The organism is Holdemania sp. Marseille-P2844, assembly GCF_900120005.1.
GTDB lineage: Bacteria > Bacillota_I > Bacilli_A > Erysipelotrichales > Erysipelotrichaceae > Holdemania.
The window spans coordinates 229854-287524 of record NZ_LT635451.1 but is presented as its reverse complement, the minus strand read 5'-3'; the positions used below and the strand labels follow the sequence as shown (position 1 = coordinate 287524).

Annotated in this window: 59 protein-coding genes and 2 other annotated features (2 of these 61 cut by a window edge); of the genes, 10 read left to right on the top strand and 49 right to left on the bottom strand. The window is 51.6% G+C overall.

What is annotated here, in order from left to right; translation table 11 throughout:
- On the bottom strand, positions 1-1579 hold the 5' portion of the coding sequence (gene polA, locus BQ7364_RS08005; protein ID WP_072684241.1) for a DNA polymerase I. It extends 1034 nt beyond the left edge of the window; the window shows 1579 of its 2613 coding nt (coding positions 1-1579); the start codon lies at positions 1577-1579; its stop codon lies beyond the left edge, outside the window.
- Positions 1580-1929: 350 nt separating this feature from the next.
- On the opposite strand from polA, the gene BQ7364_RS18140 reads away from it, so the two are divergent.
- A complete protein-coding gene (locus BQ7364_RS18140) occupies positions 1930-2079 on the top strand; it encodes a hypothetical protein (RefSeq protein WP_195396376.1) in 150 nt (49 codons plus the stop codon).
- 216 nt (positions 2080-2295) lie between these two features.
- On the opposite strand, the gene BQ7364_RS08000 is transcribed toward BQ7364_RS18140, so the two are convergent.
- The gene (locus tag BQ7364_RS08000) at positions 2296-3498 is read right to left on the bottom strand and encodes an IS110 family RNA-guided transposase (RefSeq protein ID WP_072684240.1); all 1203 of its coding nucleotides are present in this window, start codon (positions 3496-3498) and stop codon (positions 2296-2298) included.
- Between the two features lie 523 nt (positions 3499-4021).
- On the opposite strand from BQ7364_RS08000, the gene BQ7364_RS07995 reads away from it, so the two are divergent.
- Entirely contained in the window at positions 4022-5389 is a 1368-nt protein-coding gene (locus tag BQ7364_RS07995; RefSeq protein ID WP_200798792.1) for an ISL3 family transposase, read from the top strand.
- Positions 5390-5913: 524 nt separating this feature from the next.
- Here BQ7364_RS07995 and BQ7364_RS07990 read toward each other — a convergent pair.
- The 18 genes from BQ7364_RS07990 to BQ7364_RS07905 form a co-directional block, all read right to left on the bottom strand.
- Positions 5914-6945, bottom strand: coding sequence for a metal ABC transporter solute-binding protein, Zn/Mn family (locus BQ7364_RS07990; protein ID WP_072684238.1), 1032 nt, complete (start codon positions 6943-6945; stop codon positions 5914-5916).
- 92 nt (positions 6946-7037) lie between these two features.
- Positions 7038-7823 (bottom strand): site-2 protease family protein, encoded by a 786-nt coding sequence (locus tag BQ7364_RS07985; RefSeq protein ID WP_072684237.1) that lies wholly within the window; start codon positions 7821-7823, stop codon positions 7038-7040.
- Complete coding sequence (locus tag BQ7364_RS07980; RefSeq protein WP_072684236.1) at positions 7813-8412, bottom strand: peptidoglycan DD-metalloendopeptidase family protein; 600 nt, start codon at positions 8410-8412, stop codon at positions 7813-7815. The genes BQ7364_RS07985 and BQ7364_RS07980 overlap by 11 nt, the downstream gene beginning before the upstream one ends.
- Before the next feature lie 67 nt (positions 8413-8479).
- Positions 8480-9589 carry an AI-2E family transporter gene (locus tag BQ7364_RS07975; protein WP_083538492.1) on the bottom strand — a complete coding sequence of 370 codons (1110 nt, stop codon included), beginning with the start codon at positions 9587-9589 and terminating at the stop codon, positions 8480-8482.
- A gap of 164 nt (positions 9590-9753) precedes the next feature.
- Complete coding sequence (locus BQ7364_RS07970; protein WP_072684235.1) at positions 9754-10521, bottom strand: SDR family NAD(P)-dependent oxidoreductase; 768 nt, start codon at positions 10519-10521, stop codon at positions 9754-9756.
- 165 nt (positions 10522-10686) lie between these two features.
- Positions 10687-13431 carry a heavy metal translocating P-type ATPase gene (locus BQ7364_RS07965; protein ID WP_072684234.1) on the bottom strand — a complete coding sequence of 915 codons (2745 nt, stop codon included), beginning with the start codon at positions 13429-13431 and terminating at the stop codon, positions 10687-10689.
- Positions 13432-13666: 235 nt separating this feature from the next.
- On the bottom strand, positions 13667-14443 hold the full coding sequence (gene minD / locus BQ7364_RS07960; protein ID WP_072684233.1) for a septum site-determining protein MinD: 777 nt from the start codon (positions 14441-14443) through the stop codon (positions 13667-13669).
- Positions 14431-15009 carry a hypothetical protein gene (locus tag BQ7364_RS07955; protein ID WP_072684232.1) on the bottom strand — a complete coding sequence of 193 codons (579 nt, stop codon included), beginning with the start codon at positions 15007-15009 and terminating at the stop codon, positions 14431-14433. The genes minD and BQ7364_RS07955 overlap by 13 nt, the downstream gene beginning before the upstream one ends.
- On the bottom strand, positions 14991-15539 hold the full coding sequence (locus tag BQ7364_RS07950; RefSeq protein ID WP_072684231.1) for a hypothetical protein: 549 nt from the start codon (positions 15537-15539) through the stop codon (positions 14991-14993). The genes BQ7364_RS07955 and BQ7364_RS07950 overlap by 19 nt, the downstream gene beginning before the upstream one ends.
- Positions 15536-16384, bottom strand: coding sequence for a rod shape-determining protein MreC (gene mreC / locus BQ7364_RS07945; protein ID WP_072684230.1), 849 nt, complete (start codon positions 16382-16384; stop codon positions 15536-15538). Before mreC ends, BQ7364_RS07950 begins: the two co-directional genes overlap by 4 nt.
- A 41-nt stretch (positions 16385-16425) precedes the next feature.
- Complete coding sequence (gene radC / locus BQ7364_RS07940) at positions 16426-17112, bottom strand: RadC family protein (RefSeq protein ID WP_072684229.1); 687 nt, start codon at positions 17110-17112, stop codon at positions 16426-16428.
- Positions 17094-17579 carry a hypothetical protein gene (locus BQ7364_RS07935; RefSeq protein ID WP_072684228.1) on the bottom strand — a complete coding sequence of 162 codons (486 nt, stop codon included), beginning with the start codon at positions 17577-17579 and terminating at the stop codon, positions 17094-17096. Before BQ7364_RS07935 ends, radC begins: the two co-directional genes overlap by 19 nt.
- Positions 17580-17702: 123 nt before the next feature.
- A complete protein-coding gene (locus BQ7364_RS07930) occupies positions 17703-17912 on the bottom strand; it encodes a hypothetical protein (protein WP_072684227.1) in 210 nt (69 codons plus the stop codon).
- Positions 17899-18738, bottom strand: a complete 840-nt coding sequence (locus BQ7364_RS07925) for an HAD family hydrolase (RefSeq protein ID WP_072684226.1) — start codon at positions 18736-18738, stop codon at positions 17899-17901. Before BQ7364_RS07925 ends, BQ7364_RS07930 begins: the two co-directional genes overlap by 14 nt.
- A 177-nt stretch (positions 18739-18915) precedes the next feature.
- The gene (locus BQ7364_RS07920) at positions 18916-20061 is read right to left on the bottom strand and encodes an amidohydrolase (RefSeq protein WP_072684225.1); all 1146 of its coding nucleotides are present in this window, start codon (positions 20059-20061) and stop codon (positions 18916-18918) included.
- 3 nt (positions 20062-20064) lie between these two features.
- A complete protein-coding gene (locus tag BQ7364_RS07915; RefSeq protein WP_072684224.1) occupies positions 20065-21210 on the bottom strand; it encodes an amidohydrolase in 1146 nt (381 codons plus the stop codon).
- 160 nt (positions 21211-21370) lie between these two features.
- Positions 21371-22324 (bottom strand): nucleoside hydrolase, encoded by a 954-nt coding sequence (locus tag BQ7364_RS07910; protein WP_159432776.1) that lies wholly within the window; start codon positions 22322-22324, stop codon positions 21371-21373.
- A 181-nt stretch (positions 22325-22505) separates the two neighbouring features.
- Positions 22506-23819, bottom strand: a complete 1314-nt coding sequence (locus BQ7364_RS07905; protein ID WP_072684222.1) for an HlyC/CorC family transporter — start codon at positions 23817-23819, stop codon at positions 22506-22508.
- A 611-nt stretch (positions 23820-24430) separates the two neighbouring features.
- Here BQ7364_RS07905 and BQ7364_RS18525 point away from each other — a divergent pair.
- The gene (locus BQ7364_RS18525) at positions 24431-24562 is read left to right on the top strand and encodes a hypothetical protein (RefSeq protein ID WP_255370395.1); all 132 of its coding nucleotides are present in this window, start codon (positions 24431-24433) and stop codon (positions 24560-24562) included.
- An 85-nt stretch (positions 24563-24647) separates the two neighbouring features.
- Here BQ7364_RS18525 and BQ7364_RS07900 read toward each other — a convergent pair whose 3' ends face one another.
- Positions 24648-25886, bottom strand: coding sequence for an MFS transporter (locus tag BQ7364_RS07900; protein WP_072684557.1), 1239 nt, complete (start codon positions 25884-25886; stop codon positions 24648-24650).
- A gap of 22 nt (positions 25887-25908) precedes the next feature.
- A complete protein-coding gene (locus tag BQ7364_RS07895; RefSeq protein ID WP_072684221.1) occupies positions 25909-26697 on the bottom strand; it encodes a zinc dependent phospholipase C family protein in 789 nt (262 codons plus the stop codon).
- Positions 26698-26937: 240 nt separating this feature from the next.
- Between BQ7364_RS07895 and BQ7364_RS07890 the strand changes: the two genes are divergently transcribed.
- From BQ7364_RS07890 to BQ7364_RS07885, 3 genes are read left to right on the top strand one after another with little or no spacing between them, the layout of a single operon-like run.
- A complete protein-coding gene (locus tag BQ7364_RS07890) occupies positions 26938-27636 on the top strand; it encodes an inorganic phosphate transporter (RefSeq protein ID WP_200798779.1) in 699 nt (232 codons plus the stop codon).
- 14 nt (positions 27637-27650) lie between these two features.
- A complete protein-coding gene (locus BQ7364_RS18135; protein ID WP_200798778.1) occupies positions 27651-27989 on the top strand; it encodes an inorganic phosphate transporter in 339 nt (112 codons plus the stop codon).
- 15 nt (positions 27990-28004) lie between these two features.
- Positions 28005-28622, top strand: a complete 618-nt coding sequence (locus tag BQ7364_RS07885) for a DUF47 domain-containing protein (protein ID WP_072684220.1) — start codon at positions 28005-28007, stop codon at positions 28620-28622.
- A gap of 145 nt (positions 28623-28767) precedes the next feature.
- Here the strand turns inward: BQ7364_RS07885 and BQ7364_RS07880 are convergent, their stop codons facing one another.
- The 11 genes from BQ7364_RS07880 to BQ7364_RS07830 all read right to left on the bottom strand — a co-directional run bounded on the left by BQ7364_RS07880 (position 28768) and on the right by BQ7364_RS07830 (position 41791).
- Positions 28768-30369: an amidohydrolase gene (locus BQ7364_RS07880; protein WP_072684219.1), complete on the bottom strand. Its 1602-nt coding sequence runs from the start codon at positions 30367-30369 to the stop codon at positions 28768-28770.
- Positions 30370-30649: 280 nt separating this feature from the next.
- Positions 30650-31159: an NUDIX hydrolase gene (locus BQ7364_RS07875; protein ID WP_072684218.1), complete on the bottom strand. Its 510-nt coding sequence runs from the start codon at positions 31157-31159 to the stop codon at positions 30650-30652.
- A 41-nt stretch (positions 31160-31200) separates the two neighbouring features.
- Positions 31201-32277, bottom strand: a complete 1077-nt coding sequence (locus BQ7364_RS07870; protein WP_072684217.1) for a GGDEF domain-containing protein — start codon at positions 32275-32277, stop codon at positions 31201-31203.
- Between the two features lie 362 nt (positions 32278-32639).
- Entirely contained in the window at positions 32640-33488 is an 849-nt protein-coding gene (locus tag BQ7364_RS07865; RefSeq protein WP_229100732.1) for a MetQ/NlpA family ABC transporter substrate-binding protein, read from the bottom strand.
- 45 nt (positions 33489-33533) lie between these two features.
- Positions 33534-33792 (bottom strand) — a binding site (T-box leader).
- A 44-nt stretch (positions 33793-33836) separates the two neighbouring features.
- Positions 33837-34664 (bottom strand): MetQ/NlpA family ABC transporter substrate-binding protein, encoded by an 828-nt coding sequence (locus BQ7364_RS07860; protein WP_006058988.1) that lies wholly within the window; start codon positions 34662-34664, stop codon positions 33837-33839.
- A 13-nt stretch (positions 34665-34677) separates the two neighbouring features.
- Positions 34678-35349, bottom strand: coding sequence for a methionine ABC transporter permease (locus tag BQ7364_RS07855; protein ID WP_072684215.1), 672 nt, complete (start codon positions 35347-35349; stop codon positions 34678-34680).
- Positions 35334-36374, bottom strand: a complete 1041-nt coding sequence (locus BQ7364_RS07850) for a methionine ABC transporter ATP-binding protein (RefSeq protein ID WP_039864305.1) — start codon at positions 36372-36374, stop codon at positions 35334-35336. The genes BQ7364_RS07855 and BQ7364_RS07850 overlap by 16 nt, the downstream gene beginning before the upstream one ends.
- Positions 36375-36412: 38 nt before the next feature.
- Positions 36413-36661 (bottom strand) — a binding site (T-box leader).
- A 76-nt stretch (positions 36662-36737) separates the two neighbouring features.
- The gene (locus BQ7364_RS07845) at positions 36738-37544 is read right to left on the bottom strand and encodes an IS1096 element passenger TnpR family protein (RefSeq protein WP_072684214.1); all 807 of its coding nucleotides are present in this window, start codon (positions 37542-37544) and stop codon (positions 36738-36740) included.
- 126 nt (positions 37545-37670) lie between these two features.
- On the bottom strand, positions 37671-38795 hold the full coding sequence (locus tag BQ7364_RS07840) for an Rpn family recombination-promoting nuclease/putative transposase (RefSeq protein ID WP_139248597.1): 1125 nt from the start codon (positions 38793-38795) through the stop codon (positions 37671-37673).
- Between the two features lie 363 nt (positions 38796-39158).
- Positions 39159-39878 carry a phosphatase gene (locus BQ7364_RS07835; protein WP_072684212.1) on the bottom strand — a complete coding sequence of 240 codons (720 nt, stop codon included), beginning with the start codon at positions 39876-39878 and terminating at the stop codon, positions 39159-39161.
- Positions 39875-41791, bottom strand: coding sequence for a serine hydrolase domain-containing protein (locus BQ7364_RS07830; protein WP_072684211.1), 1917 nt, complete (start codon positions 41789-41791; stop codon positions 39875-39877). The genes BQ7364_RS07835 and BQ7364_RS07830 overlap by 4 nt, the downstream gene beginning before the upstream one ends.
- A gap of 188 nt (positions 41792-41979) precedes the next feature.
- Between BQ7364_RS07830 and BQ7364_RS07825 the strand changes: the two genes are divergently transcribed.
- The 4 genes from BQ7364_RS07825 to bilS all read left to right on the top strand — a co-directional run bounded on the left by BQ7364_RS07825 (position 41980) and on the right by bilS (position 44885).
- The gene (locus BQ7364_RS07825) at positions 41980-42768 is read left to right on the top strand and encodes an HAD family hydrolase (protein ID WP_072684210.1); all 789 of its coding nucleotides are present in this window, start codon (positions 41980-41982) and stop codon (positions 42766-42768) included.
- Positions 42769-42850: 82 nt separating this feature from the next.
- Complete coding sequence (gene bilQ, locus BQ7364_RS07820) at positions 42851-43273, top strand: bilirubin utilization transcriptional regulator BilQ (protein ID WP_072684209.1); 423 nt, start codon at positions 42851-42853, stop codon at positions 43271-43273.
- Entirely contained in the window at positions 43270-44376 is a 1107-nt protein-coding gene (gene bilR, locus BQ7364_RS07815) for a bilirubin reductase (RefSeq protein WP_072684208.1), read from the top strand. The genes bilQ and bilR overlap by 4 nt, the downstream gene beginning before the upstream one ends.
- Positions 44373-44885, top strand: coding sequence for a flavodoxin family protein BilS (gene bilS / locus BQ7364_RS07810; RefSeq protein ID WP_072684207.1), 513 nt, complete (start codon positions 44373-44375; stop codon positions 44883-44885). Before bilR ends, bilS begins: the two co-directional genes overlap by 4 nt.
- Before the next feature lie 169 nt (positions 44886-45054).
- Here the strand turns inward: bilS and BQ7364_RS18350 are convergent, their stop codons facing one another.
- The 16 genes from BQ7364_RS18350 to ftsZ form a co-directional block, all read right to left on the bottom strand.
- On the bottom strand, positions 45055-45195 hold the full coding sequence (locus BQ7364_RS18350; RefSeq protein WP_229100731.1) for a hypothetical protein: 141 nt from the start codon (positions 45193-45195) through the stop codon (positions 45055-45057).
- Between the two features lie 59 nt (positions 45196-45254).
- Entirely contained in the window at positions 45255-46094 is an 840-nt protein-coding gene (locus BQ7364_RS07800; RefSeq protein WP_200798777.1) for a Fic family protein, read from the bottom strand.
- Between the two features lie 226 nt (positions 46095-46320).
- On the bottom strand, positions 46321-46686 hold the full coding sequence (locus tag BQ7364_RS07795; RefSeq protein WP_072684206.1) for a DUF6176 family protein: 366 nt from the start codon (positions 46684-46686) through the stop codon (positions 46321-46323).
- Positions 46683-47105: an NUDIX domain-containing protein gene (locus BQ7364_RS07790; protein ID WP_159432775.1), complete on the bottom strand. Its 423-nt coding sequence runs from the start codon at positions 47103-47105 to the stop codon at positions 46683-46685. The genes BQ7364_RS07795 and BQ7364_RS07790 overlap by 4 nt, the downstream gene beginning before the upstream one ends.
- A 140-nt stretch (positions 47106-47245) precedes the next feature.
- A complete protein-coding gene (locus tag BQ7364_RS07785) occupies positions 47246-48874 on the bottom strand; it encodes an LCP family glycopolymer transferase (RefSeq protein WP_072684204.1) in 1629 nt (542 codons plus the stop codon).
- 143 nt (positions 48875-49017) lie between these two features.
- On the bottom strand, positions 49018-51639 hold the full coding sequence (locus tag BQ7364_RS07780; protein WP_072684203.1) for a cation-translocating P-type ATPase: 2622 nt from the start codon (positions 51637-51639) through the stop codon (positions 49018-49020).
- Between the two features lie 468 nt (positions 51640-52107).
- Entirely contained in the window at positions 52108-52299 is a 192-nt protein-coding gene (locus BQ7364_RS07775) for a hypothetical protein (RefSeq protein ID WP_072684202.1), read from the bottom strand.
- A 62-nt stretch (positions 52300-52361) separates the two neighbouring features.
- Positions 52362-53375, bottom strand: a complete 1014-nt coding sequence (locus tag BQ7364_RS07770) for a hypothetical protein (protein WP_072684201.1) — start codon at positions 53373-53375, stop codon at positions 52362-52364.
- A 45-nt stretch (positions 53376-53420) separates the two neighbouring features.
- Positions 53421-53795: a tetratricopeptide repeat protein gene (locus BQ7364_RS07765; protein ID WP_072684200.1), complete on the bottom strand. Its 375-nt coding sequence runs from the start codon at positions 53793-53795 to the stop codon at positions 53421-53423.
- Positions 53792-53965: a hypothetical protein gene (locus BQ7364_RS17965; protein ID WP_159432774.1), complete on the bottom strand. Its 174-nt coding sequence runs from the start codon at positions 53963-53965 to the stop codon at positions 53792-53794. Before BQ7364_RS17965 ends, BQ7364_RS07765 begins: the two co-directional genes overlap by 4 nt.
- A gap of 187 nt (positions 53966-54152) precedes the next feature.
- On the bottom strand, positions 54153-55298 hold the full coding sequence (locus BQ7364_RS07760) for an SIS domain-containing protein (RefSeq protein WP_072684199.1): 1146 nt from the start codon (positions 55296-55298) through the stop codon (positions 54153-54155).
- Positions 55299-55371: 73 nt separating this feature from the next.
- Positions 55372-55782: an SHOCT-like domain-containing protein gene (locus tag BQ7364_RS07755; protein ID WP_072684198.1), complete on the bottom strand. Its 411-nt coding sequence runs from the start codon at positions 55780-55782 to the stop codon at positions 55372-55374.
- Positions 55783-55792: 10 nt separating this feature from the next.
- Entirely contained in the window at positions 55793-56161 is a 369-nt protein-coding gene (locus BQ7364_RS07750; protein ID WP_006058960.1) for a DUF2089 domain-containing protein, read from the bottom strand.
- A gap of 12 nt (positions 56162-56173) precedes the next feature.
- Complete coding sequence (locus BQ7364_RS07745) at positions 56174-56458, bottom strand: hypothetical protein (RefSeq protein ID WP_072684197.1); 285 nt, start codon at positions 56456-56458, stop codon at positions 56174-56176.
- 94 nt (positions 56459-56552) lie between these two features.
- Positions 56553-57011 (bottom strand): hypothetical protein, encoded by a 459-nt coding sequence (locus BQ7364_RS07740; protein WP_072684196.1) that lies wholly within the window; start codon positions 57009-57011, stop codon positions 56553-56555.
- Positions 57012-57122: 111 nt separating this feature from the next.
- A protein-coding gene (ftsZ, locus tag BQ7364_RS07735; RefSeq protein ID WP_083538534.1) for a cell division protein FtsZ crosses the window boundary here: on the bottom strand, positions 57123-57671 show its 3' portion. The gene runs 528 nt beyond the window's last position; the window shows 549 of its 1077 coding nt (coding positions 529-1077); the start codon falls outside the window, past its right edge; it ends in the stop codon at positions 57123-57125.

Sequence of the window (57671 nt, the reverse complement as noted above, 5' to 3'; positions counted from 1 at the left end):
TGTTGAAAGTCTCTCCGGCGGCGGCGTAAATCGCATCGGTCAGCGCGTCCAGGCGGGCCTGGGTCTGCCGGGCAATATCGTCGAGTGTCTGGGAATCAATCCGGATGCCTTCCTTTTCCATCTTATACAGCACGACGGCTAAAGGCATTTCCACATCGTAAAACAGCGAAACGATTTCCATCTCCTTCAGCTTCGGCTCGCTGTTCTTCCACAGCGCGTCGATCAGCTGAATTTTCTGGGCACACAGCTGACGCTGAAGCTGCGGCTCCGGCAGCTTCATCTTGCCCGGCTTGCCATATACCTCATCCATCGTCACCGTTTCCGTCAGGCCGAATTTCTCACGGATCTTCTGATCACTGGTCAGCGTCGAATCGCACAGGAACGCGGCGATCATCGCGTCGATTTTCATTCCGTTGATCGTCAGTCCCGCGCCGTCGGCTAAATGCAGACAAGCCTTGACGTCGTAGACGATCTTGGTCTTCTCCCCGGCCAGATACGCTAACAGCGCTTCATCCTGCCGGACATCTTCAATCGGGATGTAGACATCCTGGTCCTGATACGCCAGCGCCAGACCGTGAACGTCAGCGAAATAGACCGACGGCTGATCCTGGTCGAGCACCAGGATCGCGTTGTCCTGCAGAAGTGCTTCCGGACAGCGGCGGACTTCCGCCACCGTCAGTGTCGGCTGCGAGGCCGGGGCCTCGGCTTCCGCCTGCTCGCTGATCTGGGTAGAAAGCTTGCTTGCCAGCGAGTTCATCTCATAGCGCACATAAAACTGACGCAGCGGCTCCGGCGTGATGTGAAATGTGAATTCTTCCGTTTCAAACGGAATCTCTACGTCGGTTTTGATCGTCGCCAGACGTTTGGATAACAGCGCCTGATCCTTGAAGGCTTCGACATTTTCTTTCAGCTTGCCCTTGAGCTGGTCGGTGTTGGCGATCAGATTTTCCACCGTACCGAACTGTTCCAGCAGCTTCAGCGCTGTCTTTTCACCGACCTTCGGAATTCCCGGGATGTTATCGGATGCGTCGCCCATCAACCCCTTGAGGTCGCGGATCTGATCCGGCGTGATCCCCATCTTTTCCTTCAGGCTTTCCACGGTCATCTCCTCGATATCGCTGATGCCTTTTTTCATCAGCCAGACCGAGGTCGTCTCGTCGATCAGCTGCAGCATATCGCGATCGGAGCTGAGCACGTTGATATCCCAGTCCGGATATTTCTTAATCATTGAACCGATGATGTCGTCGGCTTCGATATCCGTCATTTCAAACTGCTTAATCCCCGCCGCTTCCAGATATTCGCGCACGATCGGAAACTGTTCCACTAACGCGTCCGGCGTTTCCTTGCGGCCGCCCTTGTACTCGGCGAACAGCTCGTGGCGGAAGGTATGCTTGCCCTTGTCGAAAGCGACGAGCATCGCGTCCGGCTGGATGATCTGAACGGCTTTGTTGATCATCATCGCAAAACCGTAAATCGCGTTGGTCGGAATACCGGTCGACGTCGACATCGGCCGCATAAAGGTTGCGTAAAATGCCCGGAAGAGCATGGAATTTCCATCGACTAACAACATTTTTTTCATGGTTGGATCTCCTTTTGTTTTTAAACTGGATTCAGTTCTTATTTTACCATAAGCCCTGATGAATATCAAAAGAAGCGCAAGCTGGCGCATAAACCGCAGTCCTGTCCGTTTAAATCTTAATTGATGTTTCCTGTGAATAAAATTCTGATTCTTTCAAGTTTTACTAAAACAGAAAAAATTTTAACATTTTCATTTTTCTCAGGAGGATTATTTATTTTTTCCGCAATATTAATAATGTAGGGTTTTGTTGAACCGCGGATGCCCGTCCGGACAGAGTCGATTTTTGGTCTTATCAAAATGGATTCAAACTGACAGATTTTTGTCGTCTGTCATCAAAGGAGGGCAATTCTATGGAACATTTCCTGGAACTTTTTGTCACTGTGGTTTTAAAAGTTGGTTTGCCCTTGATCGAATGTTCGATCAAGGTGATTGAATGCCGCTTAAAAATTATAGAGACCAAAAAGAAATTAGATAATAAAAAACAAGAGTTTTTTGCGTGAATTTGAAAAATCTCAAAATCTCAAAAAACATCAATACAAAAAGATTGAATCTCTTCAACTTTTTGTAATTTGAGATATAATATAGGAAAAGAAATTAGATAATAAAAAACAAGAGTTTTTTGCGTGAATTTGAAAAATCTCAAAATCTCAAAAAACATCAATACAAAAAGATTGAATCTCTTCAACTTTTTGTAATTTGAGATATAATATAGGTGGTTAGCTGGTGAACACAGTACCCGTCTTGCACATCCCATGGATTGTGCGAATTAGCTTGGTGATACAAGCTACCTTGGCAGCTTTCGACTTTAGTGGGGTTGATTGTTGCCTTTTCTTTTGATAGAAAGCGTTAATGGGATTCTCTTTCCTTGATCGTATACTACAGGTTACCGCTAAATATAAAATACATCTTAATCGTTTATTCCCTTTTTTGGAAATCGATAAATGATAGCCTTCTATGTCCCCTGATTCTGCTCTGTTGGGATCATTCCCCACATAGGCTACCATAGCGCCTCTGGTTTTGAATTTGCTTATATCGCCAAACTCTGCGATGATTCTTGATGCCAGATTGGGACCGATACCATCAATACTTAAAATAATAGAGTAATAGGGCGTTGCTTTCGCAAGCTCTATAATTTTATCGAGCTTCGCCTCTGCCTCTTCCATCGTATCCTGGAGATGATGAATGTCATCGACCAACACCGCAACCCAAGCATCTTCTTTATCACAGTCCGGATACGTTTTGTTCGCAAACTCAATCGCCTTCTCTGCAGTTTTCAAACAAACTTCAAAACTATGATCGGTTTGCTTATTCAGTTTTTTTGCCACTTTCTCTGGCTGCTTGTTCTTCAACCTATCGGGATGGGGATACATTTCCAGTAACTGCAGCGAGATTTGACTGTATCCGTCTTGAAAGAGCTTCATATAGCCTGGAAACACGATACTCAGGTGACTTTGAAAGGTGACTTTATACTTTCTTAAATGGACAAGACAGTCTTCATATACACGATTGGCAGTACGCAATTCATGATAGAGATCCGCTTCTTTTTCATCCTCTCGGAGCTCTTTAATATAATAGACTTCCGCTATGGATTCGGGATCTTTTTTATCTGTTTTCTTATTATGTATTTCTGTTTTCCTTTGTTTCGCTGACTGTAACGGCGAGATGGAGTATTGTTTGATTTCGTTCTTTTCTAAAAATCTTTCTAATGGCTTCGTATACACGCCGGTTGCTTCATAGACCGCTACCACTTCTTCGTTTGTTTTCTTCTCCAGTTCTTCTATTTTTGATTTTAAGCAGTTAAAGCCTTCTACGGTGTGAGAAATCCGATGCACCTTTCCCATTTTAGTGCCTCTTTGTGTAAAACATTGGAAGTGACTGTTTCCGTTGGATACATCAATACTAACGATAGGCCCTTTCATGGACAAAACCTCCTTTCACAAATAAGAGAGAGAATACTTCCATATTCAATTCAACTTTGTTTCGTAAGAAATCCAGACGATTCCACTCTTGTGGCGGATGCCTTTTTAGATTTAAACAAGCTTATGAATTTGAATAGGAAGAATGGCATTTTCTTTTACGAACTAGATTGTTCCAAAAAGTGCCAAGCCATTTCTTCTCTATGAGCTTCTCAACTTAGGTTGGCCCACAAAAGAAAAGAAGCTAAGAATATTATATCCTAACTTCTGATACCCTTGATGAGATACTAAGATTAACTGAACATCACCTGTATGATTTCTTCTCAATTTCAATATTTTATACTCATCTAATTCTATTTCGAGTAGGATACTTTATTCCTACTTTTATAATACGAAAAAGTGCCGCAATCAGTCGCAAAGATCATCGGCACTTATCTGTCCACCACTTCTCAAATAAGAGATAGTGTCTGACGGGTATCGCTTTCTCAAGCGTCCCTACGCTTATAGTATATTCCATTCCTGAGTTATTTCAAGAACTTTTTATTTATTTTCTCTGAGTTGTCGCTCGCAAAACAAAAGAGGTGAAAATCTGTTTCCCCTTATTATCCAAAAAAACAAGTCCTCATCTGTNTCTGTTCTCAATTTAAAAGACCCTCATCTTCATTTCTCTGAGGATTGTGTCTCTTCTCAGTCGATTCGTGGTGTTGACTCCCTTGTCTTTTCCGGCTCGCTTTCTTATGACCCTCCCTCTTCCTGTCCTCTCTGCGGGTCCTCCAACCCCGGCTCGGCTATCATCAAACATGGTACGAAATCCTCCCTCATCACCCTGCCTTCCGTTTCCCGCCGCCCCGCTTATCTCCGCCTCAAAAAACAACGCTTCCTTTGTAAACATTGCGGCCATACTTTTACGGCTTCGACTTCCATCGTTCTCCCTCATTGTTTCATTTCCAATAACACTCGTCTCTCCATTGCCCTCGACGCCAAGATGAAGACTTCTGAAAAAGATATCGCTTTCCGTCACTCTGTTTCTCATGCCACGGTGAATTCCCTTCTTCAACAGCTCTATCAGGATTTTAAAGTCCAGCGGAATTTTCTTCCCCCTCATCTCTGTTTTGACGAGTTTCGCTCTGTCAAAGGGGTTGATGCTTCAATGTCTTTTCTCTTTCTTAACGCAGAATCCGGTCAGATTCTCAATATCCTTCCTGATCGCAGAATGCCCGTTCTCATCCGCTATTTCATGAGCTATTCCAGGAAAGCCCGCGAAGCCGTTAAAACCGTTTGTATGGATATGTATTCCCCTTACTTCTCTGTCGTTCACCACTGTTTCCCTCACGCCAAGATCATTCTTGACCGCTTCCACATCGTTCAGCTGCTCAGCCGCGCTCTCAATAAGACCCGCGTCAATTTCATGAATCAGAGTAAGCCTCATTACAATAAGCTCAAACGCTATTGGAAACTCCTTCTTAAATTTGAAGATGACCTGAATGATCAGGACTTCAAAAAATGGGTTTGCTTTCCATCTCTGATGCGCGAAATTGACATTGTCCACTTCTTAGTTGAACTGGATCCCGAGCTCAAGGCGACTTATGAGCTCTATCAGAGTCTCCTTACCGCGCTCAACCGGAAAGATCCTGACGCCTTCCTCCAAGCTTGTCTGAATCCCGATCCTTTGATCTCCAAGCCCATGAATACCGCCATTCAGTCCTTAGTGGAACGGAAAGAGGCAGTGATCAACGCCTTGACTTACTCATTTTCTAATGGCATGATTGAAGGTACGAATAATCTGATTAAGGTCATCAAGCGCCTGGCTTTCGGTTATCGTTCTTTCATTCAATTTAAGACCCGCATTTTACTTATTTCTAACACCTTAGTTCCCTGCCGTTTTCTCAATTAAAAATGAGTCCCATTTCTGGAACTCATCTGCGTCTTTCTTGTTTCGGTTTTTCTCTCACCAACACTATTTTTGAAAGAGCCAGAATATTATATCCTAACTTCTGATACTCTCGATGAGATACTAAGATTAACTGAACATCACCTGTATGATTTCTTCTCAATCTCAATATTTTATACTCATCTAATTCTATATCGAGTAGGATACTTTATTCCTACTTCTATAATACGAAAAGCGCTGTCCCATCCAGCAAGAAGTGTCAGCGCTCATCTGTCCAACGCCACCGTAAACGGTAGCTCATGACGGGTGCCGCCTTTCAGCAACACCTTACACCTTTAGTATAGACATTCCTGACGGAATTTCAACTCTTTTCTCTTCTTTCTGAGTTAATTGAGCTTCTGAGTCATCAATCCCAGAATCACAGCTCCATTTATTTTTCATTACGCCTGCCTTTAAAATCCGCCGCTTAAAATAAAAACGCGAAGAGAACTTTCCCTCCGCGCTGAAATCCAAATACGATGCGCCGATCAGGCGTCTTCATCCTCGTCCGCCGCCGGCTCCTGAACCGCAGGCGTCAGATCGTCCTCCGCCATGCTTTCCAGCTGATTCAGGTTTTCGACCATGATCGACAGATAATCCTTATTATCCTCGCGCTGATCCGCCGATAAACTCGACAGATTGCTCAAATCCACCCGCTGCAGGTTCAGCTCAGCCGAAAGCTGATCGAACAAAGCGAGCATATCCTCCGTCATGTTCGGTTCATATGCGATATACTTCACGTTGTCCTCCACGATCTTGGTCTTGATGATATCCAGCTGCTTTTCATTCGGCAGCACACCGTATTTTGACAGAATCACCGGATAGACCTGAATGCCGTACGTCTTCTGCCAGTTGCCGAAGCTGGCGGTCATCGAAACGAATTTAATCGTTTTCTTCTCATTTTTCAGCGTGCTGGACAGACTTTGATATTCGGCGTCCAGACGCACCAGCTCGCTTTCCAGCTGGCTGTAATTTTCTTCAAAGTAGCGGCTTTCCTCGACGTAATTCTCGCACAGCCAGTCGCGGATTTCCTTCGCCATGCTCGTCATCGCGATCGGATCCATCCACAACGCCAGATCCTTTTCATTCACGTCGATCGAATCGAAGGCGTCGCCCTTGTAATACGCGCTTTCGACAAACTGCTCGACATCGTTGGCGATGACGCGGGTATAACGTTTAAACGAATAAATCGAATTATTGACGGACAAATCCTTGACCGCCGCCGAACTGGCCGAACGGATTTCCGGCAGCACAAGCTGGAAATACGGCTCAAGCTGGCCGATGTGCAGCACTAAATCGGCGTCCTTGACGCGTTCTTTCAAATCGCCGGCCGCCGTCGCGCGCTGGACGATCATATCGTCCTGCAGACTTTGGATCTCAATCCGGTCCCCGCCGATCTTTTCCAGCAGATATCCTAACGGATAAACCGTATATACTACCTTTTTCTTATCGGTTGCGCAGCCGGTTAAAGAGGTCAGCAGCAAGCCCAGAAGAACTAGAAGAGTAATTTTCTTTCGCATGGATGTTCCTCGCTTCCTTTTAGGATTATAGCATATTCCGGCCTTGAAAAAAACCCTCTTTCCGACAGCCTTTCCTCGTCTGAACTCCCTGTTTAAATCAACCAGCTACGCGGTTGGGATGGAAGCGGCTCGACCTTGCCAAAGCGCCGCGCCAGCCATTGTTTTTCATCAAGCAGTCCCCCCGGCTCCAGGATGACGTTATGCCGCTGGCGGTATAAATCCTGCTTACGATGCAGCTTTAACGGATGGGAACAGGGATGGATCAGGCGGTACAGGTAGAAATGCTCAGCCTGATACGCCCGCTGGCGCCAGCTGATCAGGTTGACGGCAAACAGAAACCCGAACACCCCGAGCGTCATCGGATTGCAATTCATCAATCTGACAAATACCAGCGGAATCAGCAGCGCCGATAAACTATACGTCAGCGCCTGAGCCGTTTGATACGGCAGAACGCAATGCCACAGCGACTGCACGATCCGTCCGCCGTCCAGCGGATACAGCGGCAGCACGTTAAACAGAAAAACCGACCGATTGATATCCAGCACCCAGTCAAGCATGACCGGCGATATCCAGCCCAGTTTTGCCAATCCCCCATAAAGCAAGGGAATGACGCCATGCATCGCCAGCCCGCCGGCCAGAATCACCAGTTCCTCCCACGCATCCCTATCGCCGAAATGCTCCAGCGTCAGCGCCAGCCCGAATGGCAGGATCGACAGCTGGCGAATCGGATAATGGAAAAACCACGCCCAGAACGCATGACCGCTTTCATGCAGCGCCAGAATGAAGAAAATGTGGCCGAGCGGCACAACGGCGTGAGAAAAAAAAGCCAGGGCTGCCACCAGGATGGTAAAACCGCTGACTTTGATTTTAACCGGCATCGCCCATCGCCCGCTCCAGTGTAACCGGCTGGCCTTGTTCGCTGAATTCCAGATAGACCGCATCCTGCACCGCGCCCAGAACCGCGCCCTTTAAAATCCGGTCGTTGAGATGGATCTGGACCTGCTGCAGCGCGCCATAGGTCACCAGCACGCCGTTATCCTGCTTCACCATGACAATCGCTCCGCTCTCCTGTTCGCCGATGTATAAGACGACGCCCTCAGCGATGCTCTGCACCTGATTGCCGGAAGCGGGTTTATAATAATGATCCTGAATCAGCTCATAGCTGACCGCCGCCGCGACCGGCTGATCCTTGCCAAACCACTTTTCAAACGGCAGCCAGGCTGATAAAGACTTTAAATGCAGCTTTTCTGAAAGCACTTCGATCTGTTGAAGGACAGGTTCAGGATCCACCCAATGCTGCTTCTCGTTGATCATCCAGCCTAAACCCAGACTGGCCCCAACCATCGCCAGCATGGCCAGACCGTAAATAAGGGTAAATAACGGACTTCCCGGCCCTTCATAGGCGCGCGGACCCGGCGCTTTGCGGCGGGCGGATATGCGTTTTCTGATATGTTTGATCTCACTCATGGCTGATCTCCTCCCCTGATACTACTGTATGCGGACAGGCAAAAGAAAAAGAACGGCGAACCGTTCTTTATTCGTCTTCTGAAGGCAGCGGGTCATAGCGCTCATTGCGGAAACGCACGAGGTTGACGATCACCCGCAGGCTCATAAATACCGGGATCGAGATCATGATCCCGATTGGTCCCAGCAGCATCCCGCCCGCAAACACACACAGCAGCGTCCACAGCGGCGGTACTTGCGAACTGCGGGAATGCACGATCGGCGCGATGATGTAGGCATCGACCATCGACAGCACGCAGATCCCGCCGATTAAGATCAACACCTTCGGCAGCGGTAAGGTGAGCGAAGTCAAAATCCCGATAAAGTTGGCGACTGTCGCGCCGAAATACGGCACGATCAACCCGATGGAGGTCAGAAGCGCGACCGTGACCGCACTCTTATGCCCGATCAGCATGTACAGCAGCGAATATTCGATAAACTTGATCGCCATCAGCATCAGCAGCGAATGCAGATAACCGCTGATTTCCGCGTTCACCGCGCTCAGATAGATCGGCAGTTCCTTGTCAATCGTGCGCGCCAAGCTGAAAATCGTCTTGCGGATCTTCTCAAAGTCAAACAGCACATATACCGAAATGATAAACGCGAACACCGCGTTGGTCAGAAATGAAAGCACCTTGGAAATCAGCTGCGGCAGCAGCGCCGAAAAGTTCGGCAGCCAGCTTTTCGTATCGTTGAGCAGCGTCGTGATCTGCTGGAAAATCCCCGCGACTAAGATGTTCGGCGCGTTTTCATTCATTTCCACATATTGTTGATAGAGCCAGTTCAAGCCGGAAATCATCGAGTTGATCAGCTCGGTCGTCTTGTCGTAGACCATCGGCACGACCATCATCAAGATCCCGATCAACAAAGTAAGCATCCCCAGGCAGACCAGCGGAATCGCAATCCTGCGCGACACGCCCTTCTTCTGCAGAAATTCAATAAACGGATGAACGACATAGGCGATCCCAAACCCGACTAAAAACGGCGTCAGAATCAGCCGCAGCGTCGTCAGCCAGCTCATCCAGACATTCGAGGTCAGGGAAAGGAAGTACAGGATCAGCAGGATCAGCAGAACCTTCAACAAGTTCTTCAGCGACAGCTGTTCTTTAAAATAAGCGTTCATTTTATGCAGCCACCCCATCGGACATCCCTCCCCTGCGTATCTTTATTTTATCATTATCAGGTTCAAAAGAAAACCGAAACAACCGGCTGTGAATCCAAACAAGGATCCCCGAGAAAAAAGGAAAGGACAAAAGAAACAAGATCTTCTGTCCTGATCCGCAGAAATAAGTTAATGCGTTCGGTTTATACTAACGAGGTTCCCCCGTCGACGATAATACGCTGGCCAGTAACATAGCTGGATGCGTCGCTGGAGAAAAACAGGACCGGTCCGCTGACTTCTCCATGCCGGCCCGGACGTCCCATCGGACACTGGGCGCTGTAGCCTTGTAAGAAGGCTTCCGATTTGAACAGCGTGTTCTGCGTCATCTCCGACTCAAACAATCCCGGACAGACAGCGTTGACTGTGATGTTGAACTGCCCGTAGGAACAAGCCATGCCCAGTGTCAAACCGAGCACCGCCGCCTTGGAGGTATTGTAGGCATGACGGATAAACATGTCGTTTTTGTCGCCGATCAAAGCGTTGACCGAGCTGATGTTGACGATCTTGCCATAATTCTGTGCTTTCATGTGCGGAATCACATATTTGCTCATCATGTACATCCCCTTGACGTTGATGTTCATCGAGCGGTCCCAGTCTTCCTGACTCAGCGTTTCAACTCCGCCGCGGACGGCGACCCCGGCGTTATTGAGCAGGATGTCGATGCGGCCGAAATGTTCGATCACGGTCTTGACGGCTTTTTCAATACTGGCTTCGTCGGTGACGTCGCAGCCGACCGGCAACGCATCAATCCCTTTCGCCCGTAATTCCTCGGCTAAGGCTTCCAGCTTATCCTGACGGCGCGCCAATAACGCCACATTGGCTCCTGCTTCGGCATAAGCTCTGGCCGAATCCGCGCCCAAGCCGCTGGACGCGCCGGTGACGACGGCGATTTTTCCTGTTAAATCAAACATCAGTAAACCCTCCTTCCGGACTTTTCAGTCCTCTTGTAACTTCAGTATAACAGGAATTTCCGGATTTGATTCAGGCAGTTATTAAAATCTTTCGTAATTTCACAAGTTAATTGATGGACAATGTAAAAACCGGTATTTTTTGCAAATACCGGTGAATGAAATGCCTTATTGCCCGCTTTTCAGCGCCCGCATTGAGTTGAGAATCGCCAGCAGCGTCACGCCCACGTCGGCGAACACGCCCATTCCCATGTTGCTTTTCCCAAACAGCGTCAGAATCAGGACGCCGATTTTAATCGCCAGAGAGAACACGATATTCTGGCGCAGAATCGCGTGGGTCTTGCGGGATATCTGAATTGCTCTCGCCAGCGCTGCCGGATCGTCCTTCATCAGCACGATATCCGCCGCTTCGATCGCTGCATCGCTGCCGACGCCGCCCATCGCAACCCCCAGATCCGCCCGGGCCAGCACCGGCGCGTCGTTGATGCCATCGCCGACAAACGCCAGCTTTTTTCCTTCCGGCTGCGCCGCCAGAAGCTTTTCAACCTGTTCAACCTTATCCTGCGGCAACAGCTGCGCATAGACGGTATCAATTCCAATCTGGCCGGCAACTGCTTCGGCAACGCTGCGGTTGTCCCCTGTCAGCATGACGGTGTTGCGGATGCCCGCCTGTTTCAGTTGGCGGATTGCAGCCTTGCTTGTGCCCTTGATTACGTCGCTGATCCCCAGCCAGCCCAGATATTCGCTCTCCCGGGCTACATGGATGATCGTACCGATCTCATCGGCCGGCGGGCAATCGATTCCGTGCGCCTGCATCAATTTCTCGTTGCCAAGCGCCAGCTTCCGGCCGTTGACTTCCACCTCGACGCCCTGGCCTGAGATTTCCTGATAATGGCGGATTTTCTGATTGTCAATCGGTTTGCCATAGGCTGCGACAATCGAACGGGCGATCGGATGAGTGGAATAGGCTTCGCCATACGCCGCCAATTCCAATAACGCGTCCGCTTCGGCATGGACCGGCTGAATCCGGGTAACGCTGAACTTGCCCTCGGTCAGCGTTCCGGTCTTGTCAAAGACGACAGTATCGACGTCTTTTAAAATTTCTAAGAAATTGCCGCCCTTCACCAGAATTCCCTGCCGGCTGGCGCCGCCGATGCCGGCGAACAGGCCCAGCGGAATCGAGATGACCAGTGCACATGGACAGGATACGACCAGGAAAGTCAGCGCCCGGTACAGCCAGACGTCAAACGATCCCATCTGAAGCAGAAACGGCGGAATGATCGCGACCAGAATTGCCGCCACGACGACCGTCGGCGTATAAACCCGGGCAAACTTGGTGATGAAACGCTCGATCGGTGCTTTTTTGGAACTGGCGTTCTCAACCAGTTCCAGAATCCGCGATACCGTCGATTCGCCGAATTCTTTGGTGACTTTTACCTGCACGACGCCACTGAGGTTGACCATGCCGGCCAGAATTTCTTCGCCTTTCCGCGCATCCCGCGGCAGACTTTCGCCAGTCAGCGCGCTGGTATCCAGCGACGTTGTGCCTTCGGTCAGAATACCGTCCAGCGGCACCCGCTCGCCCGGCTTAATCAGAATGGTTTCCCCGATCGCTACGGATTCCGGATCCACCCGCAGTTCTTTTCCTTCCCGCAGTACCGTCGCATAGTCGGCGCGGATATTCATCAGCGAACCGATTGATTTGCGCGAGCGGTTGACGGCGTAGGACTGGAACAGCTCGCCGATCTGATAGAACAACATAACCGCGACGCCTTCCACGTAATCGCCGATCGCAAACGCTCCGATCGTCGCCACGCTCATCAAGAAGGTTTCGTCAAACCATTCACCCTGAAAAACGTTGCGGATCGCATTGTAAACGACTTCCCCGCCGATCAGCAGGAAGCTGATCAGGAAAATCAAAACGACATAGTTTTGTTCCTGCAAGAAAATCCCGGCGATCAAAAACACGATGACCGCCAACAGCCTGGCGTTCTGCCGGAAGAAGCCCGGCTGAGCCGCTTCCGGTTCCGCATTTTTCGCGCCTGCCTTCATTTCCACGACGTCGACTTCCGGTTCCAGTTTCTTAACAACCTCCGCAATCGCAGCGATCAGCTCCGTCCGGTTCACGGACGGCTTGGCATCGACAAGCAGCGTCTGTGTAGAAAAGGTGACCGAGGCTTCCTGCACCTGCGGCAGGACATTCACCGCCCGCTCGATCTTCGCTGCACAGTTCGCGCAGTCCAGACCGGCTAAGCGCAGTTTCAGCTCACCTTTCATTGTCGAATGATCGACTTCCGGCAAGGCTTCATGATTGTGACCACAGCCGCATTCCTCTTCTCCATGATGATGTTCGCGGTCTTCGCCGCAGTCACTATGTTTGTGGTGATGTTCGTGATCATGACCACAGCCGCATTCTTCCTCTCCATGATGATGTTCGCGGTCTTCGCCACAGTCACAATGTTTGTGGTGATGTTCGTGATCATGACCACAGCCGCATTCTTCCTCTCCATGATGATGCTCGTGGTCTTCGCCGCAGTCACTATGTTTGTGGTGATGTTCGTGATCATGACCACAGCCGCATTCTTCCTCTCCATGATGATGCTCGTGGTCTTCACCGCAGTCACAATGTTTGTGGTGATGTTCATATTTCTGACTTTCAGACGGCAGCGAACTGTGCGGCGCCGCTTCTTTTTTATCCGTCACTTCCACGATGCGGATATCCGGCTCGACCTTCTTCACAGCCTGAATGATCTGTTCTTTTCTGGATTCGCCTTCAAATTCAACAATCATCTTTTTGTGAACAAAATCGACGGTGACCTCGTTCAATCCCTTGATTCTGCCGACCTGACGCTCCACCTTCATCGCACAATTCGGGCAATCCAGTTCCGGCAGCGCATATACTTCTGTTTTCATAGTTTTTTCCTCCAGCTAAAATGTTGGATGTTCCGATCATGGAACAGGGCTGATGAAAACCCAACAGAAATTCCGTTATATATGAATATATGTTCATATGTTTTCTGTTCACATTATAGACTACTCCTATTCTGTTGTAAATAGGAAAAATTATTTTTTGTTATTTTTTTGCTTTCTTTATTTCCCGATGCTTTTTATCTCTGAGACAAAGTAAAAAAGACCGCCGCGGCGATCTTTAACCAAACAATTTCTGGATGATGTTTTTCTCTTTGAATTTCGGCAGCGCTGCTTTCTCGCCCAACAGCCGCTGAGCGATCACGGTGTAGCATTGCGAAGTGATCGTACTGCGCTTGAACGCCATCGGCACGCCGCGGTTGTTGCAGGCGATCAGATTTTCATCCTCATAAACTAACCCGATCACTTCCAACCCCAGCCAGTCCGCCGCTTCCTTGACGCTTAGCGAAATGCCTTTTTCAATGTAACGGGGATTGACGCGGTTCATCACCAGCCGGATCGTCGTCTTGCCTTCTTTTAACAGAATTCCAATCACGCGGTCGCTGTCCTGCAGAGCTGCGATATCCAGCTGCACGACGACTAACGCTTCGTCCGCGCAGCACATTGCATATTGGAAGCCGCGCTCAATCCCGGCCGGCGAGTCCAACAGGATAAAATCGAACTGATCCTGCAGCTGATCGATCACCGTCGTCAGATCTTCCAGCTTTAACCGGCCGATATTGACCGTCCGGCAGGCCGCCATGAGAAAAAGATTTTCACAGCGCTTGTCCTGGATCATCGCCCGGCTCAGGGGACAGCGGCCTTCGACCGCATCCTTCAAGTCATAGAACACGCGGTTTTCCAAGCCCATCATCACGTCCAGATTTTTCAAGCCCAGATCCATGTCGATCATACATACTTTTTTGCCTAATGACGCCAGCGCGATGCCGAGGTTGGCGCAGACCGTCGTTTTGCCGACGCCGCCCTTGCCGCTGGTGATCATGATTACCCTTGCCACACTTCTTCCTCCTTCAAACTCAGACTCATGCATCTCTGATTCTCATAATACACACAGACTTTCGCGAAATTTGTCAGAATCTGCCAGTCGCTGTCTGAAATCTTGACGCGGGCATGATCCAGTCCCATCGCGATCAGCTGGCAGGCGGGATCGAGCAGGCGGATCTGCCCGGCAACTGTGCCCAGGACGATCAACGGCCCGCCGCCGCGCATTTCGATCTGAATCGGCTGGCGCACATCGTGAAGCAATACGGCCGCACCTTCCAACTGAATCACCTCGCCCGCCCGCAGCGGTTCGCGGATCACGGTCAAATCACCTGAGACTTCCGGTTTTTTCTGAACATAGAGTCCCCGGCAGACGCAGCCGGTCGCCTGCAGGATCTCAAACAACTGTTTCAGCCGCTCCGCGCCCGGATCGCTGTCAAAAAAAACTTCGGCCGGATGACCGTCGCGGGTCTTCAGCAGCCGAAGCTTGGCCTCCAGCTCGACGGCCTGATCCTGCCATTGACGGCAGTCCATGCGAATCGTGAGTCCGGAGTTTTGTCCGATTATTTTAACTGTTCCCATCTGAGCTTCTCCCCTTTTCTGCGGATTGACTCCCGCCGAATCTGCAGGGTCTGCCGCTGATCATTCATCCAGATCACAAGCAGGATCGGCGCCAGATTGCCGACAAGCGTCGTTACCAGACGCTTGCTCAGCCATGTCATCAGCGACATCGCCGACAGATTGCTTGCGGTCATATAGAAGTATATCAGAAGCTCTTTGACGAAAATGATCGAAAGTAAGAGAATCATCAGCTCTAATAACGAAGAACTGATATGCTTGCTCCAAATATGAATCAGAAACGCGCACGCCATGCACACCAGCGAGCTGAGCATGAAGTGATCGGCGTTGAGAAAATCAAAAACCATCCCTGCCACAAACGCCATGAACAGCGAATCCAGAAGATTTTTCTGCCGCACCGTCAGCATCAGCGCACAAAAGCCCATGCACGGAATAAAAACTGAATGAATCAACGCGAAATCAAATGGGAACAGCGCCGTGAGGATCATGTCGGCAACTAAGCAAATTCCGATGAAAGCCGCTTCGTAAATCATTGCGAAGCCCCCTGGCGGCGGACGACGCAGACATAGTTAAACGATTGAAAATCCGCAGCCGGCCGGACGTAAATATTCATGCCGACCGCATTGCTCAGCTCCTCGACCTTACTGACCGTGCCGACAAGCAAGCCGGAAGGAAAGACGCCGCCCATACCGCTGGTTACGACGCGCATCTCTTCCGTAACGGTCGCGCCGGAAGTCAACAGCTGCATCACAAAAGCCTGTTCGTTGCTGTCATATTTCACCAAAATGGCATCGACCGTTTTCCCTTCGTCGATCTCAATCTTTACAGACACCTTATTCAGACCGTCTTCCGCAGTGATCAGCTTCACCGTCGAAGTGTGTTCGTTAACCTTCGTTACCTTGCCGACCAATCCCTTCGGCGTGATCACGGCATAGTTTAGCCCGACCCCGTCGGCGCTGCCGACGTCGATCGTCAACAGGTTGTTCCAGGCTTCCTGAGTGCGCGAAAGCACGGTCGAGGGAATCAGATCGTAATCCGAAACGATCGTTTTCAAGTCCGCGATCTGTTTCAGCTCCTCGATCTGCCGCTCGGCTTCCGCCAGCTGCCCCTGCAGCGAAGAGATCTGATCGACCTGGGTGCGAAGCAGGTCGTTTTCCTGACGGACCTGCCACAGCCGTGAGAATGAGGTAAAGAAATCCGTCACCGTCGTGACCGGATAATCAATCAACGAATATTTAAGCATGGAAAAGACGTTATACCCCTGCCGGCTGATTTCACTGAACGGGGTCGTTACGCTGACGACGTTTAAAATTAACGACAAGGACAGCGAAATGCCAATCAGCCAAAGCAGTATTTTTTGAAAACGATTCAGTTTCATTTTATCACCTGCGTCTATTATACGGTGATTGCCCCCGAACTTCAATCTAATAATCCATGGGCGCGGAAGCTGAAATACTGCGTGGTTCCGACGATTAAATGATCCAGCAGCTCGATTCCGATCAGCTCGCCGGTTTCTTTTAAGCGCTGGGTAATGATCCGGTCGGCCATGCTTGGGGTCAGATCCTGCGACGGGTGATTGTGTACAACCAACACACGGCAGGCCGAGGCCAGCAGCGCTTCCTTAAACACCTCGCGGGGATGGACGATGCTGGCGTCCAGCGTACCTTTGAACAACAGCCGGTGCTCTAAAATGTGGTTTTTCGCGTCGAGATAGATCGCTAAAAAGTGCTCCTGCTGCTTGCCGCCGATTTCCCGTCCCAGCCAGGCCATCAGCGCCTCCGGATTGGAAACGACGTCGATATCGCGGGTTTGTTCCTCGCTGATCCGCCGCGCCAGCTCAAAACACGCTAAAATCTCCAGACCGCGGACCTGGCTGATGCCTTTGATCTGCGTCAGCTCTTTGAGCGTCAGCCGGGACAGACCGCTGACGCCCTGACTGCGCTGAAGCAGCTGGTCGGCGATCATCAGACTGGACGCTCCCGGCACGCCGCTGCGTAAAATCAGCGCCAGAATTTCCTTGTTGGAACAGTGTTCAATTCCCTGCTGCAGCGCTTTTTCGCGCGGCCGTTCCTCACAGGGCATTTCTCTTACGGTTGTGATGTACATCCCTCCAATACCGATGCGGTCTGACCTTGGCTTAGCTGCTGCCGTTGAGTTTCGTTGAGCGAACAGGCGCGTTCCATCCATTCGTAATCCAGATCGATCATCCGCTGGCGGCACTGGCGGGTGACTTCCGGATCGAGACTGACGCCGACGGCGACGATCTGGTATTCACCGCGCGTATAGGTCACGGGCGTAAATCCGTCCTGTTCTAAAAACGCTGTCAGCTCACGCACGGAGCTTTCCTGCGCGAACACCCCGGCCTGAATCCAGCTCAGCGACGATGATCCCTGATCGTCGGAAATCACCGGCGCCGCCGATTCCGGCTGCGTGCCGGGCGTGACGGTGACCTCCAGCGAATCCTCGGGCGCCGAGCTTGTTTCACTGATCCGCGCAAACAATCCGAAATACAGAACGCAGAAGCCCAGCGACAACAAGACGGCCATCATGGTTACAATCGAACTTTTTTTCATTTGGCTTCACCTCTGGTATCAGCCTATGAGAAACATGACCGGTTCAGTCAGACCGCTCACTTACAATATTCGCTGAAAATTCGATTTTGCCTGCCTCAAATACGAAAAAAAGGAGATTTTTTCCTATTTTTCTCCTTTTTCCGTCTTTTCTTTCTGAAACAAGCTTGTTTTTAAGGCTTCCGGGTCGGCGGACGCCGCCAGCGCCAGCGTGATGATCTGCGCCAGCAGCGGTTCGATTTTCTCCGGTTTGCCCTGGTGATCGTCAAACTGAACCTGTTCGATCAGTTCCGCGCTGGTCACGGCCAGTTGTTTGATCGCACTATACCGTTCCATGCGCGCGCTCCTTTTCGTTCCGTTCTAAAATCATCGCCACGGCCTGAGCGAACGCGCCTTCCTCGCAGCTCCCCAATACGTGATCGACCTGTTTTTTAACCGCCTCCACGGCATTGGACGGCGCAAACGACAAGCCGGCTTCCGCCAACATTTCCCGATCGTTGTTGCCATCGCCGATCGCCGCCAGCGCCTGCAGCGGAATACCGTGACGACCGCACAGCTGCTTCAGCGCCAGCGCCTTGTGCACGCCTTGCGGTGTAACGTCGAGAAACCCCGGGCCGGAGCGCGTCAGGGTCACATCCTTCAGGACGGCGCGGGCCTGGAATTCAATGTCATCCAGCTGCTGCGGATCGCCGGTCAATCCCGCCATACACGCCGGTTTTGTCATGTAGGAAAAGAAATCGGAACCGACGACGAGAAAATCAATTCCGACGACAGTGCGGTCGCTGTCTAATGAAGCATCGTAGCCGTCGGCGACCATCAGATCTTCCTGCTGCACCGCCAGCGTCACGCCTGGATGCGCGTCGGAAAACTGCTTCAGCGTTTTTATTTGCTCGAGGGTTAAGCTGTGCAGCACCGTGCGGATACCGCGGCGGCAGTCGATCAGCTCCGCCCCGGCGGAGGCAATGATCATTCCGCCTTTTTCCCGCATATCCAACTGCGCTTCCAGCTTACGCACCCCGGCATAAATCCGCGCCGTCGCGAGAACCAGTTCGACGCCCTGACTGCGCAGCGTATCCGCCGCCTTCAGATTCACCTCAGGAATCGCGTAGGTTTGATGAGAAAATAAAGTATGGTCAATATCAGACGCTAACATTCGGATCATAGACTTCGCTCCTTGCTTCACAGGTTTTGCCCGTCTGTCCTTAGGACAGGGTCATTCAACCGCAACTCTGCTTTTCACTATATCATAAAATTCCGCCGGCGCGAAGCCCTGCACTTCCCTCAAATGTAAAAAATCCTGAAGCTTTAATCAAAGCAGTCAGGATTTCTTGATTCTGTTTTAGGCAACGATCTCGCCGTTGATCAGAACCGTGCGGACCGTCGTGAACATTGCCAGCGGATCGCCGTCGGTGATGACGATATCCGCGTCCTTGCCGACCTCTAACGAACCCACCCGGTCGGCGATGCCCAGATGCTTCGCCGGATTGATCGTGATCGCTTTCAGCGCTTCGGTGTGATCCATCCCGGATTTAACCGCCAGTCCCGCCGACATCGCCAGATATTTTAGCGGCACGATCGGGGCGTCCGTCACGATCGAAACCTGCAGCCCGGCCTTGCTTAAAACGCCCGGAGTCGTAAACGTCATGTTGCGGATTTCAAACTTGCTGTTGGCGTGCAGGTTTGGCCCGACAGCCAGCGGTACGTTGGCCGCCTGCAGCTGCGGCAGGATGAACTGACCTTCTGTCACATGTTCCAGCGTCAGCTTCAAATCGAATTCCTTCGCGATCCGGATTGCCGTGCAGATATCGTCTGCCCGGTGAGCGTGCGCTTTGAGCGGCAGCTGTTTGCGCACGACCGGCAGCATCGCGTCCAGCTTCATGTCGAAAGCCGGGCGTTTGCTCGGATCCTGACGGGCCTCGCTGAGTTTCATTGAATATTCGTTCGCTTTAAACAACAGCTCGCGCAGCTTCGCCGCCGTCGCCATCCGGGTGTTGTTGTTTTTGCCCTGGTAGCAGCGCTTCGGATTTTCGCCGAAAGCGCACTTCATCGCGACAGCTTCCTTGACGATCATCTCGTCGACGCAGGTGCCGACGGTCTTCACAGCCGCAAACGTCCCGCCGACCACATTCGCGCTGCCCGGCCCGGTGCCGATTGTCGTGACGCCGGCTGCGGCCGCCTCCTTAAACGAAGGATCGAACGGATTGATCGCGTCAATCCCGCGCAGCTGCGGCGTGATCGGATCGGTCGATTCGTTGGTGTCGTTGCCCTCGAAGCCGATTCCGTCTTCATACAAACCGATGTGGCAATGGCAGTCGATAAACCCAGGGTACACCTGCAGGCCTGTCGCGTCGATGATCTCGCAGCCTTCCGGAACTGTTAGGTGTTCCCCGATCGCCGCGATTTTTCCATTATCAATTAAGATATCCGCAATGACCGGACCTTCGCCAGCCATCGTGGTAACCAGTCCATTTTGAACTAACCGCATGTCTTACGCCACGACCTTTCCGTCGATGATGACGATTTCCGGCTGTGCCGAAACCTCAAAGCAACTGCCTTCCATGACCAGAATGTCCGCATCCTTGCCGATTTCCAGCGAACCGACGCGATCCTCAATGCCGATATGCTTGGCGGCGTTGATTGTGATCGCTTTTAACGCATCCCACTCCTTCATGCCGGATTTGATCGCCAGACCGGCGCACAGCGGCAGATACTGCTGCGGAATTACCGGCGAATCGGTGATAATTGAAACCTGGCAGCCGGCGTTCGCCAGTATTCCCGGAGTTTCAAACGTTTTGTTGCGCAGCTCAAATTTGCTCGCATGGGTCAACGACGGTCCGACCGCCATCGGCACCGGTTCGTCCTTCAGCTCGTCGACAATCAGATGCCCTTCCGTTACATGTTCCAGCGTGATCTTCACATTGAATTCCTGCGCGATCCGCAGCGCCGTGAAAATATCGTTGGCCTGATGCGCGTGGGCCTTCAGCGGCAGCTCGCCATGCAGCACCGGCCGCAGCGCTTCCAGCTTCATATCGTAAGCCGGCAGCTTGCTTTCATCGCTGCCCGCGGCCAGCACCTTGCGGTCGTATTCTCTGGCCTTCAAAAGCATTTCGCGCAGCTTGGACGCGGTCGACATCCGGGAATAGTTATTCTTATCTTTATAACAACGCTTCGGGTTCTCGCCAAACGCGCATTTCATCGCGACTTCCTTTTTGACGATCATCTTATCGACGCGCTTGCCGACTGTCTTGATCGCCGTAAACGTACCGCCCAGCACATTCGCGCTGCCCGGTCCGGTGCAGACGGTTGTGATGCCGGCCAGCGCCGCTTCACGGAACGTCGGATCCATCGGATTGATGCCGTCGATCGCGCGCAGCTGCGGCGTCAGAATATCTGTCATCTCATTGCAGTCGTCGCCCTCAAAACCGATCCCGGAGCCATCCAGGCCGATATGGCAATGCGCCTCGACAAAGCCTGGATAAACATTTTTATCCGTCGCGTCGACGATCTCGCAATCCTGCGGCACGATCAGATTTCGACCGATCGCCGTGATTTTGCCCTTGTCTGCCAAGATGTCCGCAATATACGGTTCTTCATGAACCGCGTCGTGCACCCATCCATTTTTAATACAAATCATAGTTCACCCTCATTTCTTTCAATAGGTTCATTATACAAAATTTTACAAAAAATGAAAGTGATAAAGGCAGAATTTCATCACTTTCATTTCATTTACATTCAATACAAAGAAACTCAAAGTTTACTTCCTTTCGATCTCACACCACGTTTCCAATTCCGGATTAACGATTTCCCAAAGATCGTTCCAACGCGTGGGTAAACAGCTCCAGAAAGCGCAGAACGTCAACGTCGATCGCCATCTGATGATCCTTCTGTGAGTCGTTGAGCCGCGTCAGATCAGCGACGGTCCGGCCCCGTCCGGCGGCCTCTTCCAGCTCGACCTTGAGGTTGACCGGCAGCGTTGTCATCAGATCCGGATGCAGCGCGGCGGCTGCGGCCAGCGGATCGTGGAGCGGACAGCCGGCCAGACGGCGCTTATCAGTTTTGTAATAGTCGAGATAAAACTGCATCAGCCCGCCGATTAATTCCGAAGCCGGCGTCTTCAAGGCGCGCAGATGATCAATATGCGCCTGATCATACAGCGTCTTCAGCGTCACGTCCAGTCCCACCAGCACCAACGGCAGCCCGCTGGCAAAAACCTCGGCCGCCGCTTCCGGATCGACACGCACATTGGCTTCCGCAAACGGTGTTTCATTTCCGGCCACCGTCAGCGCCCCGGCCATGCAGACAACCCGGCCAATCCGGTTTTTGAATTCCGGATCCCGGCGCAGCACCTCCGCCAGCGTCGTCAGAGGACCGGCCGTCAACAGCGTCAGTTCCGCTCCATACTGCCGGGCGGCTTCCAGAATAAATTCCACAGCCGGCCGGGGCCGGACAAGATCCGGATCCGGTTCAATCAGCGCTTTGCCAAATCCATATTCGCCATGCACAACCCGGCACATCGGTGTCGGCGCAAAGTCGGTTTGGGTCAGGGGATGAACCGGTCCTGCATAGACCGGAATATCGGTTCGGCCCAGCGCTTTTAACAAGGTTTCCGTATTTTCCAATGCCTGCTTTTGAAACACATTGCCATAGGTGCAGGTCACGCCGATCACCTCCGCTGCCGGATCGCCCAGCGCATAACTCAGCGCCAGCGCGTCGTCGATGCCGGTATCCAAATCCAAAATTATTTTCATAACGGATCCTCCTTGTTTTCCTGGTTTCATTTTAAGCCCGTTTGTGCCTGACCGCAAGTTCTAGCTGAATTTCCTTTTCCGGCCGGATCGTTTTCCTTTCTGCCCAATCCGGATTCACTGCGTTCCCATCAAGAAAACGCCGGCTACCGCCGGCGTTGATCATTTTCCTTGATTCCTGATTTTAGAACGAAAGCATCTTCATGCCGTTTTGTTTCTTCGGCTTGTGATCGTCATCTTCTTCATCCTGATCCTGCGGCAGGACCCTGACCTTCACCTCGATCACCTTACGGGCGTCAGTCTGCGTCACTGTGACGACCAGATTTTTATATGTGAATGATTCGCCGACCTTCGGAATCCGTTCCAGCTCATGGATAACCCAGCCGCTGACGGTGATAAAGTCGTAATCTTCCTCATCTTCCAGACCAAAGAATTCAAACATATCGTCCAGATCCATATCGCACTCGATCAGATACGTGTTCGGATCCAGTTCCTTGTAATACTCCTTGACCTGATCGTGTTCATCGTAAATTTCACCGACCAGTTCTTCCAGAATATCTTCCAGCGTGATGATGCCGGCGGTCCCGCCGTACTCGTCCAGCACGACCGCCATATGAGTTTTGGAGCTTTGCAGCTGTTTGAGCAGCGTGGATATCTTGACGTGCGGACTGGTATATAACAACGTCTGGGTAATTGATTTGAACGTGCCCATGTGGTTGTAGTATAAATTGTAGAAATCCTTTTCGTGAATGACTCCGACGATATTGTCGATCGAGTTTTCATAGACCGGCAGACGCGAGAAATTGTTGTTGCGGAACATCAGCTCGATCTCATCCAGCGAATCCGTAACATCGACCGCAACCACGTCGACCCGCGGCGTTAAGATATCCTTGACGTCCAGATCGTTGAATTCAATCGCGGCGCAGATCAAGTCGCTTTCATGGGCTTCCAGATCCCCTTCGTTCTGTGCTTCCTCAACGATGGTCAACAGTTCCTCCTGCGTCATCGAATCGTCGTTTTCAACTTTAAACAACATCGAAAGCAGCTTCTTCCACAAGCTGAACAGGAAGTTGATCGGGGTTAAGAGCGTCTGGATAAACCCGATCACCCCCGCAACCGCCATCGCAAACTTCTCCGGCGTTTCCTTCGCAATGCTTTTCGGTGAAATCTCGCCGAAAATTAAGATCACGACCGTCATGACCGCGGTCGACAGACTGACTCCGGCGTCGCCGAAGCCCAAATTCTGCACGAACAAAACCGTCGCCAGCGACGAAGCCAGAATATTGACCACGTTGTTGCCGACCAGAATCGTGGATAACAACCGGTCGTAGCCGTCCGCCAGCTCCAGCGCTTTCTGCGCCTTGCGGCTGCCGGCCGAAGCCATATTTTTTAATTTTATTTTATTGATACTGGAATACGCCGTTTCAGTCGCCGAGAAAAAACTCGAGCAAAAGACCAGAATGGCTAAAATTCCAATCAGCGTCATCGTATTACTCATCTTACCTCTCTCCTTTTTTATCCTTCTGATTTATTTCTGATTTCACTCTCAGAATCGGATAACATGATATCGGATGAACATTCTGATCCTTGACAGTTTCATCCAAATCAGAGATGGCAGGTGCCCTGACTTAACCGTGGGGTGGGGCAAATCGTCCAACGAAAACACATCCTTTCATTTCAATTCACACTATGAGCTTTGCGTCTCTCATAATGACACAGCAGGGTTGCCGCCTTGGATCCGCGAAAGGGATCCGATCAGTCTCATTTCAGCGGCGGCGCCCTTCGTGCGTCGCTGCCATTCAGTCTGCTTCAGCGCTTCATCCGCCCACTTATGGCAATGAAATTTTCCTCACTGATTTTTTGAATTATAGCATGAACTGTTTCCCGGCGCAATGGTCCTGGCATTCAAAATAATGAAAAAGCCTTTATCTGCGCGCTTTTCAAACAATTTACGAAGTTGTTTTCGAGTTAATCATCCATACGCAGAACAATCCGGAAGATCGCAGTTTGCCCATTTCTTCATAAATCCTTTATTTTTCTTTACGAAGTCTTAAAGGATGAAACGCCGGAATTGGGGTACAATAAAGACAAGAACAGGAGGGATACGCGATGGCGAAACATCGGCCGCTGAATTTGAAAAATCTGATGCTGGTACTGATCCCCAGTTGTCTGATTTTATTCATCATCTGCTACCTTCTGGGAAATTCTTACGGCTTCCTGCACCAGCTGTTCCACTTCTAAATTAGAACCACGGTTTGTCCTCCATGCGCACCGCACAATCTTCATAAAACGTTATAAAACGATGGGCTGCCCCATCGTTTTCAGTTTATTCCATGCGTTGGGCACGGTTGAACAAAAACAGGCCGATGACAAACATCACCGCAAGAATCGCAATCGCCCCATTGGCGCTGCCAGAGATCTGCGCTGTCAGACTGACCAAAGCTGTGCCCAGAAAGGCTGCGCCTTTGCCGCAGATGTCGAACAGGCCGAAGAATTCTCCGGCGTTTTCCGGCGGGATGATCTGCGCAAAATAGGAACGTGATAGCGCCTGGATGCCGCCCTGAAACAAGCCGACGCACACCGCCAGCACCCAGAATTCCCATTGCTTATCCAACTGAATCGCAAAGAGTGCAATGCCGGTATACGCGAAAATGCAGAGCTGGATCAATCTGGCGTTGTTGATCTTGCGGGCCAGCCAGGCAAACACCAGCGCGCTGGGAAACGCAACGATCTGCGTTACCAGTAACGCCACTAACAAGCCCTGAGTATCCAATCCCAAGGCGCTGCCATACGCGGTTGCCATGTCGATGATCGTATAGACGCCGTCGATGTAAAAGAAGAACGCGATCAGAAACAGAAAGATTTTCCGATGTCTGCGGATTTTGCGGAACGAATCGGCTAACCGCCGGAAGCTGCCGCGAAGCTTATCCTTCTGCACATCTTCAACATAGTATTTCTGCTTGTAGTTTTTTAACAGCGGCAGCGTGCAGCCCAGCCACCACAGGGCGTTGATCACAAACGCCAGAATCATCGCCGTCATGATCGTCATCGAAAACTGTTCGTAAAACAGCACAAAGACCAGACTGATCACAAACGGAATGCAGCTGCCGATATAACCCCACGCATAACCATGCGAGGACACCCGATCCATCCGCTCGGGCGTCGTGACGTCCGAAAGCATCGAATCGTAAAAGATCAGGCTGGCGGAATAGCCGACCTTGGCCACGATGTACAGAATCAAAAATACTCGCCATGAGGTCGGAATCCACAACGCCGCCAGCGCGCACACGCCGACCATCACGCACAGTGCGAATATTTTCTTCTTGAGGCCCTGATAATCGGCCAGCGTGCCCAGCACCGGTCCGCTCAGCGCCACGATCAGCGTTGAAACGGAAGCGGCATAACCCCAGTACGCCAGATAATCGACTTCCGCAATCCCCGCGCTCTGGCAGAGAGAATTGAAGTAGATCGGCATAATCGTCGCGACTAACAGAATAAACGCGGAATTGCCGACGTCGTATAAAATCCATTGTTTCTCCAAGGCTGTGAGTTTCTTATTTTCCATGTTGTCCCCCATTGTTCATCCTCTACTCGTAGTCTTCGTCATACCACGGATCCAGCGGTTTTTGAGTGTTCAGCGTCGCGACGTATTCGCGGATCAGACGCACGGACAGCACTGCGGCTTCGTCCATCCCCGCCATTCGCTGCTGGATAAAATCAGCGCAGCGCGGATTCGGCTCGCGGTTGATGATCAGGCCGCCTTCGCTCTTGCGGACTCCGACCAAGCCCATCACTCCGAGAATGAAATTGCGCTTTGCCGCGCCGGGAGCGACAAACAGATCCAGCAAGCCGGTCATCGTCTTGAGCGATTGTTCGATATCGCGCGGACGGACGTCAAAGAACGGCGCGATCACCTGGCAGCACGCGGGCGAAATCGTCAGATGCTCCGTCGAGCGGGTGCGCAGCGGATCCTTGCCCTGCGCGACCATCAGCGCCCGATCCCATTCCGACTCGATCTCGCTGTGGCTCAGCCCGGATTCTTCCTGAAACGCAAAGATCGCCGGATGATTCAGGCTGTCCAGCACAAAGTGATTGATAAAGCCCAGAATATAGGCCAGCGCCGCCTCCGGATCCACGCTCTGACGGATCAGGGTGCGGGCGTGTTCAAAGAACGGACGGCCCGGTTCATGGTGCATCGCATAGCCTTGTTTTTTTATTGGCGCCTGACTTAAAGGTTTATAAAAGAAAAGCAGATCCGGTCCGTGCAGACCGATGTTGTAACAATCTAAATGTGAAATGATCCGTTCACGCAGCGCAGGCTCCAGCTGATCCAGAACCTGACGGCCGTAAACGGCATGTGTATAAGTTGCTGGCATACTTCTCCCCCTGACATTTTTCGACCTTATTATATCATGGATCCCCGGCCGGCACTGTTTCTTTTCTGTCAATTATGGCAGAAATCGAACATCTGATTGAGATCTGACGACACAACAGCAGAATTTGCGTTTTCTTCAAGTTGACATTCAGCCTGATCTGTTTGTCGTACTCCCGAAGTTTTCCTGTTCCGCCGGCGGCAGAAATGCTACAATGAAGCCAAACAAAGAAAGGAGCGCAGAATGAGCATTTCGTTATTTGATTTTCTGCAGCAGCTGACCCACAGCCTGCCGTTATTGATCACCGTGATCTTAACGATCGGCGTAATTCTGGTCAACGGCTGGACGGACGCGCCCAATGCGATCGCAACCTGTGTATCGACCCGTTCGATGTCGGCCCGCAGCGCCGTGCTGATGGCGGCATTCTTCAATTTTCTGGGCGTGCTGTTTATGACGATGGTCAACGCTACGGTCGCCGAAACAATTTACAACATCGCGGATTTCGGCTCCGATCCCCAACAGGCGCTCATCGCGCTGTGTGCGGCGTTGTTCGCGATTGTCAGCTGGGCGGTGCTGGCGTGGAAATATGGCATTCCGACCAGCGAAAGCCACGCCTTAATCGCCGGGCTGTCGGGGGCGGCGATCGCCCTGCACGGCGGTTTGGGCGGGATTAATGGATCAGAATGGATCAAGGTTCTTTACGGGCTGGTGCTCTCGACAATTCTGGGTTTCACGCTGGGCTGGCTGTGCGTGAAGCTGGTTGAAGCGCTGTGCCGCAAATTGGACCGGCGGCGCACGAATTCGTTTTTCCGCTATGCGCAGATCGGCGGCGGGGCGGCGATGGCGTTCATGCACGGAGCGCAGGACGGCCAGAAATTCATGGGTGTTTTCCTGCTGGGCGTCTTTCTCGCCAGGGGCAGGCGCATGTCGAATCCTTCGTGATCCCGCTGTGGCTGATGATTCTGTGTTCCGCCATCATGGGTTTAGGCACCAGTATCGGCGGTTACCGGATCATCAAATCCGTCGGCATGGACATGGTTCGTCTGGAAAAATATCAGGGCTTCGCAGCGGATACCGCGGCGGCGCTGTGCCTGTTGGTTTCCTCACTAACCGGTGTTCCGGTCAGCACGACCCACACCAAGACGACGGCGATCATGGGCGTCGGCGCGGCGCGGCGGCTGTCCAACGTCAACTGGGGCGTCGTCAGAGAAATGGTAATGACCTGGGTTCTGACCTTTCCAGGATGCGGATTGATCGGCTTTCTGATGGCGAAGTTGTTCTTTATTCTCTTTTAATGGAAGGAGTTGTTTATGGGCAAACAATTTGATTATTTCAACGCGTTTCTGGAAATGGGCCGGCATTCGTTAAGGGCTGGGGAGTTGTTGAAGGAAACGCTGGAAACGTATGACCCGGCTGTGCTCAAGGAGCGGATGGCACAAATTCATACTGTGGAACACAGTGCGGATACGCTGAAGCATCAGCTGACCGATCAGCTGATCCGCGAATTTCTGCCGCCGATTGAACGTGAGGACATCATGGAGCTGTCCGATGTGATCGACGATTTGACCGACGCGATCGAGGACGTTGTGATCCGGCTGTATATGTATAATATTCATCAAATCGACCCGCCGGCGCTGCAGTTCTGCGGCTTGATCATCGAGTGCATCCGCACGCTGCAGCAGGCGCTCGAAGAGTTCCGGCATTTCAAAAAATCCACGACGCTGGAAGATCTGATCCGCAGAGTTAACGAACTGGAGGAGAACGGCGACCGGCTGTATGCCGAAACGATGCACGAACTGTTCGCCACGCCGCAGGATCCGCTGGCAATCATGGTCTGGATGGAAATTTATGAACGGCTGGAAAAGTGCTGCGACCGATGCGAGGATGTGGCGAAGGCGTTGGGCCGCGCGGTGCTCAATAATTCATAGTCAAAAGACTCAGCTTCCATAACCTCTGGAAACTGAGCCTTTTTCTTTCTGTAATCTTATCCGTTATTATAAGGATCACCGGTGATGCGGCGTTTTTTCAATCGTGCACAGCCGGCGTAAAATCACAGATCTCAAACGATCCGGATTATTTCGCCTGCCACTGTATTTTTCCCTGACTGATCGTCATCCAGCTGCGGACATCCTTAAGCTTCTGCGGCGGCAGCGTAAACAAGTCCTGATCGCAGATCGTAAAGTCCGGCAGGGCCCCGACCTGAATTACGCCCTTGCGGCCTTCCTCAAAGCTTTGCCAGGCTGCGGTTTCAGTCATGCAGCGCAGCGCCGCTTTCAGAGAGAATCCCTCCTTTGGGCGGTAGCCGCTCGCTTCGGGATGGCGCAGATCCTTGCGCGTAACCGCACAGTACAGATTCGCAAATGGATTGAGATCCTCTACCGGACAATCCGTGCCGAACGAAACCGCCACGCCGCGCTCAGCTAATGAACGGAAGGCATAGGAAGTCTGCGCCAGTTCGTTTCCCACCCGCTGCGCGACGATATGTTGATCATAGTGAAGGAAGATCGGCTGAACCAGCGCCGCGGTATGCGTGGAGGCAAACCGGTCGATCAGCGCAGAATCGGTGATCTGGCAATGTACGATTCCATGCCGCAGCGGATTATCCGGACATGTCCGGTTCACGTGTTCAAACGTATCGAGCACCATTTCAATCGCCGCATCGCCGATCGCATGGCAGACGCATTGCAGTCCATGGGCATGCGCCAGTGACACCAGCGCGTCCAGCTGCACGCGGGTCATCGTCGCAATCCCCCGTGTCGATGGATCGTCGGCATACGGCTGACGCATCCAGGCTGTCCGCGCGCCCAACGAGCCGTCGGTCAACAATTTCAGCGGGCCGAACACCAGCACCTCGTCCGGCGGCGTTTGTTTCCTGATTTCCAGGTAACGCATTAATGATTCGGGATCGGTCAGCGTGCACTGCAGAACGACCCGCACCGGCATCCGGTCTTCCGCGCGCAGCTGGCGATAAGCCTCGAGCATCAGATCCAGGTTTTCACTGGTAATGTCATTGGAATGCACAGTCGTCAGCCCCGCCCGGGCCGCCGCGTCCAACGCCAGCGCCAACCGCTCCTTGATCTGGTCCACCGTCAGCGGCGGATCCAGCGGCTTTAACAACAGCATTGCGTTTTCGCGGAAGATTCCGGTCGGACAGCCTTGCTCGTCAACGTCGATCTGACCGTCCTGCGGCTGAACGATCGCCCCGGTGAAGCCCAGCCGCTGCAAAGCGCATGTGTTTACACAGGCAATATGTCCGCAGGCCCGTGTCAAAACCACCGGCACGCGCGTGCTGATGCGATCCAGATCCGTGCGGTTTAAGATCCGGCCTTCCGCAAAATAATCATGATTCCAGCCTCGGCCATGGATCACGCTGAAATCCGGATGTGCCAGAATATAATCCCGGCTGAGGGCAACAACCTCCTCAATCGAGGCAGCATTCTGCAAGTCGATGTTCTGCAGCGTGCAGCCCTTGTTGTAACAATGCAGATGCGTGTCGCACAATCCCGGCAGGACCAGCCGGCCCTGCACGTCGATGACCTGATCACTCTTTTGGCACCGGGCTTTTACCTGAGCGTCGGTGCCGACCGCCAGAATTTGAGATGAGTCAAAGAGCACGGCACTGGCAAATTGATCGCCGCCCAGCCAGATTTTCGCATTTCGTAAAATCGTTCGCATTTTCTTTCTCCTTTTCGCTATCGTGAGAGCAGGTCATCGCAGAAAAAAATCAGCGGTTCCCCAACCTCTGATTCCAATTTCTTTCCTTCAAACAGGAATGCAGTGAGCCCCACCAAGAGTTGTTGGCGATTCTAAATCACTGATTGATAAGCCGATGTTTATCAATGAAGTAATGATACACAATCCTGTAAAAAAAGTCAATCATTCGTGTAAGAAGAAAGCGTCATAAATCAGACGCTCATTTAATTTCTTTCATTTTCTTACATTTTGTTTCATTCCGTCAATTCGAAGTTTTCGGATCCAGAATCTTTTCCGCAAATAACTGGAATTGCAGCCCGACGTGCGGCACCACTTCGCCCTGAGCGATCATGTCCAAAAACATCCCGCGCGTAACCTTGCGTGTCGCGACCACTTCTTCCGGCTGCAGCGACAGTTTTGCCGCGTCAAATTCCTGATCACAGCGATACAAATCGACAATCGCACGCCCCTTCACGACCGTGCCGATGTAGACCAGCGCTTCCGGGCTGCACCGCAAGCCAACTTCCTCGCGCAGTTCGCGGCAGGCGCCTTCCCGGCTTGTTTCGCCAGCCAGCACCGAACCGCCGGTCATTTCCCACAATAATCCATGGGGTTTATCAGGATGGCGCTGTGTCAGCAGCAGCTCCCCCTGCCGGTTCACCGTCCAGATTTCCACGACCAGATGATACTCGCCTTCCGCCATCGGTTCCCCGCGGCGATGTTGACGGCCAAGCTTTTGCCGATCCCAGGTATAGCAGTCCCACATTTCCATAATCGAAAACTCCTTTACTTTACCGTAAGCTGATTCTTGCCTTACCCTTTCGCAGCATACAAAGCTTCGTCAGCGTGGCGAAAGCATTGCAGCGCCGATTCGCCCGGCTGCTGGCGATGAATCCCCAGGCTGAGCGTCATCGGGAACTGCGGGAACAAGTCCATCATCCGCTGGCTGAACTGGTTCTGCAGCCGCCGCAGCATCACTTCCGGCTCCTCGCTTTGCGGCTGCTTCAGCACCAGACAAAATTCATCGCCGCCAAAGCGGTAGGCATGCATGAATTCCGGAGTTTCATTTAACAATTTTCCAACGTACCGCAGCACCTCATCGCCGGAAAGATGACCGAGCTGATCATTGATTTGTTTGAAATCATCAAGATCCAACAAGACGAGCGTGTAATCCCGCTCCGTTTCCAATTCTTCAAAGCAGCGGTTCAGCGCGATCCGGCTGCCGACTCCGGTCAGAGCGTCATGACTGACTTCCCGCTCTAACGAAATCCGCTCCGCATCCCTACGCCGGCTGATCTGTTGACGGCGGCGCTGGAATTCCAGCAGCTCCCAACAGGCAGCCAGCGTACCTGCCTGCACCATCAGGCAGATCAGAATATCGCTGAAGTAATACGCGGTGACGATCTTGTCCGGATCCCAGGAAGGCATAAACGCGCTGAGAACACATAACGCCATCCCCGTTGCCGCAATCACGACCGTCAGCCGCTTGCGCTCATATAAGGTTGTCAGCAACGTCGGCAGCACAAACATCATATAAACAGAACTGAACGCCCCGTGGATGACCGTGATGACAAAACACAGTAGGGTCATCGTCAGCGACACAAGTCCATCCTTTTTCGTTTCTTCCCAATGCCGGGTATTGATCAGCCGCCGGCAGCCCAGCACCAGCGTTGCGTTGATCAATGTTGGAACCGCGATATAGCGAAGCAGATATTCCGGCACAGTGCAGCTGATCAATGCCGCGGCGTTCAAGACAAAAAACAATAGAATCTCCGCCGCAGCCGTTCCCGCCGCCAGCACCGCGCACACCCGCCAATGCAGATTCCGCCAGTACGTTGAAAGCTGGCGTTCCTGTTTCTCAATTTCCGACAGTATCTGTTTCTCTTCCACGCACAGCTTCCTCCTGTCTTTTGCTCTAAGTTTATCACACTCCACAGCCTGTTCTCAAGGAATTTCCAGCTTCCATCCCACTTCCCCTTCCGCTTCGATCCGCCGCTTCGGCTTTTTAGGCTTCGCCATGCGCTGCTTTCGCTGAAACGCCAGCCTTTTTCAGCATGACGGATCGAACAAGAACCCGCAGCCGGACTTTACTGTCTTTTTCAACTCCTTTGGATCGGATGCCTGTTCGGTTATACCTGCGCTTCTTGCCTGCGCAAGGAAATGTATTGCATTGCCATAGTGGGTCTCTCTGCCGGTGCTGGCAAAACTTTCTCATGAAAAAAAGCCGCCGGACACGCCGGGCGGCTCATGGCTTATTCGACGGGAACCACCAGTCCGTTGTAATGCTCGCGGATATAGGCGCGGACTTCATCGCTGGTCAGAACGTCGATCAGAGCTTTTGTTTTATCGCTGTTTTCCTCGCCTTCGCGAACGGCGATAATATTTGCATACGTCTTCGCGCCTTCGGAATCAGCCTGTTCCGAGGTCAGAAGCAGATCGGTGATCTTGGCGTCCAGCGCATAGTTGCCGTTGACGATCGCAAAGTCCACGTCGTCTTTGGTCTGGGCTACCAGCGAAGCGTCTATCTCTACAATGCTGACGTTATACGGATTCTCAACGATATCCACCGGCGTCGCCTTTAAGCCCACGCCGTCTTTCAGCTTGATATAACCCAGGCTTTCCAACAGCTGCAACGCCCGCGCTTCATTGGTGCCATCGTTGGGCACGGCAAAGCTGCAGCCGCCCTGTTCGATCGCGGATAAGGCTTTTGACTTGCCGGCATAAATGCCTAACGGTTCAAAATGGATGCCCCCGGCCGTGACCAGATGCGTGCCGTGATCCTCATTGAACTGCTCCAGATAAGGATCATGCTGGAAATAATTCGCGTCCAGATCGCCCTGTTCCAGCGCGGTGTTCGGCGTAACATAATCCGAGAATTCCACGATTTTCAGCGTGTAGCCCTTTTCTTCCAAATACGGCTGGGCATATTCCAGGATTTCAGCGTGCGGGGAGGTCGAGGCCCCGATCGTGATCACAGTTTTTTCCGTTCCGGTTTGATCCTGCGGCGCGGCGGACGGCTGCGCAGCCGGTTTTGTGGAGCAGCCGGCGATCAATCCGGCGCAGGCCAACAGAACACTGACATGTTTTAACGTTGTTTTCATCTTCATTTTCTCCTTCTCATTTATAACAAAAGGCTCCCATCCTCGAAAAAGGACGGAAGCCTCCGTGTTACCACCTTTCTTTACCAAGCCATCGCTGACTCAGCCTCATCCGGTCGTTCTCTGTCCTGCAGGGAAGAACCGTGTTCGCGGTAACGGGCGAACCCGTCGGCCGCTCACCTGGACGTGTCCAGCTCACAGCCGCGGCTTGCAGATCATCTTTCCACGGACTTCCCTTCGGCCTTTCACCCTCTGCCGATCGCTTTTTCAGTTGGTTCCGCGGTACTCTTCTGCGCACTGCCTTTTTAATTGAATTTTAATTGGAATCTGATTTTACTGAAGTCGATTGCTTTATTTCCAAGCCGGAATCAGCGCGCCGTCATACTGATCGTTAATAATCTGAGCAACAGCGTCAGTCTGGAATAACTCGCAGATCTTCTTGTAAACCGCATCGTCCTTGTCCGCAGTACGCGCGGCGATGATGTTGATATACGGGTTATCCGAGCCTTCCTGAACCGATTCCATGAAGATCGAATCCTTGTTCGGGGACAGACCGGAGTCGATCGCGATTGTGCCGTTGATGAAGCCCGCGGTCACATCCGGCAGAATGCTTGGGATCGTATTCGCTTCAATTTCGATAATTTCGATGTTGACGTTGTATTTCGTAATGTCCGTGACGGACGGGGTATAACCCTTTTCCGGATCAACTTCGATAAAGCCCAGGCTTTCCAGCAGCTTGATCGCACGGCCGCCGTTGGTTACGTCGGAAGCGATCGCAATCTTATCGCCGTCTTTGATTTCGTCGATGCCGGCAATCTTCTTGGAATACAGGCTTAATGGTGCCAGCACCGTTTCACCAATCGCCGTCAGGTCGTAGCCGTTGGCTTCACAGTCCTTATCAAAGTAGGCGTAGTGCTGGAAGCTGTCGATGTCGATATCGCCGGCGGCCAAGGCTTTGTTGACCATCGCGTAATCGCTGAAGGTGACAAATTCGATTGTGACGTTGTCCTTCGCCATTTCATCAATGATTGGCTGCCAGTATTCGTTGTTTTCGCCGATGACGCCGACCTTGACGGTGCGGGCCTCAGAACCTTCCGGTGTCGTGTTGTTTTCTTTCGGTGCGGCGCTGCAGCCGGTTAAGACCAGCGCAGCCAGGATGCAGCAGAGTAGTTTTTTCATTTTCAGTTCCCCCTTAATGTGTTGTTTTCTTTATGATCACGTCGCCGATCGCCTGCGCGATCGTTACGAGAATCAAAATAATCAGGATCGTGACCCAGATGACGTCCGGTTCGCTGCGCTGATGTCCATAGCGGATCGCGAAATCGCCTAACCCGCCGGCGCCGACAACACCGGCCATCGCGGTCAGGCCGATCAGCGAGATGAACGTGATCGTGGTTGCCCGGACAATCGCAGGAATCGACTCTTTCAGATAGACCCGGAAGATGATTTGTAACGGCGAATCGCCCATCGCCTGCGCCGCTTCGATCAGGCCGCCGTCAACCTCCGCCAGCGCCAGTTCAATCTGGCGGGAGAAGAACGGCACCGTGCCGATGATCAGCGGGATGATCGCGCCTTTGACGCCGATGCCCGTGCCCATAATCGCCCGCGAGAGAAATAAGGTCGCCGGGACTAAGATGATAAACGGAATCGAACGCAGGATGTTGATAATTTTATCAAGAACCCAATAGACCGGATGACATTCCATGATGCCTTCCTTGCGGGTGACGATCAGCACGACGCCGAAGAACAGCCCGAGCACAAACGAGATCGATCCCGACCAGCCCATCATCTGGAAGGTTTCCAGTATGCTCTGGATCAGCTTGGGGATCTTCACCATCACGTTGGGAATTAATTGTTCCAGCATTTCAGCACCTCCACTTCAATGTTGTAATGCTTTAATTCAGCTTCCGCCTTGCGCATCGCGTCTTCGCTGCCCTCCAGCATGACGATCAGACTGCCCAGCGCGGCCTGCTGGATCACCTCGACGTTGCCGAACACAATGTTGCACACAACGTCGTATTTCTTGGACAGCTGCGAAATCAGCGCTTCCTTGGTTTCCTCAGCGCCATACGTCAGCTTCAATAACCGCTGGCCCTTATGCAGCCGCACGATTTCCGCACCGTTGTCGATCAGCTCGTAAATCTTGGTGATCGGATTGGTGGAATTGATGAAATCGATCGTCATCTGCGCTTTCGGATGCGAGAAGATATCCAGGATGTTGCCGGTTTCGACGACCTTGCCCAGCTCCATAACCGCAACGCGATTACAGATTTCCTTGATGACTGCCATTTCGTGCGTGATCAGGACGATCGTGATGCCCAGCTTCTGATTGACTTCCTTCAGCAGCTTGAGAATGCTGGAGGTTGTCTGCGGATCAAGCGCGCTGGTCGCCTCGTCGCACAGCAGCACTTTCGGATCGTTAGCCAGCGCCCGCGCGATCGCGACACGCTGCTTCTGTCCGCCGGACAGCTCCGAGGGGTAAGCGTTCAGCTTCTCGCTCAGCCCGACCAGTTCCAGCAGATCCTTGACCTTTTTGTCAATCTGGGCTTTAGTGAGCTTGCTTCCTTTTAACGGATAAGCGATATTCTGATAAACCGTACGCGAACGCATCAGATTGAAATGCTGGAAGATCATTCCGATCTTCTTGCGGATCTTGCGCAGCTCTGCTTCCTTCAGCTGGGTGATATCGACACCGTCGATCAGCACCTTGCCGGAGGTCGGCCGCTCCAGCAGGTTGATGCAGCGGACCAGCGTCGATTTCCCTGCGCCGGAAAATCCGATGATGCCGAAGATATCCCCGTCTTCGATTTTCAGGTTAACATCCTTGCACGCCTCAACGTTCAGGTCCTTCGTCGTAAAGGTTTTATTGACTCCGACCAGTTCTATCATGTTCCTCTTCCTTCCTTAAAATAAAAACTCCCGTCCCCAACAAGGACGAGAGTTGATTTCCCGTGTTACCACCTTAATTCGCAGTCCGCTTTCACGTTCTGCCTCTTCCGGTACGCGTTGAATAACGTTATACCGTATCACGTTAACGGGTGAATCCGTCATAGCCTAAGTTTCCCTCGGTATGCAGCTCCAAGACCATTTTCACAACGATTTTCACTGCCCTTTTTCAGCGCCCGGGCTCTCTGTCAAGTTTCCATCGGAGTTACTATTCTTTTCAAAGCCTTTGTTTATGTACCTGATTATAGTTCACTCTTTTTTCAGAGTCAACCCCTTTTTCAAAATTTCCCGCAAAAACGCCCTGATTTAAGCTTTATAGGCCTGCTCGTAAAGCTCCTGGAGAAGATGCATCTCCAGCGGAAATTCCTCGCGGTCATCCATGTCAAACTGAGTAATGCCTTCTTCCTTCGCAATCTTTCCGACCTGACGGTAACGGCCTTCCCAATCCTGCACTTTAATTTTTGGATCTTGTATCAAGTACTCCAGATACTCGCGGTTATCTTCCCACAAATTATAGCCTTTCCCGCTGATCAGCTCCGGCTCTGACAGAGGCTCACCCTCATTTATAACCTTGGTGACCACACAGTTAAAGCTCCAGCCTTCACCCAGATCATAGTCAATCTGGATCTTCGATTTTTCTTTGAGTTCCAGATGGCAAAGCGAAACCCGGCTGGAATCTTCATAATCCCCCAGCTCAAATTCAGATGGAGAATATTGTTTATTCTTCAACTTGAGCGTAAATAAATGTCCGCCCATTCCATGAAAGGCGGCGATCGCCGCACAGGCCAGCTCCGTTAAATTGAGAAGTGCCGGAAGGCGAACTTTGCGCCAGCTTTTTGTTCCCTCGAGCGTAATTTTAAATTCGATAACCTGCCTGCCGAATTGCTCATAATCGGGGAACGAGTTTAAAATATAGAAAAATTCCTCATCGGAAATCGACTCGTTTCTCATTACCAAGGATCTTAAAACGGCCTGCATATCCGCCTCGACCTGATCCGCATCCATCCCTAAGCCGATAAGCCGCTCTGTAAAGCTTTCAATTTCAGACGGGTACTTTGTCCGGATTTGAGCGGTTATCGCGCTGAGATGCTGTTCAATAAGTTGTTGGATCATATACTTTCTCCTTTTTTTAATATTCAGGCTCTTTTTACTTTAAGGTTAACACAGGCAATCAGAAAAATAATAGACCGGCGTTCTGATTCAGCAGTAGGTTATTGCCCCTCTATACAGGATTTGACCTCATGTGAGTGGAAACCCTCCGCTTTCTTCGTTAAGTCTCTCTTTGTTTCGCACTGCTGCCGGATGAACAGACTCACTGATAATCTTTATTGCAATTTGCTCCTCCGTGTAATCCGGATGTTGTGCTTTGATTTTCAGAATGGTTTGAATACATGCTTCTTCTTCCTCTAGAATATCCGCTATTTCAGCAGCTTGCATTCCTTTCTTCGCTTTTTTCAGTGTAATTGTAATAAGCTTCAACAGAGAACCTTGATCTTTACCTTGCTTTAAGGCCAGCTCCCGCGCCTGTTTCACAGCTCTTTCCCGTTCCTTGCGGATCTCTGAATTCCGCATCATTTCTCTGTCCAGCCGCTTTGTTTCCCACATGTACTCGATCGTGCTCATCGGAATCTCCATCATTTTCTCCACCGCCCTTCTGCATCCTTCATCCATCGCTATGATCTGTTGAATCCACGCCGCTTTGTCCGGATCGCCTGCAAATTTTAATACCACGCGCCACCGGTCCAACGGCGTTAAATCCTTGACTGGAATCCGCTGTAAGCGTTCCACTTCTGCTAATTCAATAATACTCACTTGAATGTGTTTTGTCAAGGTTCTTCCCGTTTTCTCACCGGCTAAATAAAACACATCGCTGCTCACATCCGGATCGTCAAAAAAGCAGAAATTCGTGATCATGATCACGCGCACTGGTTTCAGTTCCCGATAATCTTTTCCCTTTGTCTTCTGGCCGGAAAGCAGACGCGATAAATAGAAAACAATGCGGATTCCCTGCTCCTCGGGATTCCCGTTTTGCTGGATTTCCAGATCAAAATAAATCTCCTCGTTGATCACCCCGCAGATATCATAACGAATTGCTTTGTCGTCAGGATGTCCTGCTTTTTTCTCATTCGGCAACAACCGCACCTTTTTAAAATCAGGATCAATCGCATGGAAAAGACTCGTCAGACATATCAAATCCTCAGGATCACCGATCACAGTTTTAAAGACCCAGTCGTCCAACAAAGAAATCCTTCTCTTCTTTTGCTTCTTCCGTTCAAGTAGATTGATGGACATTCCCCCACCTCCTCTACAAGTTAATATTGCGGTAATTTCAAAAAAGCCTTCCTCTTTTTCATGAAAATTCAATTATTTTCGACAAAATCGCAAACTTATTTGTAACCATTTTCAAATTAAATTCCGAACACTGGAAATGGTCTTGCGAATCGACGAAGTAATTGAATCAGACATTCATTTCTTTTTGCTTTCAAACTTCTGATTATCCTTAACTTCACTTCAACGACTTTATTGAACCAAGAAAAGATAAGCATAAGCCCGAAAATCTTCAACATGTCTGACTTTATCCTGGCTGCGAAAAGATAAATTTGCCAACCCCTGAAAGCAAATGGGATTCAACAGAAAAAATCGACCCCGTCTTGAAGGGAATCGATTTCTTAACTATATTTTTCCTTTATTCTGTTAAACGCTTATCTTACTCGCATTACCGACTGTTTATTCGACTTTTAGATGAAAATATTCAAAAATCAGTTCCGGATTGGAATTCACGATCAGCGATGCTGGAAACTCCGCGGCGGCGCAGACTTCCTCACACCGCTGGAACCGGCCGATCGCGTCGCAGTAATGCGCGTCGCTGCCAAACAGGACCGGCACGCCGTGCTGCTTGCAATACCGCAGCATCCCAAGCATATTTTCCCGGCCGCCGACCCGCGAGCTTTTCGGATTCATCGAGGAATTGTTGACCTCGACTAACGTATGGGTCGCCTTGCATGCCAGAACGACCGCTTCCTGATCGATCGGATAGCGGGAATCGTCCGGATGGCCAAGAATCTTGACATAAGGATTCTGCACGGCATTGATCATCGCCTGCGTGTTTTCCGCTTCCGTATGCGCGGTGCCGAAGCATGGAACGTGCAGGGATGCGATCGCGTAATCAAGCATTTTCAGCGTGCTTTCGTCCAGATCGACATGTCCTTCAACATCCATCACATTCAGCTCCGCGCCTTTGAGCACGCGGATTCCCTGCACGAATTCCGGGACGACATGAAGGTTGCGGAAGTAGAACAGATGCGTAGAACCCGGCATCTTCGGCGTATGATCGCTGACGCCGTAAATCGTTAGACCGTGTTCCCTGGCTGCAGCGATGTTCTCGTTCAGCGTGCTGTACGCGTGTCCGCTGACGACGGTATGCGTATGCAGATCAAGGTAAATCATGCGTTTTCCTCCAGATACTGCAGGCTGATCTTACTGTTCAGTTCGCCGAAGAAACCGATCCGTTTGCCGCGCAGCGAAGTTGGCAGACCGCTGGACAACTGGCTGTCAAATTCCACCTGACCGTTTTCGTCCAGGACGACGACGCGGGCAATCCCATCAATTTTCAGCGTGTCAATCGGCGCGGCACCGATATACCAGTGAATCAGTGGATCGCGCAGCGTCATTTCCCGCACGTCCAACGGCGGCAGGTTCTCACAGAGAACATAGTGGTACTGACCGTTTTGAATCGAACCATCCGCCAGCCACAAAACGCTCGACATTTCGCGCGAATAATTGCCCGGAATCTCAATCGCCGGCACCGCCTCATAATCGTTGAGGATGCGCAGCGGATACGGGGCTAAAAGCAGGTCGTCGTAGCCCTTTTCCATCTGCACGGTAAAGGTCATCGGGACATTGCCCAGCGTGCGCTGCTGCAGATATTCGTTATCCATGATCCACGTCTTATCCGTCAGATTCTTCCAGCCGCTTACTTTACCGGACGGCTTGAGCTTCTGCAGAAAAACCTGGCGTTCAGCCTGTTCCGCCACGACGCTGCCCGGCATCTGATAAACAAGATACAGCTTTTCGCCCTGCGGCACAAACCCGATTCTTAAATCGGCCATGCCGAAGACCGACGTGCCGGGCTGTCCCGCAAACCAGCCGTGATCTTCCTGCAAGCCGGAAACTTCCAGCCGCCAGCCGCCCTTGGCTTCGCGAACCTCCAGCGTCAGATCGCCATGTTCAAAGCGTGCCCGCACGATCTGATCCTTATTGCCGTACAAACCAGTAATTTCCACCGGATGCACGACGGTTTTCAACGCCGGCAGCGGCGTCGCTTCAAACGCGCAGCCCTGAGCCTTGAGAATTTCATAAACCAGTGCCTGATTGAGCTTTGAAGCGCTGCCCTTATCCGTACACAGGACAACCGCGGCGCTCAGCTGACAATCCGGGATAATCAGGGAATGGGAGTTGAACCCGAACGTCGAGCCGGACTTGCACAGCGCCTGTTTGCCAAAGCCCTCAAACAGCCGCATCGACACGCAGTCCCAACCCAGACCATAACGTTCCGTGGTATTGTCCGCAACGATCAGCTCTTTCGGTTGTTGATCGCGATTCATTTCCGTCAGACCCGCTTCATCAACCAGTTTGCCTTCACGCAGCGCGTCTAAGAAACGGCATAAATCCGCGGCCGTGCTGTAAATCCCGCCGGAACCAATGCCGTTGACATATTCCTGCGGGAAGTCGAGACCAAACGGTGATTTCGCTTTGATGTATTTGCCATCCATGATTTCATGGATTGGGAAATCGGTATGCTCCATGCCTAACGGCTCGAGAATCTTCTCGTAAATATAGGAGGAATAGCTCTGCCCGCTGACCACCTCGACTAACAGCTCCGCCAGGGAAAACCCGTCGTTGCAGTAAACGCTGAACTTTCCCGGCTGATCCTTCAGCCGGCTCTGCGCCGCGTATTCAATTTCTTCCTTCAGGTGATTACGGTTGCGGGCGTTGGTGTATTTCCCCTTGAAGCAGTTGCCCGGCAGTCCGCTGCTGTGATTCAGCAGCATCCGGACCGTAATATTTTTATACCGGGCATCCGGCATCTTGAACATCGGCAGTTTTTTCACGATCGGCTCGTCAAGCGACAGCTTGCCTTCCTGCGCCAGCATCATCACGGCCGCCGTGGTGAACATCTTGCTGATGGAGCCGATTGAAAACATCGTTTTCTCCGTGATCTTCGCGCCCTTCGACGCCGTCCGGCCGCTGCGGTAATGATAAATTTCTGCTCCCTGCTGAAAGATCGCGACATCCATCGCACGGACCTGATGCTCGGTGAAAAAGGCTTCGCACAAAGCGTCCAGCTTTTGATTTTCCATTGAGTTCCTCCTCTTTTTCTATTTTCAGTATTCCTGCGCGGCAGCGCATCAATACAATAAAGTCTAAAGACCCATACATTATACTGGATTTACCCTTAAATCACAACCGGACGAAAGCGTTTCCGCGGCAATTTCAGGATGATTTTTCATCGCGTTGTGAGTATAATGAAAACCATGAGGTGAACGGAATGAAGGAATTTCAAATGTTTTTCTTTGACGTCGACGGAACGCTGCTGGATAATCGCAATCACCGGATTTCGCCGGCGGTCATGGAGGCGTTAACACGCTTGCAGAAAAATGGAAAAAAGATTGTGATCAGCTCGGGACGGGATGTGAATACAATCCTGATGATGCCGCAGCTGGCGGCGATTGCGTGGGACGGCTATATCTGCCGCAATGGCAGCGTCATTGCCGACGCACAGAAAACGGAGCTGTTCCGGGTTTTCTTTGATCAGGCAACGATGGCGGGGTTAGAAGCGGTCTCCGCGCAGCTCCGCTCACCGATCCAGTATATGGGTCATGACGACTGGCTGAATTGTCCGCCGACGCCGGATTTCATCGCGGCCTGCGAATTCTTTCACCGCGATCCGGCCGCGATCGACGTCCGGGCGACGCGGTCAGACGATCAGGCGACGATGGCGCTGGCCTTTGACGCAGCGGACAGCGATTATGCGGCTTACCGGACGATTCCCGGTTTGACGGTGTTGCCGACGCCGTTTCACTATGCCGATCTGGTTCTCCGGGGTATAGACAAGGGCGTCGGGATCACCCGGCTTTGCCAGCACTTCCATATTGATCCCCAGGCCACAATGGCGTTTGGCGATGGGATCAACGATCTGGAAATGCTGCAGGCGGCAGGAGTCGGCGTAGCGATGGGCCAGGGCCGGGAAGAAATTAAAGCGATTGCCGACTACGTCACCGATTCCGTCGAACAGGACGGCATCGTTACTGCGCTGCAAGCTTTCGGTCAGCTCTGAGCGGAAATTTTCGCTTTTCTTTGATTATTTTATTTGACTTAGTCAAATTTATGCTTATACTGAAGAAGTCAGGAGGTGTTTTATGTCCTATCCTTTCTCATATTTAATCTGCCAGCTGCGCCGGGAATATACGTCCACGCTGCAAACGCGGCTGGATGCCTTCGGGTTAACCGTAGGGTTGTTCCCTTATCTCATCTATCTTGAGCATACCGGCGCCTGTACGCCGTCCGCCATGGCCCGAAAGCTGCGTCAGGATAACGGCCACATCACCCGCTGTTTAGACAAGCTGGAAAAGCTCGGCTGTTTGATCCGCACGCGCAGCGCGCAGGACGGCCGGGCGTTCACCGTTTCGTTAACCGAAAAAGGCGAACAGATCTGCCAGGAAATCACTGTCGCCAACCAGCAATGGGAGCAGGGGGCGCTGGCCTGTCTTTCACCGGATCAAGCGAAACAGTTAACTGCGCTTTTAAGTCAGGTTGTCCTGAGCTTAAGGAGTGAAAAATGACGCACGCCTGCGTTAAGCCGATCACCATCGGCAAATGTGAACTGAAAAACCGGATCATCTTTGCCCCCACCACCCTGGGCTTAAAGCCGGAAGAAAAAGCCGCGAAGCTAAGCGCGATCGCTCAGGGCCAGACCGCCCTGATCATCCTGCCGGATATCCCGGTTCTCGGTTCCCAAAGTTTACAAAACCCCCGCACTTTCGCCGCTTACCGGCAGCTGATCAGCGAGCTGCATCAACAAGGCGCAAAAGTATCCGCCCAGCTGCATCTTTCAGACGCCAATTTCAAAGCGATGCTGAAATTAATTCCCGCGCTGCTGACACACAGACTCACCGCGGATCAGCTGCGTCAGAAACTGAACGACTCCGCCGCGGTCACGGTCAATCAAATGCGTGAAAAACGGATTCGCGAAATCCTTGCGGCTTTCGGTCTCAGCGCCCAGCAGGCTCAGGCCGCGGGCTTCGATATGATTCAGGTACACGGCGATCGTTTGATCGGCAGCTTCAGTTCGTCACTGATCAACAAGCGGACCGACGAATACGGCGGTTGTCTGGAAAATCGGATGTGGTTTGCTTTGGAAGCAGTGCGGCAGGTCCGGCAGCACTGCTCGCTGCCCATCGACTACAAGCTGGCCGTCCGGCAGATCAATCCGGATTATGGCAAAGCGGGCGTGCTGGAACAGGATCTGGATCCGGTCGTCGGCTGGCTGGAACAGGCAGGCGTCGATTGTTTCCACGTCACCCTGGCGAATCACGGCGCGCTGACCGACACGATTCCGCCCGCGAATCACCCGGCGTTTTCCGCGGAAGGTTGTTTTCTAAAATTTGCCGATCAAGTCAAAGCGCTGACCTGCAAACCAGTGATCGGCGTCGGGAATCTGCGCCATCCAGAATTCATCGACCAGGCGATCGAAAGCGGTCGGATCGACGCAGCCGCAATGAGCCGGCAGCTGATCGCTGATCCCGACTGGACCGCGAAACTGTTGGCTGGTCATCCGGAAACGATCCGGTATTGTGCCGGCTGCAATCAAAAATGTCTGCAAGGTTTGATGAGCCATCAGGGAATTCATTGTATTTATGATCAGAAAAGGAGTGATATCCAATGAAAATCGCAATCGTAGTTCAAAGTAATACCGGCAATACCCGTCAGCTGGCAGAAGCAATTCAATCCGCCCTGCCGGACGAAATGCTTATTTATTCCGGAGCGCCTGCGCCTGAAGCGCTGCAGGCAGACTTGATTTTTGTCGGTTCCTGGACAGACAAAGGCGTCTTCGCCAAGCCGGTCCTGGATTTTTTGGCCCAGTGTCATCAGAAGCAGCTGGCCTTGTTTGCGACCTGCGGCTTTGGCCAGTCGGACGAATATTTCCAGGCGATCCTGAAGCGAAGCGCCGATCAAGTTCCTGCCGACAACACGATCTTGGGCTGCTACGCCTGCCAGGGAAGAATGCCGGAAACCGTTAAACAGCGGTATTTGGCCTTGCAGGCAAAAGAGCCGGAGAATCCGCGCTGGGCTTCCCTGCTGGAGAACTTTGACGCCGCTTTATCGCATCCGGACAGCGCAAATCTTGAAGGTGGCCGGCAATTTGCCCAGCGTATTTTGACAGAACTCCAATAAACCGCAAACCTGAAATCAGCGAGGAAAGATAAACCTTCCCCCGCTGATTTTTATTTTGGACTGCCGCTTAGAATTCTCTTCCTTCCCGCTCGGCAAAAAACATATCGGTAATAAATTCCGGCGATTCCGCCCACAGCGCATTTTCCGTCGGCTGCAGCGTTTTGTACGTTTATGAACGGTAGAACTCCAGCATCGCGTCTTCAAAAGATAAATTGAGTTGTTCCTGAATGATATTCACAACGGCTCGGATCTGTAAACATACATTCATCGTTATGTCCTTTCCGTTAAACGTGTAAATAGCCTCCATCATAGACCTGTCTCCTTTCTAAAGTTAGACTTGTTAACCGAATTCTTTATTCTGTTATTTAATTATGCTTTCTTAGTTTGCAACCCATGCTGAAGCTTGATTATTTCTTCTTCATTCTCCTTCGTTAATTCGCTTATTTGATAAGAACGTATTCTTTCATTGACTAATACCGGAATAAGAAATCCGTGCTGAACAAGACCAGCAACTCTGTTGATAACCGTTTTATTGGTAACTCCTAATTTTTTTCCAAGTTCAATCGGAGTAAATTCTCTAATTCCATTTTCAAACAAATAACTAAGCAGCTCCTTCTCCCTTTTTTTCAAATAGGTCAAGCTCGAAACAACATTACTTTCCTTTGTTTTATATGACAAATCATAAACTTTCTTTGAGTAAAGCTCCATCATTCTTAAGAAATAAGTAAGCCAAATTTCTGGATGCGGCGGATTATTTCTGCCTGAATAATATAAAGCAGGCAACCCCATTTGCAGGGAATTGTAGTATTCTTCTGCATCATAAGCAAAATATTCTTCTAACGAACCAATCCCCTGAAATCCATATCCAAAATAATCGAGCAGATATCCAGAAATCAATCTTGCCGTTCGACCATTCCCATCTTCAAATGGATGAATTGTAACTAATTGATAATGGGCAATCGCCGCGATCAACAACGGATGATCATCAGTATGATCAAGATAGTCTACCAATTCATCAAGCAGTATCGGAACATCAATATACTCAGGCGGAATATAATCCGCGTTCCCGCTCAAAGAATCATAAACCGCAAATAAAACGCCTGCCGGCATGGGCCCCCGCAATCCTATTTTTTCTTTGGAAGCTCCCTTTTCCACGATCGCCTGAACTTCCAAAATCATTCTTTTTGTAACTTTTTCCTTTTTTTTCAACTTATTCTCTAAATATAAAAGTGCCAGATAATAATTTCTAACTTCCTGTTCTGGTTTTAGGAAATGCTTGTGAGGGCCGCTTTCCACTATTTTTCACTAAAATTACACTATTTTTCATTATTATCTTCTTGAAAATAGGATGAAAAAAAGCGGGATTTCCACTTTTCATTTCTTATGCACTAATTTATACGTCCAATTTTTTACCCTGTATTCTTAACCGCAATGATCAATCTTCGCCCATCCCCGCAGCTGCAAGCAGCGCTAACTGGACCTTGGGATCAGCGAAGCAATTCACAGAAGTTAACTCCACAGGAGGAACCGAAGAATCAATACATTCTCTCCAATAAGCCAGATGTACTTGATCAATCGGATGCGCAGAATCTTGGACATCCGTCCCCTCACCCTGCAGATCCACCCAGATCAAAGCCATTCCCTTCGCGTCTTCTTCCATGAAAATTGCTTCCAAAGCCATTTTTTCATCGCTCAGCGTTTCCTGAACCTCCGCCTGTCTTTGGTTCAATACAGCCATCCATTCGCGGGTCAGCTGCTCTTTCCCCGGGCGTACCGCATAGCGGGTCAATGTGAGTTTCATGATAAGATTTCCTTTAATAAATCAGATGTCAGGACTGAACAAGCGATGAATTGACCTGTTCGCATCAATTCGTCGATTTCGTTCACAGACGCCCAGCAGGCTTCTGTCACTTCTTCGCTTTGCAGAACAAGCTCGTAAATACTTCCATTGAACCGGACATGAAACAGGGAAATTTTCCGGCTTTGATGGAATACAATTCGTACAGAAAGACAAGTTTCAGAATTAACCAAAATTCCAAGTTCTTCCTTCAGCTCACGCTGTACTGCATCAAGACTGGATTCGTGAAATTTCACCATCCCGCCGGGGCATTCCCAGTGTCCCCCATCGCTTTTCCCAACTGCCCGGCGGGTGATCAAAACTTGATGCTGATCATTTTCAATCACTGCGACCACGCCCAGAAAGTATCCGTTTTTAAGCACCGCATCCCGCAAAACAGGATAAGAAAAGCGCCGGCCGTGTTCATCGCAAGCCGCTAATAGCTCCTGTTGAAATTGATGTGTTGTATCCATATCCCCGTCTCGCTTTCCTCAGAAATTCTCTTTTAGTCTTCCTTAACAGATCATTGCTTTAACGGCGCAAATTTCTCGTCATATTCATCCTTTGAGATCGCCGGCGCCTCATAGACCCAGTCAATGCTGAACGACAGCGCCTTCGGCGCGTCGATCTCGCTGTTCAAATTAAACACCCGGTGGATTGCTTTCTTGTTGTCTTCGATTGAGCCCTGATACAACCGGACAATCGACATCCGATTCGGCGCCCGGTCGTTGACGCCGGAAATCCGCGCGCCGATCACATTGAATATGTTCTGATTCTGCACATAGCTGCGGTTCATCTTCTTCATCGTTAAGTTAAACAAGCCGATCATCTGTTCCATGCTTAGATTAGTCGACACGTTCTCGCCCGCCGCATCCAGCACCTTCAGCGCCTTATTGACATCCTTCAGCCGCACCGCTTCCGTCAAAATTGCCTGAATCACCTGCTGCTGATTGCTCTGACGCTGAAAATCTCCGGAATTATAAGAATGCCGTTCCCGGGCAAACGCCAGCGTCTGTTCGCCATTCAGCCGGTTAACGCCCTGCGGCACCCACACTGTCTGATGTCCACGTTCATCGGAGGAATCCTGACCGACAAATTCCTTCGGATTGTCGATGATCACGCCGCCTAAAGCGTCGACGATTTCAATGATACCGTGGAAGTTGCTTTCAAAGTAGAAGTCCACATCGACGTCCAGCAGCTGTTTCACCGTATCAATCGTGCATTGGCGGCCGCGCACGCGGGAATTGTTGATCTTATCCGACTTTTGATTGGTATAGCAGGCGATCGGCACATAGCTGTCGCGCGGGATGGACGTCAGCAGCACCGTCATGCTGCCTGGATTGACCGTTGCCAACATCAGCGCGTCGCTCCGGTCGTCGTCCACGCCGATGATCAGCACGGTGAACGGCTCCTTCGTCACGTCCTTATCGCTGCCCTGCTCGGTATGAATCGTCAGCGTGCGGTTAAAGTTATGCACATCGCGCAGCGCCGCCAGCTCCGGCGCGATTTCCTCGTTCGTTTCAAACATGCCCTTATAGTTTTCCGGCAGGGCGGCCACGTCGATTTCCTTGTTCAGCAGCCCTTTTAAAAGCCGTGTATAATCGGAATATTCACGGTATGTTACCTTTAACTTTAATTTTTCAATCTCGTTCTTCGGCATTTGATAGCCCTGCTGCGCCTGTTCGTCATCCAGAATCCCGAACACCTTGCCGTTGAGATCCTGCGCGCTCTGCAGCGCGGCATGCTCATCATCACCCAGCACGACAAAAGAAACGCCGACGGTTTCCTGCGACGATCCCTGATCCATCATCTTGTCCAGATTGACGTTCAGCCGGCCTTCGACATACACGCCAAACGCGCTGATCAAGCCGATCACGACCGCCGCCGTCATCGCGGTCTTCAACAGGCTGACGCTGCGCCGGCCAACGGCCAGCATCGCCAGGAAATTCAAAATCAGCGCCGCCGCCAGAACGATCAGATTCAGACGGATAAACAGCGTCCGGCTTAACGAGCTGAACTGCGTCAGCCCGAGCATCGCCAGCACCAGAAACAAATCGGCGGTCAGCACGAAAAAAGCCATGATCTGATTGATCAAGGTTAAATCACGCCGGACCTTCTTTTTCTTGTGCGGCTGAGTTTTACGTTTGTCCATGTCGGCAGTCCTCCAGAGGTTTAGCATTTGAACATCGCGGATTGCGATGCGTTTATCCGATTTACACTGGATTTATTTTAACATAGAGTCCTGCGCCCTGCAGAAGTTTCTGCGCTTTGTAAGAAATTTGAAAAACTCCCGGATCAGGATTTCCGGGAGAGAGGACGCGATGAATGGTTGACAGGATTGAATAATTTGGAGATCTCGTTGATCAAAATCAGGCTTGCGGACAAACCGAACACGACGGCCCAGCAGGTCCAGTCCAGCGCTGCGGTTTTCAGAATCATCTGGAAGATCGGCAGATTCACCACCATCACCTGCAGCGCCACGCCGATCACAAACGTCGCTAACAACAGCTTATTGCGGAGAATCCCAACCTTGAAAATCGAGTGGTCCAGACTGCGCAGATTCAAGCTGTGGAACAGCTGCGCGATCGACAGGACCATGAACGTCATCGTATGTGCTGTACGGGGATCATAGTTTGATCCGAATTTGAACGCGACTAACGAGATCGTGCCGATATACAGACCATTGAGCACCATGAACGCCCAGCCGCCGTTGGCGAACAGACTTTCCGTCGCCACGCGGGGTTTCTGATCCATAATATAGGGATCCTGTGGTTCGGCGGCCAGCGACAGCGCCGGGAACGCATCGGTAACCAGATTGATCCACAGAATCTGAATCGCCGAGAGCGGCGCCGGGGCGATCGGCATCAGCACGATTGCCAGAAACAGCGTCGTGATTTCCCCCAGATTGCAGGAAAGCAGATACAGCACAGCCTTCTGGATATTGAGATAAATGTTGCGGCCTTCCTCGACCGCGCTGATGATCGTCGCGAAATTATCGTCCGTCAGAATCAGATCGGACGTCTGCCGCGATACCTCCGTTCCGCTGCCCATCGCGATGCCGACGTCGGCCTGCTTCAATGAAGGCGCGTCGTTCACCCCGTCGCCGGTCATCGCCACGATCTTTTCATCCAACTGGTAGGCTTTCACAATCCGGACCTTATCCTGCGGCGTGGCGCGTGCGACAATCCGGATGCGCTGACAGGCCTGAGCCAGCTGATCATCGCTCAGATCCTGCATCTGCACCGAGGTCAGCACCTGCGCCAGCGATTGGGCGATGCCTAACTGGCGGCCGATGGCCAGCGCGGTCTCCGGATGATCGCCGGTGATCATCACGACGTCGATGCCTGCTTTATGCGCCAACGCAATCGCTTCTTTGACACCTTCCTTCGGGGGATCGATCATCCCTGCCATTCCGATAAAACATAACCGGGTTTCAAACTGACTCTCGTCCAGCGAGGCGACGGTGCGCGTCGCCAGCACCAGCACGCGCAGCGCTTCGCCGGCCATCTGTGCGGCGGCTTCCTCAATCTGCCGCCGCATCGGCGTTGTCAGCTCCACCCGCCGGCCATCCTGCCACAAATGCGTACATAACGGCAGCACGCTTTCCAACGCGCCCTTGACATAGACGATTTTTTCCAAGCCCGTCTGATGCACAGTGCTCATCCGTTTGCGCCGGGAATCAAACGGAATCTCGGCAACACGCGGGAACTGCCGGATGATCTGCGCGGCGTCGACGCCGTTATCCAGCGCCCAGCGCATCAGCGCCACTTCGGTCGGATCGCCGATGACACCCTCTGCGTCAAGCTTGGCGTTGCCGCACAGATAGAAGCCTTCCTTCAGCCTCCGTTCCGTCACTTTCTGCGACGTTGTCTGGATTTTACCATTCAGATAGTACGCGACAACCGTCATCCGGTTCTGCGTCAGCGTCCCGGTTTTATCCGTACAGATGACCGAAACCTGGCCGAGTGTTTCCACGGCGTGCAGCTTGCGCGCGATCGCGTGATGATCGCTCATTTTCTGGACGCCCAGCGCCAGGGAAATCGTCACGACCGCCGGCAGTCCCTCGGGAATCGCCGCCACCGCCAGGGAAATCGACGTCAGCAGCATTTCAAACAGATCGCGTTTCTGAATGACGGCGATCACAAAAATTGCCGCACAGATGATGACCGACAGCGCCCCCAGCACCTTTGACAACTCAGCCAAACGCCGCTGCAAGGGCGTCAGCAGCTTTTCCTCATGCTGCAAAAGCTTCGCGATCTTGCCGATCTCGCTGTCCATGCCCGTTGCCACGACCAACCCCGCGGCGTTGCCGTCCAAGACGATCGTCGAGGAAAACGCCATGTTTTTCTGATCCGCCAGCGGCAGCGTCTGATCTTTAGGGTAACGCGCCGAGGCATCCTTATCGACCGGCACCGATTCGCCGGTCAGACTGGATTCCTCCACTTTCAGATGTACGGTTTCAATTAAGCGCAGATCCGCCGGCACGAAGTTGCCGGCTTCCAGAAACACCAGATCACCCAAAACCAGCTCGGCCGCGTCGATCTGCTTCAGCTGTCCGTCACGCTTGACCACAGCTTTCATCGCAGTCATTTTTTCCAGCGCGTGCAGCGCTTTTTCCGCCTTCCATTCCTGGAATACGCCGATCAGCGCGTTGATCGTAATCACCGCAACGATGATGACGGAATCCATCACCTCATGCAGAAAAATGGAGATCACGGCCCCGAGGATCAGAATCAGGATCATCGGATCATTGAATTGTTCCGCGATTTTTTTCAGCAGTGATTCTTCTTTTTTCTTTTCCAGCTCGTTGCCGCCGAAGCGCTGCAGCCGGGCGGCCGCTTCTTTTTCACTCAGGCCCTCGCGGGCGTTAGTCAGTGTTGCTGCTTCCAGTTCCTGTATAGTTTGACGATAGGGCATAGCACTTCTCCTTTACCTATTCCCATCTATATCGCAAATCCCCTCGGATTAGAACGCGGCGCAGCGCCGGATCGTCCGCAAAGCGTGCCAAAAAAAGCCGGATTCCTCCGGTTTTGGACTTTCTTTGACAAATGTTTATGAATTGCGGCGGCTGCCGCCCCATTCCACAACAGTAAATCCGGTTCTGGCCGGGGCCGGGTCTAACGTCTGCGGCTCCATTACAACCGCCTCGTCCAGACCTTCCGAGAGCATATAGACGCGGATCAGTGTATCCGGCTGCGGCTGGCATTGAAGCGGAACGAGCCGGGCATAATCGGCGCAGGGAAACGTAATCCGGTTATAGTCGGATTGGGAGAGGACCGGCAGCCAGTAGGTGATGAAATCGGCGCTCTCCCTTTCATTTAAGCCCAGAATCGCCAGCTTTTCCTCTAAGAAACCGACGGTATCCTCACGGGCTACGACAAACCCTTAATCAAAGTCGAAGTCATCCGGGATCTGCGCTTCGTAATAGAGATATGGATAGCGGCGATCCTGAATAATCAAATCCTCTGCCGTCACCGTGCCTGACCATCCCTGCCGATACTGCGGATAGCTGAGCGTCGGCGGCGTCCCCAAGGTCAGCGTGAAGTCGATTTCCGTATCCTTATAAAGATAAATCACCGGTTTATCCGCGCCGATTTCAGACTTTTCCGGTTCTCCTTCAAAGCAGGCCGGAATTTCTTTTAAATCACACAGGTTCGGTCAGCGTCTGTCAGCGGAGCATCCCAGCCCTGAAAGTAAATCTGTTGGCAGGAATTCGGTTCTTCCTTCAGCATCGGCCAGAGCTGTTCCCACGTCAGCTTCTGCGCTTGTGCCGCTTCCCATTGCGCCGGGGTGAACGCATAAACATCGGGAGTACAATACAAAAGCCAGTAGGGATGATCTGGATCCTCTGACTTCATCAGCGAATAAGTTCTTAACAGGGCATATTCCTCCATGATCCTTACCGGATCATATTCGCCATTATAAGCGTAATCGCAGTTATAGCGAAGCATCAGGTTCTCAATGTACGCTTTTTCCTGATCCCCCAGCTCCAGCTTTGTGTCTACAAAGCTGTAAAAGAGCTTCTTGCCATAGCGATATTGATTGTCAAGCAGCTCATCCTCCAGCGTGCAGTATCCGCCGTAAGGCGTTTCGACTTCGCGCAAGGATGCCTGCTTCCCCGGCAGAATGGCGAACTGAAAACCTGCATCAGTCGTTCTGACGAGCACGGTCGATGCGAAATTGAACTGAAACGGCGCCGGGGGATTCTCCCGCTTCAGCGTTTCTGTTTTCTGCGAATCATAATCATATTTTGTCACGCTCGCGGCGGCCTGGCTGGCAAACGTCACCGCCGCCACCGGATCGATATCCTTGCGATATTCCCCCGCAATGAAATAACAGCCCATTTCCTGCGGTCCCAGTGTGCGGTTGATCGGAATTTCGCGGATTCCGCCTCGGTTGCCTTTAAGATCCAGAGAAAGGATCTGGATTTCCTGATCAGTATGATTGGTGATCTCAACCTGATTTAAGGGCTGAGTAATATCGAAGCCTGTTTCATCCGCAGGTGAAAGTGTAATGGTAAACGCCGTCTCTGCCGAGATGACAGCCGGCGAAACGACGGGAGTCGGTTCTATCGGCGAAGAAGCTGGTACGCATCCGCCAAACAGGACAGCCAGCACGGCCACGATCCTGAGGCTTCGCTTTTTCCGCTGCATAATTTTCCCCCTTTCCCACGTCTTGAATTCTTAGTCAGCCTGCGTTTATTGACATTGCCGAAGCAGTTCTTCTGCCTGACGGCGCTGTTTCGGATAGTAGAAATATTGATCCTCATGCAGGGAGTAGCCGTGCACCGCCAGCACTAAAAACCGCCGCGCCTGCCGTAAATCTGCTTCGGTCCCTTTTCCTTCCAAATAACATCGACCTAAGCGCAGGCAGACCTCCGGATAATCCATAAGCTCTCCCGTTTCCCGCAGATGCTGAAACAGCTTGCGGTAAAACTGAAACGCCCGGATTTCATCCTTTTTAACAAATTGACCACGTTGGTAAGCGTCGGCAACCTTCATAATCGCTTCGGGATTTCCCAGCTTCGCCGCCTGCACAAAATAGCGGAATCTTTCGGCCGGATTCTTCGTCACGCCCCGCCCATAGGTATAACATAACCCAAATTCGTCATCGCCTGACCATTACCCAGACTGGCGGATTCCAGATAATACCGCACAGCCGTCCTGAAGCCTTCCGGCGTTTCGCTTTGATACGCTTTCGCGCCCCGATTCAATAATTCGTCGCTGCGTTCTTTTTCCATCATAAAAATCCTCTTTATCTGCTTTAATCATACCGCAAAACAAGATGATGTTCATTTACAAATTGTTTATTATTCATATGAAATAAAGATGGAAACCTATTTTCGCAGCATTCCCATCTTTTTAACTTTTTGTGCTTTTTCCAGCCTTTGTTTACTGACCTTCTATATCTCACATTAAATTCTGTTTTTCTTACTCTGCGCTGAGTTCATGCAGCTGTTCCAGAAGCAGAACCCCGCAAAGCAACACCGTCACCGAGGACAACGGACAACGTCGCTGACCGTCGATTGTCAGGCAGGCGTCCTTGTTGACGCAGCAGTTGTCGATCACAATATCCGCCGTCTCAAACAAGCGCCGGCCGCTGGGATGATCGGACTTGATCACCGGCGACTGTTTCATGTTCGTGATTGCCGCGACCGTCGTTTTATTCGACCACAACAACCGCGCCAGCTCGACGTTCATCACACTTTTCCCGGTGTTGGACGGCATCAGGAATACGTCCTGGGGTTGAATTTTATATTTATCAATCAACATCTGGGCATAGTCGCGCTGCTTCTGCGTCCAGCCGCTCTGGACTGGATCGAATACCATCAATTCCTGTTCCAGAATCGGAACGACGTTATCCGGCGTCTTCTCCTGCGCCATCAAATCCTGAAGCATGTGCGAATGACCGCTGCCCATGACGATCAGCCGGCCTTGCTTCCGCTCCAACTCCTCAGTGACTTTGGCGATCGAAGGCAGTTGGGTCTGTTCAAATTGTTCCAAAATTTCCAGCATGCTTTTATTCAGTTCATGCACAGCGCTGGCGGGATCCATCCCGGCCGCCAACGCAAAACTGACGGCATTGACCGCCTGGGCGCCATAGACCTGCAGCATAGGCAGAAAACGTTCTTCTACGCTGAACAATCCCGGCACTTCCGTCTGCCGGTCCGCCTGCAGCATCTGCCATTGAATCCCTAACCGGCGGCAATGCTTTTCCATCGCGGCATACAGCGGCGTATCCTGACTGTGGAAGGACAAAACCAAATCATTTCGCTCTATTTTCCAGGCTTCGATCAGCACCCTGGCATATTCCGGACATCGGATTAACGAGGCATAGCGGCGATCGTAGGTCATCAGCTCACGGGGAAACAGACCGATGATTTCAGGATGTCCCTGCAGCCGGGCCGTCAGCTCTTCCGCAAACCAATGATCCTCGCCGATCCCGAAGGCATACACCTTCCGGCCTTCCGCCAGCGCCTGCGCTAACTGCGTCCCGATCCGGACAAACTGATCCATCTGTGATTCTGTCCAGCCCAGCCAGACCTTTTGGAACAAACGGCACTCTTCTTTCAGCATATTCAACACCTCTTCTCTAATTATACGGACAACGACGCAAAAAGGAAGCCTTCGCTTCCTTAAAATTGAATGACTATTCGACGACGATCCGAACTTTGTCGCCTTCCGCCGAAACCACGTCGACCAGTTCGCCGACCTGACCGTCTTCAACCAGTTTCATGATCAAGTCAAGATCCACGCCTTTCAGATCCACGTCCATTCCGCTGAGCTTCATCTGTTTGGTGAAATCCAGACCTGCGCGGATTAGCGACACCGGCACATTGACGCGCACCCGATCGTTATTGGCCGACTCAACCTGAATCCGCAGCATTTTCGGATGGGAAGGCGCGCTGTAAATCAACGGACGCACCTCCGATTCAGCCGGTTTGGACGTCTTCTCCGTGCGTTTTTCACTTTCTTCGATCGCATCCAGCAGCCGCAGCCCTTCTTCCACGCTCAGCGTGCCATCTTTGACCATTTCCATAATTTTTTCTCGGGAGTTCATGTTGTTCCTCCTACTTTTTTAACAGCGCAATCGCTTCTTCGGCGCTGATCTCGCCCTGCTGCAGCCGTGAGAGCACATCGTCGGCACGGACGGCAGGTTCTGCTTCCTGCTTGACCGGAAAGCCCATCTTGGTGATGATCGTATCCAGCATTTTCTTGACCGTCGGATAGGAAATATTGAATTCCTTTTCCATTTCCTTGATGTTGCCCTGAACCCTGATAAAGGTCTCGACGAACTGCAGTTCATCTCGATTCAGATAACTGAAACGGGATAAGGCAAACTCGCCGGTAATCTCCGTATGACAGCGGGTACAGGTTAACCGTGTCGCAAGCAGCTGATTGCCGCAGACTGGACACGTTCCGAACACTTCATTTCGCATCGTGTTTCCTCCTTATCCTAAAATATCAATGAGCACCCGATTCGGACCGGATTCCACCTCGACCAGCCGGAATGGCTCGCAGGCTTTCAATTCCCTGACCGACGTCTGCACCAGGTCCAGAATCGCGTCGCGGTTATCCAGCAGGAGCTGCACGCTTTCATCGCGCGACTGAGCCGGAACATACTGCGATCCCCACAGCACAACTTTCAAGATTGCCGCGGCGGCGCTCAGCGGAATTGCCGGAATCACGACATTTTGTTCAGGCGACTCCACAATGATCTTAATCTTTTTGGCCATCCTCGTGTCCTCCTGAGAATATTATAAATTATATTTGAATTATTTCAAGAACTTTTTAATATTTTTAATATATTGATTAATTATTTAAATAACATTAATTCAAAATTTTATGAATTCCGTTTCGAATTCGAATGTAGACATAGGCCGAATGCAGGTCGGAAAACGTCTTCATGTGGTGATAATAGGAAAACGCAGGATCGCTTAACATATCCAATACGATGTAGCGCCAGCTGACGCCGGTTTCCGCCTGAATCCAGGCAGCCGCGCCCCGTTCCGGTTTGATCTGCCAGTTTCCGCATTGCAGACACTGCTCCTGAAGCTCAACCGTCATCCCGTCAAGCTGCTCGCACGGATGTTGATCATCAAGAAAATAACGCACAAAAGAACATGCCTGTTTCAGGCTGTTCCAGACTTCTCTTTCCGCTTCGCCAACCCGCGCAACGGCGATTAATACCGGCGGATGATCCTGCGCATAACGAATAAAACGTTTCCGGCAAAGCTGCGCGTCATAACTGTCGCCGAGAATATCAGAATCCAGGTAAACCAGATCCATGACTGGGACCTCCTTCCGCATTGCTTCTATTCTTATTTTACCACGATCAAGCGCTTTCAACCAGAACAAGAAAAAAGACGGAACCAAAGCTCCGTCTTCATTCACGTTCGTTTATTTGCGGGAGAGAAAGAAACTTGGGATGCCGCTGTTGTCTTCCTCGTCTTCTTCCGTTTCCTTTTTGATTTCTTCCGTGATCTTATTCGCGACCTTGACCGACGGTTTCGCCTGGGAAGGCACCTTGATCTTCGGCAGATCAAAGCCGGTGGCGATGACTGTCACGATGATCGATTCGCCGATCTTCTCGTTAATCGCTACGCCGAAGATGATGTCGATGTCATTGCCGGCCGCTTCACGGATGTATTCGACTGCGTCGTTCGCGTCGTAAATCGAAATGTTCGCGCCGCCGGTGACGTTGACGATCGCCTTCTTGGCGCCGTTGATCTGAGCTTCCAATAACGGCGACTGAATCGCTTTCTGCGCCGCTTCCTGAGCCTTGTTATCGCCCTGGGAAATACCGATGCCGATCAGCGCGCTGCCCTGACCTTCCATGACCGAGCGCACGTCCGCAAAGTCGAGGTTGATCATGGCAGGAACCGCGATCAGATCGGTGATCGTCTGCACGCCCTGACGCAAAACGTTATCCGCTTCTTTAAACGCTTC

Bases quoted from the DNA above. Each gene is read 5' to 3' on its own strand.
- bilR (WP_072684208.1), top strand. From the start codon at position 43,270: ATGACGCACGCCTGCGTTAAGCCGATCACCATCGGCAAATGTGAACTG.
- BQ7364_RS07975 (WP_083538492.1), bottom strand. From the start codon at position 9,589: ATGGGGTGGCTGCATAAAATGAACGCTTATTTTAAAGAACAGCTGTCG.
- BQ7364_RS07880 (WP_072684219.1), bottom strand. From the start codon at position 30,369: ATGCGAACGATTTTACGAAATGCGAAAATCTGGCTGGGCGGCGATCAA.
- BQ7364_RS07860 (WP_006058988.1), bottom strand. From the start codon at position 34,664: ATGAAAAAACTACTCTGCTGCATCCTGGCTGCGCTGGTCTTAACCGGC.
- bilS (WP_072684207.1), top strand. From the start codon at position 44,373: ATGAAAATCGCAATCGTAGTTCAAAGTAATACCGGCAATACCCGTCAG.
- BQ7364_RS07900 (WP_072684557.1), bottom strand. From the start codon at position 25,886: ATGGAAAATAAGAAACTCACAGCCTTGGAGAAACAATGGATTTTATAC.
- BQ7364_RS07845 (WP_072684214.1), bottom strand. From the start codon at position 37,544: ATGATCCAACAACTTATTGAACAGCATCTCAGCGCGATAACCGCTCAA.
- BQ7364_RS07745 (WP_072684197.1), bottom strand. From the start codon at position 56,458: ATGGCCAAAAAGATTAAGATCATTGTGGAGTCGCCTGAACAAAATGTC.
- BQ7364_RS07890 (WP_200798779.1), top strand. From the start codon at position 26,938: ATGAGCATTTCGTTATTTGATTTTCTGCAGCAGCTGACCCACAGCCTG.
- BQ7364_RS07980 (WP_072684236.1), bottom strand. From the start codon at position 8,412: ATGAGTGAGATCAAACATATCAGAAAACGCATATCCGCCCGCCGCAAA.
- BQ7364_RS07905 (WP_072684222.1), bottom strand. From the start codon at position 23,819: ATGAGTAATACGATGACGCTGATTGGAATTTTAGCCATTCTGGTCTTT.
- BQ7364_RS07965 (WP_072684234.1), bottom strand. From the start codon at position 13,431: ATGAAAACAGAAGTATATGCGCTGCCGGAACTGGATTGCCCGAATTGT.
- BQ7364_RS07770 (WP_072684201.1), bottom strand. From the start codon at position 53,375: ATGCAGCGGAAAAAGCGAAGCCTCAGGATCGTGGCCGTGCTGGCTGTC.
- bilQ (WP_072684209.1), top strand. From the start codon at position 42,851: ATGTCCTATCCTTTCTCATATTTAATCTGCCAGCTGCGCCGGGAATAT.
- BQ7364_RS07830 (WP_072684211.1), bottom strand. From the start codon at position 41,791: ATGGAAAATCAAAAGCTGGACGCTTTGTGCGAAGCCTTTTTCACCGAG.
- BQ7364_RS07885 (WP_072684220.1), top strand. From the start codon at position 28,005: ATGGGCAAACAATTTGATTATTTCAACGCGTTTCTGGAAATGGGCCGG.
- BQ7364_RS07795 (WP_072684206.1), bottom strand. From the start codon at position 46,686: ATGAAACTCACATTGACCCGCTATGCGGTACGCCCGGGGAAAGAGCAG.
- BQ7364_RS07935 (WP_072684228.1), bottom strand. From the start codon at position 17,579: ATGAAAAAAAGTTCGATTGTAACCATGATGGCCGTCTTGTTGTCGCTG.
- BQ7364_RS18135 (WP_200798778.1), top strand. From the start codon at position 27,651: ATGATTCTGTGTTCCGCCATCATGGGTTTAGGCACCAGTATCGGCGGT.
- BQ7364_RS08000 (WP_072684240.1), bottom strand. From the start codon at position 3,498: ATGAAAGGGCCTATCGTTAGTATTGATGTATCCAACGGAAACAGTCAC.
- BQ7364_RS07760 (WP_072684199.1), bottom strand. From the start codon at position 55,298: ATGCTGAAAGAAGAGTGCCGTTTGTTCCAAAAGGTCTGGCTGGGCTGG.
- BQ7364_RS07990 (WP_072684238.1), bottom strand. From the start codon at position 6,945: ATGCGAAAGAAAATTACTCTTCTAGTTCTTCTGGGCTTGCTGCTGACC.
- BQ7364_RS07780 (WP_072684203.1), bottom strand. From the start codon at position 51,639: ATGCCCTATCGTCAAACTATACAGGAACTGGAAGCAGCAACACTGACT.
- BQ7364_RS07825 (WP_072684210.1), top strand. From the start codon at position 41,980: ATGAAGGAATTTCAAATGTTTTTCTTTGACGTCGACGGAACGCTGCTG.
- BQ7364_RS07740 (WP_072684196.1), bottom strand. From the start codon at position 57,011: ATGGATCTGGTTTACCTGGATTCTGATATTCTCGGCGACAGTTATGAC.
- BQ7364_RS07785 (WP_072684204.1), bottom strand. From the start codon at position 48,874: ATGGACAAACGTAAAACTCAGCCGCACAAGAAAAAGAAGGTCCGGCGT.
- BQ7364_RS07985 (WP_072684237.1), bottom strand. From the start codon at position 7,823: ATGCCGGTTAAAATCAAAGTCAGCGGTTTTACCATCCTGGTGGCAGCC.
- BQ7364_RS18140 (WP_195396376.1), top strand. From the start codon at position 1,930: ATGGAACATTTCCTGGAACTTTTTGTCACTGTGGTTTTAAAAGTTGGT.
- BQ7364_RS17965 (WP_159432774.1), bottom strand. From the start codon at position 53,965: ATGATGGAAAAAGAACGCAGCGACGAATTATTGAATCGGGGCGCGAAA.
- BQ7364_RS07835 (WP_072684212.1), bottom strand. From the start codon at position 39,878: ATGATTTACCTTGATCTGCATACGCATACCGTCGTCAGCGGACACGCG.
- BQ7364_RS07755 (WP_072684198.1), bottom strand. From the start codon at position 55,782: ATGAACTCCCGAGAAAAAATTATGGAAATGGTCAAAGATGGCACGCTG.
- mreC (WP_072684230.1), bottom strand. From the start codon at position 16,384: ATGAAACTGAATCGTTTTCAAAAAATACTGCTTTGGCTGATTGGCATT.
- BQ7364_RS18350 (WP_229100731.1), bottom strand. From the start codon at position 45,195: ATGATGGAGGCTATTTACACGTTTAACGGAAAGGACATAACGATGAAT.
- BQ7364_RS07865 (WP_229100732.1), bottom strand. From the start codon at position 33,488: ATGAAAACAACGTTAAAACATGTCAGTGTTCTGTTGGCCTGCGCCGGA.
- BQ7364_RS07955 (WP_072684232.1), bottom strand. From the start codon at position 15,009: ATGGGAACAGTTAAAATAATCGGACAAAACTCCGGACTCACGATTCGC.
- BQ7364_RS07750 (WP_006058960.1), bottom strand. From the start codon at position 56,161: ATGCGAAATGAAGTGTTCGGAACGTGTCCAGTCTGCGGCAATCAGCTG.
- BQ7364_RS07855 (WP_072684215.1), bottom strand. From the start codon at position 35,349: ATGCTGGAACAATTAATTCCCAACGTGATGGTGAAGATCCCCAAGCTG.
- BQ7364_RS07875 (WP_072684218.1), bottom strand. From the start codon at position 31,159: ATGGAAATGTGGGACTGCTATACCTGGGATCGGCAAAAGCTTGGCCGT.
- BQ7364_RS18525 (WP_255370395.1), top strand. From the start codon at position 24,431: ATGGCGAAACATCGGCCGCTGAATTTGAAAAATCTGATGCTGGTACTG.
- radC (WP_072684229.1), bottom strand. From the start codon at position 17,112: ATGTACATCACAACCGTAAGAGAAATGCCCTGTGAGGAACGGCCGCGC.
- BQ7364_RS07910 (WP_159432776.1), bottom strand. From the start codon at position 22,324: ATGAAAATAATTTTGGATTTGGATACCGGCATCGACGACGCGCTGGCG.
- BQ7364_RS07930 (WP_072684227.1), bottom strand. From the start codon at position 17,912: ATGGAACGGTATAGTGCGATCAAACAACTGGCCGTGACCAGCGCGGAA.
- BQ7364_RS07895 (WP_072684221.1), bottom strand. From the start codon at position 26,697: ATGCCAGCAACTTATACACATGCCGTTTACGGCCGTCAGGTTCTGGAT.
- BQ7364_RS07915 (WP_072684224.1), bottom strand. From the start codon at position 21,210: ATGATTTGTATTAAAAATGGATGGGTGCACGACGCGGTTCATGAAGAA.
- BQ7364_RS07925 (WP_072684226.1), bottom strand. From the start codon at position 18,738: ATGATCCGAATGTTAGCGTCTGATATTGACCATACTTTATTTTCTCAT.
- BQ7364_RS07850 (WP_039864305.1), bottom strand. From the start codon at position 36,374: ATGATAGAACTGGTCGGAGTCAATAAAACCTTTACGACGAAGGACCTG.
- BQ7364_RS07950 (WP_072684231.1), bottom strand. From the start codon at position 15,539: ATGATTTACGAAGCGGCTTTCATCGGAATTTGCTTAGTTGCCGACATG.
- BQ7364_RS07920 (WP_072684225.1), bottom strand. From the start codon at position 20,061: ATGCGGTTAGTTCAAAATGGACTGGTTACCACGATGGCTGGCGAAGGT.
- BQ7364_RS07970 (WP_072684235.1), bottom strand. From the start codon at position 10,521: ATGTTTGATTTAACAGGAAAAATCGCCGTCGTCACCGGCGCGTCCAGC.